General features: G+C 53.9%; 51 protein-coding genes, 2 tRNA genes, 1 other RNA gene and 1 pseudogene (1 of these 55 running past the window's edge). 32 read left to right on the top strand and 23 right to left on the bottom strand.

Annotated elements, in window-relative coordinates:
- The 3 genes in view from M8006_RS03340 to M8006_RS03330 are tightly spaced (at most 47 nt apart) and all read left to right on the top strand, a layout consistent with a single transcriptional unit that may run on beyond the window.
- On the top strand, positions 1–741 hold the 3' end of the coding sequence (locus M8006_RS03340) for a 3'-5' exonuclease (protein ID WP_250080047.1). The gene continues 1,317 nt to the left of window position 1, outside the view; the window shows 741 of its 2,058 coding nt (coding positions 1,318–2,058); its start codon lies off the left edge, out of view; the stop codon is at positions 739–741.
- Positions 738–974, top strand: a complete 237-nt coding sequence (locus tag M8006_RS03335; protein ID WP_250080046.1) for a hypothetical protein — start codon at positions 738–740, stop codon at positions 972–974. The genes M8006_RS03340 and M8006_RS03335 overlap by 4 nt, the downstream gene beginning before the upstream one ends.
- A 47-nt stretch (positions 975–1,021) precedes the next feature.
- Complete coding sequence (locus M8006_RS03330) at positions 1,022–3,763, top strand: sensor histidine kinase (protein WP_250080045.1); 2,742 nt, start codon at positions 1,022–1,024, stop codon at positions 3,761–3,763.
- On the opposite strand, the gene M8006_RS03325 is transcribed toward M8006_RS03330, so the two are convergent.
- The 3 genes from M8006_RS03325 to M8006_RS03315 are packed head-to-tail and all read right to left on the bottom strand — an operon-like array spanning position 3,723 to position 6,489.
- The gene (locus tag M8006_RS03325) at positions 3,723–4,868 is read right to left on the bottom strand and encodes a DUF294 nucleotidyltransferase-like domain-containing protein (protein WP_250080044.1); all 1,146 of its coding nucleotides are present in this window, start codon (positions 4,866–4,868) and stop codon (positions 3,723–3,725) included. The two genes, M8006_RS03330 and M8006_RS03325, sit on opposite strands and share 41 nt — an antisense overlap.
- Positions 4,869–4,878: 10 nt before the next feature.
- On the bottom strand, positions 4,879–5,214 hold the full coding sequence (locus tag M8006_RS03320; protein WP_250080043.1) for an HlyU family transcriptional regulator: 336 nt from the start codon (positions 5,212–5,214) through the stop codon (positions 4,879–4,881).
- A 54-nt stretch (positions 5,215–5,268) separates the two neighbouring features.
- Entirely contained in the window at positions 5,269–6,489 is a 1,221-nt protein-coding gene (locus M8006_RS03315) for an argininosuccinate synthase (RefSeq protein ID WP_250080041.1), read from the bottom strand.
- A gap of 177 nt (positions 6,490–6,666) precedes the next feature.
- Here M8006_RS03315 and rnt point away from each other — a divergent pair, with 177 nt between their 5' ends.
- On the top strand, positions 6,667–7,338 hold the full coding sequence (gene rnt, locus M8006_RS03310) for a ribonuclease T (RefSeq protein ID WP_250080039.1): 672 nt from the start codon (positions 6,667–6,669) through the stop codon (positions 7,336–7,338).
- Between the two features lie 152 nt (positions 7,339–7,490).
- Positions 7,491–8,750: a 6-phosphofructokinase gene (locus M8006_RS03305; RefSeq protein WP_250080037.1), complete on the top strand. Its 1,260-nt coding sequence runs from the start codon at positions 7,491–7,493 to the stop codon at positions 8,748–8,750.
- 29 nt (positions 8,751–8,779) lie between these two features.
- On the opposite strand, the gene M8006_RS03300 is transcribed toward M8006_RS03305, so the two are convergent.
- Entirely contained in the window at positions 8,780–10,501 is a 1,722-nt protein-coding gene (locus M8006_RS03300) for a bifunctional protein-serine/threonine kinase/phosphatase (RefSeq protein WP_250080035.1), read from the bottom strand.
- Positions 10,502–10,782: 281 nt separating this feature from the next.
- Between M8006_RS03300 and ppa the strand changes: the two genes are divergently transcribed.
- From ppa to prmA, 5 genes are all read left to right on the top strand, one after another.
- Positions 10,783–11,313 carry an inorganic diphosphatase gene (ppa, locus tag M8006_RS03295; protein WP_250080034.1) on the top strand — a complete coding sequence of 177 codons (531 nt, stop codon included), beginning with the start codon at positions 10,783–10,785 and terminating at the stop codon, positions 11,311–11,313.
- 222 nt (positions 11,314–11,535) lie between these two features.
- Entirely contained in the window at positions 11,536–13,398 is a 1,863-nt protein-coding gene (gene dsbD, locus M8006_RS03290) for a protein-disulfide reductase DsbD (protein WP_250080032.1), read from the top strand.
- Between the two features lie 348 nt (positions 13,399–13,746).
- Entirely contained in the window at positions 13,747–14,208 is a 462-nt protein-coding gene (gene accB / locus M8006_RS03285) for an acetyl-CoA carboxylase biotin carboxyl carrier protein (protein ID WP_250080030.1), read from the top strand.
- Positions 14,209–14,238: 30 nt separating this feature from the next.
- Positions 14,239–15,576 (top strand): acetyl-CoA carboxylase biotin carboxylase subunit, encoded by a 1,338-nt coding sequence (accC, locus tag M8006_RS03280; RefSeq protein ID WP_250080028.1) that lies wholly within the window; start codon positions 14,239–14,241, stop codon positions 15,574–15,576.
- Between the two features lie 118 nt (positions 15,577–15,694).
- On the top strand, positions 15,695–16,606 hold the full coding sequence (gene prmA / locus M8006_RS03275) for a 50S ribosomal protein L11 methyltransferase (protein ID WP_250080027.1): 912 nt from the start codon (positions 15,695–15,697) through the stop codon (positions 16,604–16,606).
- A gap of 48 nt (positions 16,607–16,654) precedes the next feature.
- On the opposite strand, the gene M8006_RS18120 is transcribed toward prmA, so the two are convergent.
- Positions 16,655–16,777, bottom strand: a complete 123-nt coding sequence (locus M8006_RS18120; protein WP_284046909.1) for a hypothetical protein — start codon at positions 16,775–16,777, stop codon at positions 16,655–16,657.
- A 10-nt stretch (positions 16,778–16,787) separates the two neighbouring features.
- Here M8006_RS18120 and dusB point away from each other — a divergent pair, with 10 nt between their 5' ends.
- Genes dusB through purH form a run of 3 tightly spaced genes read left to right on the top strand, consistent with a single transcriptional unit; the run spans position 16,788 to position 19,736 of the window.
- On the top strand, positions 16,788–17,756 hold the full coding sequence (dusB, locus tag M8006_RS03270; protein WP_250080025.1) for a tRNA dihydrouridine synthase DusB: 969 nt from the start codon (positions 16,788–16,790) through the stop codon (positions 17,754–17,756).
- Positions 17,753–18,106, top strand: a complete 354-nt coding sequence (fis, locus tag M8006_RS03265; protein WP_250080023.1) for a DNA-binding transcriptional regulator Fis — start codon at positions 17,753–17,755, stop codon at positions 18,104–18,106. Before dusB ends, fis begins: the two co-directional genes overlap by 4 nt.
- A gap of 49 nt (positions 18,107–18,155) precedes the next feature.
- Complete coding sequence (gene purH, locus M8006_RS03260) at positions 18,156–19,736, top strand: bifunctional phosphoribosylaminoimidazolecarboxamide formyltransferase/IMP cyclohydrolase (RefSeq protein WP_250080022.1); 1,581 nt, start codon at positions 18,156–18,158, stop codon at positions 19,734–19,736.
- A 104-nt stretch (positions 19,737–19,840) separates the two neighbouring features.
- Here the strand turns inward: purH and M8006_RS03255 are convergent, their stop codons facing one another.
- Positions 19,841–21,298 (bottom strand): NAD-dependent succinate-semialdehyde dehydrogenase, encoded by a 1,458-nt coding sequence (locus M8006_RS03255; RefSeq protein ID WP_250080020.1) that lies wholly within the window; start codon positions 21,296–21,298, stop codon positions 19,841–19,843.
- A gap of 130 nt (positions 21,299–21,428) precedes the next feature.
- The gene (gene folE, locus M8006_RS03250; RefSeq protein ID WP_250080018.1) at positions 21,429–21,980 is read right to left on the bottom strand and encodes a GTP cyclohydrolase I FolE; all 552 of its coding nucleotides are present in this window, start codon (positions 21,978–21,980) and stop codon (positions 21,429–21,431) included.
- Positions 21,981–22,377: 397 nt separating this feature from the next.
- Between folE and M8006_RS03245 the strand changes: the two genes are divergently transcribed.
- A complete protein-coding gene (locus tag M8006_RS03245; protein WP_250080016.1) occupies positions 22,378–22,950 on the top strand; it encodes a hypothetical protein in 573 nt (190 codons plus the stop codon).
- A gap of 21 nt (positions 22,951–22,971) precedes the next feature.
- On the opposite strand, the gene M8006_RS03240 is transcribed toward M8006_RS03245, so the two are convergent.
- Complete coding sequence (locus M8006_RS03240) at positions 22,972–23,946, bottom strand: serine/threonine protein kinase (protein ID WP_250080014.1); 975 nt, start codon at positions 23,944–23,946, stop codon at positions 22,972–22,974.
- Between the two features lie 223 nt (positions 23,947–24,169).
- Entirely contained in the window at positions 24,170–24,883 is a 714-nt protein-coding gene (locus M8006_RS03235; protein ID WP_250080011.1) for a double zinc ribbon domain-containing protein, read from the bottom strand.
- 74 nt (positions 24,884–24,957) lie between these two features.
- Here M8006_RS03235 and M8006_RS03230 point away from each other — a divergent pair.
- Both M8006_RS03230 and M8006_RS03225 read left to right on the top strand, forming a co-directional pair.
- Positions 24,958–25,042, top strand: a tRNA-Leu gene (locus M8006_RS03230).
- A 322-nt stretch (positions 25,043–25,364) separates the two neighbouring features.
- Complete coding sequence (locus M8006_RS03225; RefSeq protein ID WP_250080155.1) at positions 25,365–26,291, top strand: hypothetical protein; 927 nt, start codon at positions 25,365–25,367, stop codon at positions 26,289–26,291.
- A 38-nt stretch (positions 26,292–26,329) separates the two neighbouring features.
- Here M8006_RS03225 and M8006_RS03220 read toward each other — a convergent pair whose 3' ends face one another.
- Positions 26,330–27,091, bottom strand: coding sequence for an SDR family oxidoreductase (locus M8006_RS03220; RefSeq protein WP_250080009.1), 762 nt, complete (start codon positions 27,089–27,091; stop codon positions 26,330–26,332).
- Between the two features lie 317 nt (positions 27,092–27,408).
- Between M8006_RS03220 and M8006_RS03215 the strand changes: the two genes are divergently transcribed.
- The 4 genes from M8006_RS03215 to M8006_RS03200 all read left to right on the top strand — a co-directional run bounded on the left by M8006_RS03215 (position 27,409) and on the right by M8006_RS03200 (position 31,098).
- The gene (locus tag M8006_RS03215) at positions 27,409–27,906 is read left to right on the top strand and encodes an FxsA family protein (RefSeq protein ID WP_250080007.1); all 498 of its coding nucleotides are present in this window, start codon (positions 27,409–27,411) and stop codon (positions 27,904–27,906) included.
- 245 nt (positions 27,907–28,151) lie between these two features.
- Positions 28,152–28,445 (top strand): co-chaperone GroES, encoded by a 294-nt coding sequence (locus M8006_RS03210; RefSeq protein WP_250080005.1) that lies wholly within the window; start codon positions 28,152–28,154, stop codon positions 28,443–28,445.
- 85 nt (positions 28,446–28,530) lie between these two features.
- Positions 28,531–30,183, top strand: coding sequence for a chaperonin GroEL (gene groL / locus M8006_RS03205; RefSeq protein WP_250080003.1), 1,653 nt, complete (start codon positions 28,531–28,533; stop codon positions 30,181–30,183).
- 171 nt (positions 30,184–30,354) lie between these two features.
- Entirely contained in the window at positions 30,355–31,098 is a 744-nt protein-coding gene (locus M8006_RS03200; protein WP_250080001.1) for an RNA methyltransferase, read from the top strand.
- 30 nt (positions 31,099–31,128) lie between these two features.
- Here the strand turns inward: M8006_RS03200 and M8006_RS03195 are convergent, their stop codons facing one another.
- From M8006_RS03195 to M8006_RS03185, 3 genes are all read right to left on the bottom strand, one after another.
- Positions 31,129–32,481, bottom strand: coding sequence for a Na+/H+ antiporter family protein (locus tag M8006_RS03195; RefSeq protein WP_250079999.1), 1,353 nt, complete (start codon positions 32,479–32,481; stop codon positions 31,129–31,131).
- Between the two features lie 260 nt (positions 32,482–32,741).
- Positions 32,742–33,962 carry an acetate/propionate family kinase gene (locus M8006_RS03190; protein ID WP_250079997.1) on the bottom strand — a complete coding sequence of 407 codons (1,221 nt, stop codon included), beginning with the start codon at positions 33,960–33,962 and terminating at the stop codon, positions 32,742–32,744.
- Entirely contained in the window at positions 33,962–35,386 is a 1,425-nt protein-coding gene (locus M8006_RS03185; protein ID WP_250079996.1) for a bifunctional enoyl-CoA hydratase/phosphate acetyltransferase, read from the bottom strand. Before M8006_RS03185 ends, M8006_RS03190 begins: the two co-directional genes overlap by 1 nt.
- Positions 35,387–35,780: 394 nt before the next feature.
- On the opposite strand from M8006_RS03185, the gene M8006_RS03180 reads away from it, so the two are divergent.
- The 5 genes from M8006_RS03180 to mntR all read left to right on the top strand — a co-directional run bounded on the left by M8006_RS03180 (position 35,781) and on the right by mntR (position 38,977).
- The gene (locus M8006_RS03180) at positions 35,781–36,545 is read left to right on the top strand and encodes a DUF1538 domain-containing protein (RefSeq protein ID WP_250079994.1); all 765 of its coding nucleotides are present in this window, start codon (positions 35,781–35,783) and stop codon (positions 36,543–36,545) included.
- The gene (umpB, locus tag M8006_RS03175) at positions 36,545–37,330 is read left to right on the top strand and encodes a Na,Li,K/H(+) antiporter subunit UmpB (RefSeq protein WP_250079991.1); all 786 of its coding nucleotides are present in this window, start codon (positions 36,545–36,547) and stop codon (positions 37,328–37,330) included. Before M8006_RS03180 ends, umpB begins: the two co-directional genes overlap by 1 nt.
- A 42-nt stretch (positions 37,331–37,372) precedes the next feature.
- Positions 37,373–37,723, top strand: a complete 351-nt coding sequence (locus M8006_RS03170; RefSeq protein ID WP_250079989.1) for a P-II family nitrogen regulator — start codon at positions 37,373–37,375, stop codon at positions 37,721–37,723.
- 18 nt (positions 37,724–37,741) lie between these two features.
- Positions 37,742–38,164: a CBS domain-containing protein gene (locus M8006_RS03165; protein ID WP_250079986.1), complete on the top strand. Its 423-nt coding sequence runs from the start codon at positions 37,742–37,744 to the stop codon at positions 38,162–38,164.
- Between the two features lie 327 nt (positions 38,165–38,491).
- Positions 38,492–38,977, top strand: coding sequence for a manganese-binding transcriptional regulator MntR (gene mntR, locus M8006_RS03160; protein ID WP_250079984.1), 486 nt, complete (start codon positions 38,492–38,494; stop codon positions 38,975–38,977).
- Here the strand turns inward: mntR and M8006_RS03155 are convergent.
- The 4 genes from M8006_RS03155 to M8006_RS03140 all read right to left on the bottom strand — a co-directional run bounded on the left by M8006_RS03155 (position 38,974) and on the right by M8006_RS03140 (position 42,354).
- Positions 38,974–40,503 carry a sensor domain-containing diguanylate cyclase gene (locus M8006_RS03155; RefSeq protein ID WP_250079982.1) on the bottom strand — a complete coding sequence of 510 codons (1,530 nt, stop codon included), beginning with the start codon at positions 40,501–40,503 and terminating at the stop codon, positions 38,974–38,976. The genes mntR and M8006_RS03155 overlap by 4 nt on opposite strands.
- A gap of 533 nt (positions 40,504–41,036) precedes the next feature.
- An RNA gene (ffs, locus tag M8006_RS03150) (signal recognition particle sRNA small type) lies at positions 41,037–41,133 on the bottom strand.
- A gap of 98 nt (positions 41,134–41,231) precedes the next feature.
- Positions 41,232–41,308 (bottom strand) — tRNA-Met (locus tag M8006_RS03145).
- A 101-nt stretch (positions 41,309–41,409) separates the two neighbouring features.
- Entirely contained in the window at positions 41,410–42,354 is a 945-nt protein-coding gene (locus tag M8006_RS03140; RefSeq protein WP_250079980.1) for a choline ABC transporter substrate-binding protein, read from the bottom strand.
- 224 nt (positions 42,355–42,578) lie between these two features.
- On the opposite strand from M8006_RS03140, the gene betI reads away from it, so the two are divergent.
- From betI to M8006_RS03120, 4 genes are all read left to right on the top strand, one after another.
- On the top strand, positions 42,579–43,172 hold the full coding sequence (betI, locus tag M8006_RS03135; RefSeq protein WP_250079978.1) for a transcriptional regulator BetI: 594 nt from the start codon (positions 42,579–42,581) through the stop codon (positions 43,170–43,172).
- A 99-nt stretch (positions 43,173–43,271) separates the two neighbouring features.
- Positions 43,272–44,753 (top strand): betaine-aldehyde dehydrogenase, encoded by a 1,482-nt coding sequence (gene betB / locus M8006_RS03130; RefSeq protein ID WP_250079975.1) that lies wholly within the window; start codon positions 43,272–43,274, stop codon positions 44,751–44,753.
- 9 nt (positions 44,754–44,762) lie between these two features.
- Positions 44,763–46,436 carry a choline dehydrogenase gene (betA, locus tag M8006_RS03125; RefSeq protein ID WP_250079973.1) on the top strand — a complete coding sequence of 558 codons (1,674 nt, stop codon included), beginning with the start codon at positions 44,763–44,765 and terminating at the stop codon, positions 46,434–46,436.
- Positions 46,437–46,612: 176 nt separating this feature from the next.
- Positions 46,613–49,105, top strand: coding sequence for an acyl-CoA dehydrogenase (locus tag M8006_RS03120; protein ID WP_250079972.1), 2,493 nt, complete (start codon positions 46,613–46,615; stop codon positions 49,103–49,105).
- Between the two features lie 149 nt (positions 49,106–49,254).
- On the opposite strand, the gene M8006_RS03115 is transcribed toward M8006_RS03120, so the two are convergent.
- Positions 49,255–50,298 (bottom strand): coiled-coil domain-containing protein, encoded by a 1,044-nt coding sequence (locus M8006_RS03115; protein WP_250079970.1) that lies wholly within the window; start codon positions 50,296–50,298, stop codon positions 49,255–49,257.
- A gap of 167 nt (positions 50,299–50,465) precedes the next feature.
- Positions 50,466–51,299, bottom strand: a complete 834-nt coding sequence (gene cobA / locus M8006_RS03110; RefSeq protein WP_250079968.1) for a uroporphyrinogen-III C-methyltransferase — start codon at positions 51,297–51,299, stop codon at positions 50,466–50,468.
- A 261-nt stretch (positions 51,300–51,560) separates the two neighbouring features.
- Here cobA and M8006_RS03105 point away from each other — a divergent pair, with 261 nt between their 5' ends.
- The 3 genes from M8006_RS03105 to M8006_RS03095 all read left to right on the top strand — a co-directional run bounded on the left by M8006_RS03105 (position 51,561) and on the right by M8006_RS03095 (position 54,692).
- Positions 51,561–51,899: a 4a-hydroxytetrahydrobiopterin dehydratase gene (locus M8006_RS03105; RefSeq protein WP_250079966.1), complete on the top strand. Its 339-nt coding sequence runs from the start codon at positions 51,561–51,563 to the stop codon at positions 51,897–51,899.
- Positions 51,900–53,096 carry an amino acid aminotransferase gene (locus M8006_RS03100; protein ID WP_250079964.1) on the top strand — a complete coding sequence of 399 codons (1,197 nt, stop codon included), beginning with the start codon at positions 51,900–51,902 and terminating at the stop codon, positions 53,094–53,096.
- Between the two features lie 108 nt (positions 53,097–53,204).
- Entirely contained in the window at positions 53,205–54,692 is a 1,488-nt protein-coding gene (locus M8006_RS03095; RefSeq protein ID WP_250079962.1) for an NCS2 family permease, read from the top strand.
- Here M8006_RS03095 and M8006_RS03090 read toward each other — a convergent pair.
- The 4 genes and pseudogenes from M8006_RS03090 to M8006_RS03075 form a co-directional block, all read right to left on the bottom strand.
- Entirely contained in the window at positions 54,689–55,981 is a 1,293-nt protein-coding gene (locus M8006_RS03090; protein ID WP_250080154.1) for an MATE family efflux transporter, read from the bottom strand. The genes M8006_RS03095 and M8006_RS03090 overlap by 4 nt on opposite strands.
- A gap of 148 nt (positions 55,982–56,129) precedes the next feature.
- Positions 56,130–56,714 carry a YceI family protein gene (locus tag M8006_RS03085; RefSeq protein ID WP_250080153.1) on the bottom strand — a complete coding sequence of 195 codons (585 nt, stop codon included), beginning with the start codon at positions 56,712–56,714 and terminating at the stop codon, positions 56,130–56,132.
- 29 nt (positions 56,715–56,743) lie between these two features.
- Positions 56,744–57,313, bottom strand: a complete 570-nt coding sequence (locus M8006_RS03080) for a cytochrome b (RefSeq protein WP_250079960.1) — start codon at positions 57,311–57,313, stop codon at positions 56,744–56,746.
- A gap of 250 nt (positions 57,314–57,563) precedes the next feature.
- Positions 57,564–57,671 (bottom strand): annotated as a pseudogene (locus M8006_RS03075) (IS5/IS1182 family transposase); the annotation flags it as partial.

Raw genomic sequence — 57,671 nt, 5'->3', positions numbered from 1 at the left:
GACGAAACCAGCGGCTATGCCCGCATCCGTTTGCCGCTGCCTGCTACCGAGCGAGTTGGTGCCCCCCGCGAAACGACCCCACCGCGCCCGGAATTTCACGACTTTGGCATTGCCGATTTACCCCCGCCGGACGATGCACTCGCAAATCGCTCCTTGCGAAGCCTTGAAGTCGTCGCCTTTGATACCGAAACCACCGGGCTGGAGCTTCGCCGAGGGGATACCGTGATTAGCGTGGGCGCCTGCCGCGTGGTCAACGCCCGCTTACTGGCAAGCGAAGTATTTGACCAAAAAGTCGATCCCAAGCGCCCGATCCCGCCGGCAAGCACGGCAATTCATGGGCTGACCGATACCGACGTTGAAGGCGCGCCGCCGCTCGATATCGTGCTCACGCGCTTTCGCCAATACGTCAGCGACGCGGTGTTGCTCGCGCACAACGCCTCGTTTGATATGTTGGCCATTAGTCATCACGGCGTCGATTTCGATCTTCCCGTGCTGGATACGCTGCTGATTTCCCGCGCGTTGGATGAAGCGATCGACGGCCACGACCTCGACAGCCTAGCGAAGCGTTACGACCTTTCCTTCCCTCCTGGCACGCGACATACCGCACTCGGCGATGCCCGGGTAACAGCCGAGCTTTGGCTTGCCCTACTTCCACGACTGGAAGCGCGCGGTATCGACACCTTGGAAAAATTACTCGCCCTGCAGAACAATGCGTTCGACAAAGAGGACGCCAGCGCATGAGCCCTAACCACGACGTACCGCATGACTCACACCAAGCTCCACACCGCGATTCACGCCACCATGCGCGTCTTATCGCGTTGATACTGCTCGCGGTATTGCTGTTTTGCCCGCCGGTACTTGTGGTCATCGACCGCTTGCCCGGCGTGGCAAGCCTGGCGCTGTATCTTTTTGGCGCCTGGGCGCTGGTGATTGCGCTAGGCGCTTGGTTAATGGAGCACTCCGCAAAGCATTGAAACCTGGAGCACTAACGCAGGCATACCGCCTCTGAGGAGTTGCGCCGATGCGCACAGACCCGATAATCCTTACCGCTGCTTTTGGCTATTTAGCCCTGCTGTTTGTGGTGGCGGCATGGGGTGATCGTCGCGCGGAAGCGGGTCGCACGGTGATCGGCTCGCCAACGGTCTATGCGTTATCGATTGCGGTTTATTGCACGGCGTGGACATTTTACGGCAGCGTCGGGCGCGCGGCTGAACGCGGGCCTAGCTTTTTACTGATTTACCTCGGCCCGACGCTTGCCATGCTCACCGCGCCTTTTTTGCTGCGCAAAATGGTGCGCATCGCAGCGCGTGAGCGGATCACCTCGATCGCCGATTTCATTAGCGCACGCTATGGCAAAAGCACCGGCCTTGGCGCGCTTGTGGCATTAATGGCGCTGATCACCATCACGCCGTATATCGCCTTACAGCTCAAAGCGATTACTGTCAGCCACGCGATACTGATTAACTACCCCGATAGCGCTGACACCACCCTGACCAACGAAAGCTTCTGGGTGGATAAATCCTTCTGGGTGGCACTCGTGCTTGCGGTGTTCATTATCCTCTTCGGCACTCGCCACCTTGATGCCAGCGAGCGCCATGAAGGGATGGTCGCCGCCATCGCCTTAGAGTCCTTAGTCAAGCTAGCGGCGTTTCTCGCCGTGGGGCTATTCGTTGTTTTCGGGCTATTCGCCGGGCCAGGAGATCTATTCCGGCAAGTCGCCTTAACGCCCGAGCTTAACGATTTAATGAGCCTCGAAAGCGTGCCCGGCGGTGTAACCGGCTGGGTGGGCATGCTGGTACTGGCGTTTTTGGCCTTTATTACCCTGCCCCGCCAATTTCAGGTCTTGGTGGTTGAGAACGTCGATGAGCGCCACCTCAAGCGCGCCAGCTGGTTGTTCCCGCTCTACATGCTGCTGATCAACCTCTTTGTCATCCCGATTACGCTGGCTGGCTTATTACTGGGCGAGGCGGCTGGCAACCCAGATAGCTTTGTCCTTACGCTGCCTTTGCTTGCCGGAACCGAGGCGTTACCTTTATTTGTCTTTATCGGCGGGCTCTCCGCTGCCACTGGGATGGTGATTGTCGAAACCATCGCGCTTTCCACCATGGTGAGTAACCAGCTCGTTATGCCGTTACTGCTCCGGCTAAAGTACCTGCATATCAACTACCAGGGCAGGCTTGCGGGGTGGCTTTTGGGCATCCGCCGCATCTCTATCGTGCTGATTTTGCTCTTGGGTTATCTCTATCACGCGCTGATTGGCGACTCTTATAGCTTGGTCACGATTGGCCTTGTCTCTTTTGCCGGTGCCGCGCAACTTGCGCCTGCTCTTCTGCTGGGCCTTTATTGGCGCGGCGCGACCCGCCAAGGCGCAACGTTTGGGCTCATTGCCGGATTTGCCGTCTGGGTGTACACCCTGCTACTGCCGGGGTTTGCTCAATCCGGGTGGTTGAGCGCCACACTGCTTACCGACGGCCCTTGGGGCATTGGCTGGCTAACACCCTATGCGCTATTTGGCTTAAATGGCTGGGATATTTACACGCATTCGTTGCTTTGGAGCATGATGGCTAATGTGGGCTTGTTAGTGGGTGTCTCACTATTCACGCGGCCAACGACACTTGAACAAACGCAAGCAGCGCTTTTCACCCGAGCCCTGCACCCCAACCTGCAAACCACATCACTCTGGCGTGGCCAAACCACGCGAGGAGAACTGAGCGAGTTACTTGAGCGCTACCTGGGGGCGACAGCCACACAGCGCGTTTTCGCTAACGCCCCTCACCGAGATGATGCCACCGAAGAGCCAGCCTCTACAGAGCTTATTACGCGTGCTGAACAAGCGCTTGCGGGCTCACTGGGTAGCGCATCTGCCCGAGTGCTGATCAACTCGGTGGTGCGCGGTGAGGCGGTTGATCTCGCATCCATCTTGAGCATTCTCGACACCACCTCACAAACGCTGGAGTCCAACCGAGAGCTAGAGCAAAAATCTCAGGAACTTGCCCGCATCGGCGAAGAATTGCGCGCGGCCAATGAACGCCTACGCGAGCTCGACCGGTTGAAAGATGAGTTTGTCGCAATGGTGAGCCACGAGCTGCGTACTCCGCTTACCTCCATCCGCGCATTCGCCGAAATTTTGCGCGATAGCGATAAAATGCCCGACGAGAAACGCCAACACTTTTTGGGTGTTATTGTGCATGAAAGTCAGCGCCTCTCACGGTTAATCGAGGAGATCCTAGATCTGGCGCGTTTAGAAAGTGGCCGTTTAACACTTAACCCGGAAACGCTGGATCTCGCTGAACTTGCCCGCCATAGCGTCGATGCGATCTCGCGCTTGCAAGAAAACCGCGGCGTGACGTTGAACGTTAAGATAGACATTGAACCCGCCATGATTGTCGGCGACAGCGACCGCTTAGAACAGGTTATTATTAACCTGCTAGATAATGCGGGTAAGTTTGCCGACCGTGACGATCCGCAGGTATTGCTGCGTCTTTATGCACACAAAAAACACTTCCGCCTTAGCGTGGAAGATAATGGGCCGGGGATTAGCGCGGAAGAACGTGAGCGCGTCTTCGAGAAGTTCCACCAAATCGAGCAGTCAAGTGGTAGTGCCACTCGCGGGCGCCCCAAAGGCAGCGGGCTGGGATTACCCATCAGCCGTGGGATCGTCGCCCACTTAGGCGGGCGCTTATGGGCGGGCGAAGGCTCCACGCTCGGCGGTGCCTGCCTGGTTATGGAGCTCCCGAACGCACCCGAGACTGAGCGTGACTGACAAACTTCCGAATCTGCTGGAAGTCGTATTTGAGCATGTGCGTTTGGTCATCGCGCAACTTTGCGCTATCCACCCAGCCGTCGGCTACTTGGCCAAGCGACAGGTTATGGCGCTGCTGATCAAGCGTTAGCTGCTGTAAACGCTCAAGCGTGGCCACTAGACCCTCTGCCTGATCACGTGCCACGCCACTCGCGCTATGCTCTCCTAGTTCTTGTAGCCGCTTGCGGGTACTTACCTCACGCACACCAGTGTGAAGGCTTAAAAGTCGCACCGCACTAACAAGCGGCATCAGCCCTTGGTGTTTAAGGTCGATAGCCCCAGAAAACGGCGCTTCTTTTATGCTACCTTTCAAGCGGCCAAAGCGGTCTAACGCCACAGGCAACTCATCGAGTAGCGCCGCCATTTCATCCATAAACAGTGAGCGCTTTGGCACGATATCCGCCACGCTCTGTAATAGTGCTCTAGCCAGGCGCGTCTCGCCTACGACAGGCGTGAAATCCAATAAGATATTGGTTTGCTGTACGCGCTTAACGCGTCGCTCTTGCGTCCATAACTCCAGCTGGGTACGCCACTCACCAAGACGTTTACGCCACATGGGCCAACGCGCCATCACATGGCCTTGGCACAGCGGTATCCCGGCTTCATCCAGGCGGCCCGTAAAACGCTCGCTTAGCGCCTGAAAGTAGCCATCGATTTCTCGATGACGGCTGTCAGGGTAATCGTCGATGATAAGTGCATTATCTTGATCCGGCCCGAGCAGACTTTCATCGCGAGCGCCGGAGCCTAGAATAAGAACGCAATAATCTGCCGGAGGCGCGCCCCAGCCTTGGCTTTGCATTTCATCCAACGAGAGCGTAATCGCTTGCCGGTGAAGCAAGGCGTTATGGTCGCTAATCAATTGACTAATACGCCAGGCGGGCAACTCATAACGTACAAGCGTTTCCACCAAGTGCTGCTGCCACTGATAAGCATTATGGAGGGGGCTTTCGACGGGTGGTGCCGCGTCTAGCACATCGTTTAACGGCGCAAGAAGTGCGCTCACGTCACGCGTCTGACCATGTTCAAACAGGCGACACCATGGCGATGAACGATGAACCCAGCGCATGGTGTTGAACCTACACGCCGGATGAATCAGCGGGCTTTTGACGGGGGTCGGGCTCAAACATCGTCTCGCCCACTTCGTCGATATAGCGTTTTGCCTTCGTCACCATCATCTCATCGCAGCCATCACGACTTGGCAGCATGTCGGAGCGCTCAAAGCGGTGCTCACGCACATCGCCATCGTCTAGGCGCTGACGGATAATCCCGCTCACACGGTATTGTCCACTTTGGTCATCCGGCTCGGAAATGATCACGTAACCGTTATACTCGACGGCATCTGCCGCTTGAGGGCGGCTACCTTGCTGCGTTTTGTCACCGCCTAGCAGGCCGGTCATTAGCTTTTTCAGCATATAGGCTCCTTGTACGCAAGGCGGCAGCCCTAAGGCTGCCGCGGGTCTTGCGAGTTAACTTTGCTTACGGCCTTTACCGGCGGCAATACGCAAACGCAGCGCGTTGAGCTTAATAAAACCTTCCGCGTCTTTTTGATCGTAGGCACCGGCATCGTCTTCGAACGTGGCAATCGACTCATCAAAGAGCGATGCGTCAGATTTACGCCCCACGACCGTTGCGCTGCCTTTATAAAGCTTCATGCGCACCACACCGCTGACGTTTTTCTGCGTTTCATCAATGGCAGCCTGCAACATGCGGCGCTCGGGGCTCCACCAGTAGCCGTTGTAAATCACCTCGGCGTACTTCGGCATCAGCTCGTCTTTCAGGTGGGCTTCTTCACGGTCAAGCGTCAACGACTCAATGGCACGGTGGGCGCGCAGCATAATCGAGCCACCCGGTGTTTCGTAACAGCCGCGCGACTTCATGCCTACATAGCGATTTTCGACGATATCCAAACGGCCAATGCCGTTATCACCGCCGAGCTTATTGAGCTTTTCCACCACTTCGTGGGGCCGCATCGCCTGGCCATCGATCTCCGTGATGTCGCCCTGATCATAGGTCAGCTCAACATAGGTCGGCTGATTCGGTGCGGCTTCGGGGGAGACACTCCAACGCCACATATCCTCTTCGGCTTCGGCCCACGGGTCTTCCAGAATACCGCCTTCGTAGGAAATGTGCAGCAGGTTAGCATCCATGGAGTACGGAGATTTTTTCTTCTTGCTGGAAAAATCCACCGGAATATCGTGCTGCTCGCAGTAAGCCATCAGTTTTTCGCGCGAGGTAAGGTCCCACTCACGCCACGGAGCGATCACTTTCACGCCGGGCTTCAGTGCGTAGGCGCCAAGCTCAAAGCGTACTTGATCGTTGCCCTTGCCCGTAGCGCCGTGGGAAATGGCATCGGCACCGGTCTCGTTGGCGATCTCGATTAAACGCTTAGCAATAAGCGGCCGGGCGATGGAGGTGCCCAACAAATATTCGCCTTCATAAATGGTGTTAGCACGAAACATTGGATAAACGTAATCGCGCGCAAACTCTTCGCGTAGATCCTCAATGTAGATCTCTTTCACGCCCAGCGTTTGCGCCTTAGTGCGTGCAGGCTCGACTTCTTCCCCTTGACCGATGTCGGCAGTAAACGTCACCACCTCGCAGTTGTAGGTTTCTTGCAACCACTTGACGATAACGGAAGTATCCAGGCCACCGGAGTAGGCCAGTACAACCTTTTTAACATCGGACATTCTAAGCTCCTCGTTGATCTAAAACGGCGCGGCTTGCGTCTGCGCCTTATAGTGAAACGTTAAGTATAGCGTTCTGACACGTCAACGAATACCTTCTACGGCGTGTCGACCCCAAAGCTGATAGAATGACTCACTATTACCTGCGCGCTATTGACTATTTGCTTTAAGGAGAGCTGCATGAGCGAGGCAATTGCCCGCGATTTAATGGCCCAGCGGTTTCGCAGTTACCTTCCCGTCGTGGTGGACTTAGAGACAGGCGGCTTTAACGCGAAGGGGGATGCCCTGCTAGAGATCGCGGCCGTAACGCTCACGATGGACCCGGAAGGCAACCTGCTACCCGATGCCACTTACGCTTATCATCTAAAACCGTTCGAAGGTGCCAACATTGAGCAATCAGCGTTGGATTTTACCGGCATCAAGCTTGATGACCCATTGCGTCAGCAAGTTGCCGTGACCGAAGCCGAGGCGCTGGGGGAGCTATTTCGCCCCGTGCGCAAAGCGATCAAAGCCCACGGCTGCACCCGCGCAATTTTGGTGGGCCACAATGCTGCTTTTGATCATGGTTTTTTAAATGCAGCTGCCGAACGTTGCGGCATTAAACGTAATCCCTTCCACCCCTTTTCGAGCTTTGATACCGCATCACTGGCTGGGCTGGTCTATGGCCAAACGGTGCTCGCCCGCGCTTGTCGCGCCGCCGGTATCGAGTTCGATAATAAAGCCGCCCACTCAGCGCGCTATGACACCGAACGCACCGCCGAGCTTTTTTGCACCATGGTCAACCGCTATAAAGACTTGGGTGGCTGGCGTCTTGCCCAGCGCGAACAAGAAATGGACCGCGCCGACGATTAAGGCCATGGATGCAGGGATACCCCCTTTACGTTAAAATGCACTATTAAACCGATGCTTTTACACGCCTGCCCTTCAAGGCGCCATTGCTTTCCGAGGGGCAGGTTCTTTAGCTTCATCTTGTTAGCCCCGTTTCCAGGAGATAAAACGTTTCCATGGCCCAGCACAATGCCTTCTATGCCCAGTCCGGGGGCGTCACCGCCGTCATCAACGCCAGCGCCTGTGGCGTTATTGAAGCCTGCCGTGAAGCAGCCGATCAGATAGGCAAAGTATACGCCGGCCATAACGGCATTATCGGGGCGTTAACCGAAGACCTTATTGATGTCTCCCAAGAGAGCGACGCGTCGATTGCCGCGCTACGCCATACACCCGGAGGTGCTTTTGGCTCTTGCCGCTATAAACTCAAAGATATTGATACCCATCGCGCTCAGTACGAGCGCTTGATTGAGGTCTTCAAAGCCCACGATATTCGCTACTTTTTTTACAACGGTGGTGGCGATAGCGCCGATACATGCCTGAAAGTCTCACAGCTGTCGGAGAAAATGGGTTACCCGTTGACCGCCATCCATGTGCCCAAAACCGTGGATAACGACCTGCCAGTGACCGACAACAGCCCCGGCTTTGGCAGCGTGGCCAAATACATCGCCACCTCGACCCGAGAAGCGTCACTGGATGTCGCCTCCATGTGTGCCACCTCCACCAAAGTGTTCGTGCTGGAAGTGATGGGCCGCCACGCTGGTTGGATCGCCGCCTCGGGCGGGTTGGCTGGAGAAGGCGAAGGCGAACCGCCGCATTTGATTATCTTTCCGGAAATTGCGTTTGATCGCGAAGCCGTCATGGCGCGGGTAGATACATGCGTAAAAGAGTATGGCTACTGTGCAATCGTCGTTTCCGAAGGTGCACGTTATGAAGATGGTACTTTTTTAGCGGACGCGGGCAACACCGATGCATTTGGCCACCGGCAGCTCGGCGGGGTCGCTCCCACGCTGGCCGGCATGATCAAGCAGGATTTGGGTTACAAATATCATTGGGCCGTAGCTGACTACTTGCAGCGTGCCGCTCGCCATTTAGCCTCAAAAACCGACGTCGAGCACGCTTACGCCGTAGGCCGCGAGGCGGTTACCCTAGCGCTGGCAGGCAAAAACGCAATGATGCCCGCGATTCGCCGTGTATCTGAGTCGCCCTATCAGTGGGACGTCATCTCAGCGCCTTTGAAAGAGGTCGCTAACCAAGAAAAATTTATGCCGCGCAATTATATCAGCGAAGACGGTTTCTCGATCACGCCAGCATGCCGACGCTACCTATCGCCGCTGATTCAGGGCGAAGACTTTCCGCCGTTTGAAAATGGCTTACCCATGGTGGCCAAACTAAAACTTGCCAAAGTAAAACAGCGCCTGCCAGCTTTTACCCTTTAACGACTCGCACACCATAAGCCACTTGCGCGCTAACGCAAAAGCCAAGTAAGCACCAACAGCAGCAATAAGATTCCCGCTACCCCCTGCCAAAAACGGCGGGAATCGCTGCGCGCCTCTTGTCGATCCCGCCCACGCGGGCGCCCTAGCGGAATACGCAGCGCATGCAAAAACTCTGACATGCGCCGAAAGCGCAGCCCACGCTGCGGGGCTAACGCCCGACGCAAGGCATCGTCTAACTCAGGTGCAACTTCCGGATTAGCGGCCCGCGCACTGCGGTAGCTCAAGGCTTCAAGGTCGGTATGGCCACGTAGCCGATCAGGAGTCAGTAAATAGGGCATTTGCCCGGTGAGTAGCCAATAGGCGGTGGAGGCAAACGAATATTGATCGCTACGTCGGCCAACGCTATCGCCTAAGGCATACTCGGGCGCTGCATGCTCGCTTAGACCCACTTGGCGCAACAATTCGCCTGAATGACGATGGCCATCTGCTTCACGTACGTGGCAGGCGCTAAAGTCGGTGAGCACGAGCTTACCGTGAACATCTATCAGCACGTTATCCGGATTCACTTGTTGGTGAAGCACTTCACGGTGATGAAGCGCTTGCACCGCTTTGCCTAGCTGATTGGCGATTTCTAAGCGCTGGACCAGCGTTGCCTGTGGATGGCGCGCCGCCCATTCGCGCAGCGTCTCGCCTTCGACGTTCTCCATCAAGTAATAAAGATAGCGCCGCGGCCGTGACGGCTCTACCACGCGAACGATAAAGGGCGAATTAACCCGTTCGACGACCCACTGTTGCATCAAAAAATGCTCCAGGTAGGCGTTGCGCAGCGAAAGCTCTGGGCTTGGGGCTTTCATCACCACGGTGCGCTGTGTATTGACATCGCGAACCCGGTACACCCGCGACTGTGCCGTACGCGATAGCACTTGAATGACTTCAAAGCCGTCTAAACGCTCGCCTGCGCTCAGCTCGGGAGGAATGGGCAAATCGCCATACACTTGGCCGGGATGGTCGCTCGCCTCTTCGGGCAACTCGTCGATACGTACCAGCTGAAAGCAGAACTGATCGCCCCCGTAGCCCCGTTCTTGAGCACGGGTTTTGGCCTCATTTGCCAAGCGCTCGCACGCGGCGTCCAAGTCGCTGGCATCTTGGCGGATCAATCGCACGTAGTCAGAAGGCAATAGCGTGCCGCGCACAGCTTGGGTAGTGAAGAGAAAAATATCACCTTGTTTGAGCGGCAACTGCGTATAGTCAATATCAACGCTACCATCTAACCCCAAGGCCCGAGAGGGGTAGCGATAGCCGCCAATGTCCGTCACGTGATCCCGCGATATTTGCTCAAACTCGGCCCCACGCAAGCGAAACACCAACGTATCGCCCATATGGAAGAGATGCGCTTCACGATGGCGAAATACCAATGCCGAGACCGAAGAAACAAAACCACCCTCATGCACATTCTGGCTTTGACTGTAGCACCAACTATTGAGCGCTCTTAGCACACGGGTCGCCGAGGTTTTAACATCCCAGTGATCCGGAGTGGAGAAGTAGTCGGCCAAAAACCCCCTTACGCTAAGATCTCCCGCCTGCTTCGCTATGGTGTTGCGTGTGATCGAGTCACTAATAACCGCACAGCCGCCTTTTGCCTGCAACAGCGGTGCGTCGGGAATTTGCACTGACATTGAGCTGCGGTGCTGGCGACGTTCAGGCGCAACAAAGCCTTGGCCATAACTAACCAGCAATTGGGCATGCGCCAAGTTTTCCTCCTGGGAAGCGTGACAACCGATAGTGAGGGCCGAAATTACCCCCGTTATGCCAATCTATGACGTGAACGCTATGATACACATACGCCATAATAAACATAGTGGCGAGCAAGTACCTACGAAGCCGCCACCGACCTATGTTTTAGAAACGTAGGTCGCATTGGTAATTCACTTATCATGTTCGTATAATATTTCGCCATAAATGTTGGCTTATCTCCGCTCAGCCATTTGCACGCTTTTCAGTACGTTTTTTAAGTACGCTCAAGGAAATCACGATGAACTTTGACAACATCCCCGCCGGTAAAGACCTGCCCAACGATATTTACGTGGTTATTGAGATCCCGGCTCACCATGCGCCCATCAAGTATGAAATTGACAAGGACATGGGCTCCTTGTTGGTGGATCGCTTCATGGCAACGCCGATGTTTTACCCGGCCAACTATGGCTTTATTCCGCACACCTTGGCTGACGATGGCGACCCGCTTGACGCGCTGGTGGTAACACCGCATCCGGTTCAGCCGGGCTGCATTATTCGCGCCCGCCCGGTCGGTATGCTCAACATGACCGATGAAGCCGGTGAAGACGCTAAACTGGTATGTGTACCCCATGCCAAGCTTTCTGCCCTTTACGACGACGTTCAAGAAGTGACCGACTTACCGGAGCTACTGCGTCAACAAATTGCTCACTTCTTCGAGAACTACAAAGATCTCGAAAAAGGCAAATGGGTAAAAGTAGAATCTTGGGAAGGCGCCGATGCCGCGCGCAAAGCCATTGAAAAATCGATTGCCGCGTACCAAAAAGCATAAGGCGCTGACACATTATACATCATCAAACGGGCTGCCCTTTCACGGGCAGCCCGTTTATATTTAGTCACCCCATTAAGTCATCATGAAATCCTGCGTCATGTCAGCACAGCTATCCACGCAAAACTTTTGACTAAGTTATGCTGTCTCACGCTTTTATTCCCACCCTATATAGCGTGGTGGCGTATTTCATACTTCCTGACGCTGACGACTTAAGGAGATTCTGTGTTGCCGCTTCGACGTCCGCTGCTCACGCCCAGCCTTTTATTGGCTTTATTGCTTACCCCCCTACTTGCCAGCGCTCAGTGGTTCTCCTCGTCTGACGCGCAAGGCGATTTCCTTCCTGTGATGGAAGCCTTTCAGCCCAGCGCCTGGCACGATGGCGAGACGCTCTTTATCGGCATGGAAGTCGCCGACGATTACTACCTCTACCGTCATCAGTTTTCCGTTGAAAGCCAAGCCGAAGGCGTTGAGCTTCAAGACCCTAATCTGCCGGAAGGTACCTTCACCACCGATGAGTTTCTTGGCGATGTGTACATATTTCGTCAACGCGTGGTATTCGGGGTGCCTTTCGAACCAGCGCATAGCGGGCCACTGGCAATTCAGCTGACGTTTCAGGGGTGCGCGGATGCCGGACTTTGCTACCCACCAGAGCGCACAACTTTACAGGCAATGGAATCTGAGGCACCGCCCGCGTTTGCCGACTGGGATGACACCGAGACAACCGCACCTTCTGCACCTGACGCTGACGCCGACACTGCCAGCCGCTTTGATGGCCCACAAAGCGATGATCGCCGCTTTACCACGCTCTTAAACGAAGCAAGCCTTCCGTTAGCGTTAGGGCTCTTTTTTATCGCCGGGCTCGGGCTTACCTTCACCCCTTGCGTGTTACCAATGATCCCTATCTTGTCGTCGATTGTGGTAGGGCAAAACCCGACAAAGCCGCGCGCATTTGTTCTCTCGGCGAGTTACGTGCTGGGGATGTCAGCAACGTACGCGCTCGTGGGTATTCTCATGGGCCTGTTCGGCGCCGGTTTAAACTTGCAGGCACATTTACAGTCGGCCCCGGTGCTCTTAGTGTTCGCTTTGCTCTTTACTCTCTTTGCGCTGGCCATGTTTGGCGCCTTTGACATGCGCCTATCGCCTCGCCTTACAAGCCGCGTGGACGCATGGCAAGCGCGCGCGCAACAAAGTGGTCCGTTAGGTTTAGCGGTTGCTGGGGCGCTCTCAGTTTTGGTGGTATCGCCTTGCGTCACTGCACCGCTAGCAGGGGCGCTCGTTTTCATCTCCTCCACGGGTGATGCCGCGTTAGGCGGGGCTGTACTCTTTGCGCTGGGCCTCGGCATGGGCATCCCACTACTGCTCGTCGGCACCTTTGGCGCGACATTACTGCCGCGCTCAGGCGCGTGGATGAATGGTATCAAAATCGCTTTTGGCATACTGCTATTAGGGGTCGCTATCTGGATGATTGAGCGCTTAGTTCCCGCCACGGTAGCGTTACTGCTATGGGCGGCACTGGCTATCGGCGCTGCACTGACACTCGGCGCCTTACAGCTGAATCAGCCGCAAGGCTGGGCGCGCGTGCGCCAAACACTGGGGATTTTGCTGCTAGCGTGGGGACTCGCCCTGGTCATTGGCGCGGCTCAAGGGGGCACCAACCCACTGCGTCCACTGCAGTTCACTTCATCGAATACGAACACAGGCAACGAACAAACGTTGGCATTTCAAAAAGTCGACCGGCTTAGTGATTTAGATGCTGCCTTAAACGTCGCCGCCGACCAAGGCCAACCCGCATTCGTTCACTTCACCGCCGACTGGTGTATCTCCTGCAAGCAAATGGAGCGGGAAGTTTACCCTAGCCCTGGGGTTGCCCGTGCGCTGAAGGCGTACACGCTCATTAAAGCTGACGTTACCCAAACGGATGAGCAAAGCCGTACTCTGCTTGAGCACTACGGTCTGTTTGGCCCGCCGAGTCTGCTCTTTTTCCATCAAGGAGAAGAAATTCTTGATGCCCGTATCCAGGGGGAAGTCAACGCGGACGAGCTTGAGCAACACCTGCAAACGCTAAGTGACTGGCTTTCAGGCTGACAAAAGCAGGATAAGGCGGAGCTTACTGATCAACTGTCCGCCTTATGCCGCGAACGTCGTCAAACATCTGTTTAAACACCCCTTCCTTAGCATAGTAGATGCCTGTGCTGGACAAGCCCTTCCTTTTTCGGCAAACTCGACCGCATATTGGTCAAAATATAGCGCTTAAAATGGCTCACAAAGAGGTAACGTTCGCTAACGTGTCGCGTTCTCTTATATTTTGACCCAGGTTTACTGCGCTAGCAGACATGACGATGATACGCTTCGTGCATCTGCTAGTTGCTACCTTTTATCTACACGCTTATTGCTCTTTCATTTATTTACCACCTTTAAACACAAGGCCATGTCATGGATATTCGCAAAGTCAAAAAACTTATTGAGCTGCTGGAAGAATCAAACATCAGCGAAATCGAAATCCAAGAAGGCGAAGAGTCGGTTCGCATCAGCCGTCATCCCAACGGTAGCGAGCAGCCAACGCAACCGATGCCGCAATATGCCCCGCAAGCCGTAAGCACCCCGCAAGCCACCGTTCCGGTAGCCAGCGAAGAGGCTGCAGACGCGGGAGTCAGCTATCGTGGTGAAGCCGTTAACTCACCCATGGTGGGCACCTTCTATCGCAGCCCGGCACCGGGCGCAAAATCCTTCATCGAAGTCGGTGACACGGTAAAGCAAGGTGACACCGTCTGCATCGTGGAAGCAATGAAGATGATGAACCAGATTGAAGCCGACGGCGATGGCGTCATTGAGGCGATCCTCGTGGAAGACGGCGAGCCGGTCGAATTTGATCAACCCATGATCGTGATTGCTTGATCTTCTCTTTCTGACACGGGTGGACTCACCATGCTGGACAAGGTACTTATCGCCAACCGCGGCGAGATTGCCCTTCGCATTTTGCGCGCTTGCAAAGAATTGGGCATCAAAACCGTGGCGGTACACTCCAAAGCCGACCGCGAACTCATGCACGTACGCCTCGCGGATGAAGCCGTTTGTATAGGCCCAGCCTCTTCTGCGCAGTCTTATCTTAATATCCCGGCGCTGATTAGTGCGGCTGAAGTCACCGACTCAAGCGCTATACATCCCGGTTACGGCTTTCTTTCCGAAAACGCCAATTTTGCCGAGCAGGTAGAGCGCTCAGGCTTCACCTTCATTGGCCCACGGGCTGACACCATTCGTCTGATGGGTGATAAGGTCAGTGCGATTGAAGCGATGAAAAAAGCCGGGGTTCCTACCGTACCGGGCTCCGATGGCCCGCTGGGTGATGACGATGAGGTTAACCTCGCCACCGCCCGACGCGTTGGTTACCCCGTGATCATCAAAGCCGCCGCTGGCGGTGGCGGGCGCGGCATGCGCGTGGTTCATACCGAAGGTCACCTACTCTCGGCGATCAACGTCACGCGCACCGAGGCGCACTCGTCTTTTGGCGATGGCACGGTATACATGGAAAAATTTCTCGAAAAGCCGCGCCACGTAGAAGTCCAAGTACTCGCCGACGGCCAGGGCCACGCGATTCATCTGTATGACCGCGACTGCTCGTTGCAGCGTCGCCACCAAAAAGTGCTCGAAGAAGCCCCAGCGCCAGGCATTGATCCAGCTGCACGCGCCAAAGTGTTAGCCGCGTGCCGAGATGCTTGCCTCGAAATTAACTACCGTGGTGCCGGTACCTTCGAGTTCCTTTACGAAGATGGTGATTTCTTCTTTATTGAAATGAACACCCGCGTACAGGTGGAACACCCGGTAACCGAGATGGTGACCGGCGTGGATATCGTCAAAGAGCAGCTGCGCATTGCCTCCGGCATCCCCATGTCCATCACACAAGACGACGTTAAGGTACGGGGACACGCGTTTGAATGCCGTATTAATGCCGAAGATTCGCGCACGTTCATGCCCTCTCCTGGCAAGGTCTCGCTTTACCACGCCCCGGGCGGCTTGGGCGTAAGGATGGATTCGCATCTGTATACCGGCTATACCGTGCCGCCGTATTACGATTCCCTTATTGGTAAGTTGATTACGTGGGGAGAGGATCGTGACATTGCGCTCACACGCATGCGCAACGCGCTTGATGAGCTTCTCGTGGAAGGCATCAAAACCAATATTGATCTACAAAAAGACCTGGTACGGGATAGCTACTTCCGTCAAGGCGGTGTCAACATCCACTACCTGGAAAAGAAACTCGGCTAATCATTTACCCTAAGCGTTCAATAAAACGGGGTGGCCATGCCACCCCGTTTTGTTTAATGCCGATACTCGCCTTAATTACCCACTTTTTTATTCTTCCCCGCCTTGTGGAGACCGCATCATGCCTTGGCTACAACTCAAAGCCCACGTAGCCCCAGAGCAAGCAGAGCTACTTGAAGAACTTTTGCTAAACGAAGGAGCCACCGCGATTGGCCTGCAGGATGCCCACGATGACCCGGTGTTTGAACCGGAACGTGGCACCACGCCGTTATGGCAAGACACGATTTTAACCGGCCTTTACGATGACCTCGAAGAAATCGATGCCATGCTCGGGCGCATCCACGCCGCCTGGGCGGAGCAGATACCTGGCGAGCCGTGCCCCGAGATCGAATACGAGCTGCTTGCCGACCGCGATTGGGAACGCGAGTGGATGGACGATTTCACCCCGTTGCAGATGGGAGAGCGGCTCTGGATTGTACCGAGCTGGCACGCACCACCAGAGCCGGGTGCAGTGAATCTCATTTTAGATCCTGGCCTTGCCTTTGGTACCGGCACCCATCCAACAACCGCGCTTTGCCTTGAATGGCTAGATACTTTGGCGGTCAATGGCGAACTAGCGAACAAAAAAATACTCGATGTCGGCTGCGGCTCGGGTATTCTCGCCATCGCCGCACTAAAGTTGGGCGCGGTAAACGCTGATGCCACCGATATCGATCCCCAAGCGCTTCAAGCCAGCCGCGAAAACGCCGAGCGCAACGCGATTGAAGCGCAGCAACTCGCACTTTACTACCCCGAACAGTTACCTGCTAGCACCTACCCCGTGGTAACGGCTAACATTCTCGCTGGCCCATTAGTAGAATTGGCCGCGACCATTGCGGGTTATGTTGCTCCCGGTGGGCGCTTAGCCCTTTCGGGTATTTTGGCCAACCAGGCCGATGAAGTGCAGGAAGCTTATCAAGCACAAGGGCTTCAGATGCACGCGCCCCAACAGCGCGAAGGCTGGGTGAGATTGACCGGCACGCGAGCGAGATAACGTTACCATCACGAACGCCGGCCTTCACCCTAGCGGTGAGTCGGCGTATCATGTGTCCCCTTCTCGCCACTGACTCGCTGCCCCGACCTGCAATGCTATGACACGTAATGCCATAAACTCATGCTCACCACTGCCGTCGATTGGCAACCATACGCTAACGAATCGCGCCATTTTAGCGCCTATGGCAGGGGTAACCGACCGTCCTTTTCGCCAGCTGTGTCGGCGCTTGGGCGCTGGCTGGGTCGTTGGCGAAATGGTCACCTCAGACCCCAGCCTCTGGCATACGCGCAAATCTCAACAGCGCATGGACCACAGCGGCGAACCTTCGCCCCGTGTGGTACAAATTGCCGGTGGAGACGCGCGCATGCTTGCTGAAGCCGCCCATCTAAACGCCGCACTTGGCGCCGAGGTCATCGACATCAATATGGGGTGTCCGGCGAAGAAGGTATGCAACAAAGCCGCTGGATCGGCGCTTTTGCGTGATGAAACCCTCGTTGCTTCGATTGTGAACGCCGTTGTTGCGGCGGTCGATATTCCGGTGACGCTGAAGATCCGCACCGGCTGGTGCGCCGAGAGCAATAACGCCGTGCGCATCGCGAAAATTGCTGAAGATGCCGGCATTCAAGCGCTTGCCGTGCATGGTCGCCATCGTCAGCAACGTTACAACGGCTACGCCGAATACGACACCATCGCCGATATCAAGTCACGCGTTAACATCCCCGTCTTTGCTAACGGTGATATCACCAGTGCATCAAAAGCGGCCGACGTGCTTCATTATACCCAAGCCGATGCGGTGATGGTCGGGCGTGGCGCTCAAGGTAATCCGTGGATTTTTCAGCAAATCACCCACTTTTTGGCACATGGCCAACACTTGCCTGCGCCAACGCTTAGCGAGCGACGCGCGGTGCTGAGCGAGCATTTATCGGCACTTCACGGCTTTTACGGTCACGTGATGGGGCCAAAAATCGCCCGCAAACACATCGGCTGGTATATCTGTGCCGATACACGCTTTAACGATACCGAGCAGCGTTCGCTGAAACGCCAATTTAATGCACTAGAGTCGCTCGAGTCCCAATTTGAATGGATCAATGACGCGATGGCTTGCGATGCCAGCGCGCGTCTTTTTGTTAAAGGAAGCCATGCCGCATGAGTGAACGCGATCTTTTATCCCAGCTCCCTGCAAATCACTCAACGTTATCGGCTTCTGAGCCTACAGGCGATGCGCCGACATCAGCGCCACAACCGCTGCGTGAAGCCGTTGAAGTCTCCATGCAACGCTACTTTGAACACCTTGACGGCGGCGACACCACCGACCTTTATGCCATGGTGATGGCGGAGGTCGAAGCGCCGCTTTTGTCGTCGGTAATGGCGTATGCCGAAGGCAACCAGACGCGCGCTGCCACCTTGCTCGGCTTAAACCGCGGCACCCTGCGCAAAAAACTGAAATGCTATGGCCTGCTTGAGAAAGACTCAGGCCTTCTTGAAGGTGACGCCCCTTAACCGGGGCGTTGCTGTTTTTAATGACCCGATCCCCAACGTGAGCACACCCATGGCTGATAGCACTGCAACCCCCGTTCGTCGCGCTTTATTAAGCGTGTCTGATAAAACCGGCATTGTCGACTTCGCGCGCGGTTTAAGCGACCAAGGCGTTGAGCTACTTTCGACCGGGGGTACCTTCCGCCTGCTGCAAAAGAATGGTATTGCGGTTACAGAAGTTTCTGAGCATACCGGTTTTCCTGAAATTATGGACGGCCGCGTCAAAACGCTGCACCCGAAAATTCATGGCGGTATTTTAGGGCGTCGCGGGCAGGACGATGCGGTCATGGCAGAGAACGACATTTCTCCTATCGATATGGTGGTGGTCAATCTTTACCCCTTTGCGGCCACCGTGAGTAAAGCAGACTGCACGCTAGAAGATGCCATCGAAAATATTGATATCGGTGGCCCGGCCATGGTCCGGGCCTGCGCTAAGAACCACGCCTTCACAACCATTGTCGTCAATACGGATGACTACGCGCGCGTACTCGGTGAGTTAACGGCGCATGGCGGCCACGTCAGTCAAGCCACTCGCTTTGACCTAGCCGTTAAAGCCTTTGAACACACGGCTGGCTACGATGGCGCTATTGCCGACTATCTTGGCCGTCAGGTCAGCGACGCTGATTCGCAGTTCCCGCGCACATTCAACCGACAGCTGCAGAAAAAACAGGACATGCGCTACGGTGAAAATCCGCATCAAAACGCGGCGTTTTACGTCGAGCCGGACACCCAAGAGCCGAATGTGGCCACCGCCCGCATCCTGCAAGGCAAACCGCTTTCGTTCAACAATGTCGCTGACACTGACGCCGCCTTTGAGTGTGTTAAAGCCTTTGATGATACCGCCTGCGTTATCGTTAAACACGCCAACCCTTGCGGTGTTGCCGTTGGCCAAACCGCGCTTGAAGCGTATGACAAAGCCTTTGCAACCGACCCTACCAGTGCTTTCGGCGGCATCATTGCCTTCAATACGCCACTTGATGCCGACACTGCGCAAGCGATTATTGATCGCCAGTTTGTGGAAGTGATTATTGCGCCCGGGGTTAGCGATGAAGTGGCGACCATTGTCGCCACAAAGAAGAATGTGCGCCTACTCGACGTTAGCGACCACTGGCCAAGCAAAACTCAGCCAGCGCTCGACTACAAGCGTGTTAACGGCGGATTGCTGGTACAAGAGCGCGATCATGGCATGGTCGGCCGAGAGGAACTCACCGTCGTTAGTGAGCGCGAGCCAAGCGAGCAAGAGTTGCGCGACCTTGCCTTTGCTTGGCGGGTAGCGAAATTTGTCAAATCCAACGCCATTGTCTATGCCAAAGAGGGGCAAACCATTGGAGTCGGTGCGGGACAAATGAGCCGTGTCTACTCAGCCAAAATCGCCGGCATTAAAGCCGCGGATGAAGGCCTCTCTGTGCCGGGGTCCATCATGGCGTCTGACGCGTTTTTTCCTTTCCGCGACGGCATTGATGCTGCAGCGGCAGCCGGTATCACCGCGGTGATTCAACCAGGCGGCTCAATGCGCGATCAAGAAGTTATCGATGCCGCCAATGAAGCGGGTATTGCGATGGTATTCACCGGTATGCGTCACTTTCGCCACTGACGGTTTGGCTGGCTAATGCCACCGGCAAACAAAAACCAGCGGCTATGTACCGCTGGTTTTTTGTGCTCTACCTACCCATCAGAGTTCGGCAATGTGGGGGCGGGTCATCCCAAATCAATACACACGTATTTGGTCTCCAGGAACTCGTCTAACCCTTGATGCCCGCCTTCACGGCCTAAACCCGAGGCTTTAACACCGCCAAAGGGTGCCGCTGCATTCGAGATCAAACCGGTGTTGACGCCGACCATACCGTATTCCAATGCCTCGGAGACACGCCACACACGCGCTAAATCGCGTGAGTAGAAATAGGAGGCTAAGCCATATTCGGTATCATTCGCCATGGTAATAGCGGTTTCTTCATCATCAAAAGGAAACACGGCCGCCAGCGGGCCAAAAGTTTCTTCTTTAGCGACTTTCATTTCACTGGTCGCAAAACTGATTAATGTTGGCGAGAAGAAATTGCCGCCTAGTGAGTGCGGATGACCACCCAACAGCAGCTCCGCGCCACGGTCTACCGCGTCTTGAACGTGTTCACTGACTTTTTTGACGGCGTTATGATCAATCAGCGGCCCGATATTGATATTGGGCTTACTGCCATCTCCGACATGTAGTTCACTGTTCATGGCAACCGCCAGCTTTTCACAGAAAGCGTTAACGACGCTGGATTGAACTAAAAAGCGGTTGGTGCACACACACGTTTGCCCGGCATTACGAAACTTAGCCGCCATCGCACCTTCAACCGCAGCATCCAAGTCGGCATCTTCAAACACAATAAATGGTGCGTTGCCGCCTAGCTCTAGGGATATTTTTTGTATGTGCTCAGCCGCTTGGGCCATCAGCTTGCGCCCGACATCGGTAGAACCGGTGAAAGTGATTTTACGCACTTTTGGGGATTGCGTTAGCGCCGCGGCGATTTCAGATGCTTGACCAGGTACCACGTTAAACACACCGCGCGGAATCCCTGCACGCTCAGCCAGAAGCGCTAACGCAGTCGCCGAAAACGGGGTTTGGCTCGCAGGCTTTACAACAATCGTACAACCAGCGGCCAGAGCAGCCCCGGCTTTTCGGGTGATCATTGCCGCCGGGAAGTTCCACGGTGTAATCGCCCCCACGACGCCCACTGGCTGTTTAGTCACAACAATGCGCTGGCTGGCCTTTGCCGAAGGAATTGTCTCACCATAGACGCGACGCGCTTCTTCTGCGAACCAGCGCAAAAAGCTGGCTGCATACGCAATTTCGCCTTCTGCCTCTTTCAGCGGCTTACCCTGCTCAAAGGTCATCAACATGGCTAAATCTTGCTGATGCTCCAGCATTAAATCATGCCACTTTAACAACAGATCTGCGCGCTCTTGTGCCGTCAGCGAACGCCAAGCAGGCAAAGCAGCATCGGCGGCATCCACCGCCCGTAGCGTTTCTGCTTTACCTAGGCGTGGCATATCGCCGACTAACTCTTGGGTTGCAGGATTATACACATTGATCTGCTCACCGCTATCAGCCGCCACCCAGCTGCCGTCGATATAGGCGAATGGGCAATAAAGATGGGTTTCTTTTAGCGCTTCCATGTCAAACTCCTGACCAAATAATGGCCGCACGAATAAAGGATGAACTTCATGCTAAGACGAAACGCCTCATTTGACCAACTTGAGGAGACAATTTTGCGCGTTAAAGAACCCATGCCACCGCTTATCTTATCTAACTTATAAGCATAAGGAACTCTTGGCGTGTGGCCTGATTCTCACGGAAATCACCTAGCATCACCGACGTCGTCATGCTGGAATTTTGCTTTTCAACACCGCGCATCATCATGCATAAGTGTCTAGCTTCCACCACCACCGCCACGCCGCGCGCTTGGGTCACTTGTTGAACCGCTTCCGCTATTTGGCGAGTCAAGTTCTCCTGAATCTGCATCCGACGGGCAAACATGTCGACGATTCGAGCAAACTTCGAAAGCCCCAATACGTTGCCACTAGGTAGGTAGGCAATGTGGCATTTACCAATAAAAGGCAATAGATGATGCTCACACATCGAATAGAGTTCGATATCTTTCACTAACACCATTTCGTCGGTTTGCGATTCAAACACTGCCCCGTTAACAATATCTTCCAGCGACTGTTGGTAACCCGCATTGAGAAACTGCATGGCCTTAGCAGCACGCTTAGGTGTATCGCGCAGCCCTTCGCGGTCGGGATCTTCGCCTAACTGCTGAATGATTTGGCGATAGTGATGGGCAATATCATCGGTCATGTTCAGCCTCGTGTTTAAATACGGTTCGCTCTGGCACTTAAATTTATCTGTTACTAAGCCAGCCGGTCAGGAGAATTAATGCTCATTTATTGTGACTACCTAGCCACGACGACACTCGCGTCAAGGCGTTGATGCCACCTTGCAAGCGAGTCACTCTTAGCAGCTCACTCACAGCAAAATTCAATGCAAAATGTATACTTCAAACAATAATTGTACAATTAAAAACTTAGATTGGGTCTATTCTATCGCACTCATCCCCCCTGTGGCAGAGTGCCACGCTGGCGCATCACGGGCGATTGACGCTGTGTTATAATTACATTAGCGAGTCAATACGTTGCTGATGACGTTTTTGCCACAATTCATCAGTAATATCTTATTCATTCAGCGAGAGCCCGTTATGTCGTTTAGATCGTCTTTAAGGTTGACAACCACTTGGTTCGCCGCACTGGCCACACCGCTTTTGGCATTGCCGCTTTATGCCGCCGAAGACACCCTATCGCTGCCCGATAACGCCACTATTGGGGTAGAGCTCGTTGACGCTATCGCTTTCAGCGACGGGGAATCGCGCAAGGAAAGCATTCTTTTAAGGCCAAGCCATTACAGCGATGCATCACACGTGCTACCCGAGTATTGCGTCTTGATTGGCGATGCTCAAATGTCGGATGATCGTTTGCGCATCACCGCGCACGATGTCACTTGCATTGAGACAGATAACGCTGACAGCGCCATTTTTTCAGGCGCTATCAGCGCCAGTGCATATGACAGCGATGGTCAATATGGTCTCACTTGCGATAAAGACGAATGCGTCACGTCCTCGGGACGTAGCTTCTCGCTCACGCTAAGTGAGGCTCTTGAAGTCAAAGCGCAGGACAATCCTTCTGCGGAAATTAACGAAAAGCGTCGCCAAGCCAATGGCGATGGTGTTGCTAACCCCATCCCGTCTGAGCACTCAGACCCAGAAAACCAGTAGTTATTCCTTTACCCCAAACCGTCAGGCAAGCCATTTGGGGGATGCCAGCTGGAGTCTTTGCTGCTCTAGCTGGCGGATGTGTTGATCCCAATAGCCACTGCCGGCCACCCAGGGAAATGCCTGCGGAAAGGCTGGGTCATTCCAACGGTCCACCAGCCAGGCAGTATGACGAACCAAGCGATAGCTCCGTAATGGCTCAATCAAGGCCAGCTGATCATGGGGAAACGCCCTTTCTTCTTCATACCCCTCTGAAATCTCGCTAAGTTGCGACCGCCATGTTTGGGGGTCATCTATCGCAAGCAGCATCCAAATATCTTGTATGGCTGGCGCCATTAAGCAGTCATCAAAATCGACGAGGGTAAAGTCTTCGTCTCGACCCAAAATATTGCCCAGATGACAGTCCCCATGACAGCGAATCGTTGCCACCCCTTTTGCTTGATAAGGTGCTGTTTGCTCCTGCAACTGTGTTGTCACACGCTCATAGGCGCGACGTTGGTACGCTGTCAACCAATTACTCGCCAAAACACGTTCACGGGCTTGTATGATGCCTGCTGGCATATTGAGCGTAGCCCGATGAGCAAATGCCTTTTTCTCTCCAACATGGTGCAATTTCGCTAGCAAGCCGCCTAACGCAAAAAGGTGAGCGGGGTTATCCAGCTCAGGGGCTTGCCCAACACATTGGGGAAATAAAGCAAAATCGTACCCTGTATAATGGTGAAGCGAACGCCCTTCGCTATCACGCCAGGGAGCAATTACGGGTACTCGAGCGGCGCTGAGCTCGTGTAAAAAATCATGCTCTTCCTGGATGGTGGCCTGCGACCAGCGGTCCGGGCGATAAAACTTCACCACCCAATTGAGGCGTTCATCGTCACGAAACATCAGCACGCGATTTTCATAGCTATTAAGCGCAAAGGGCTCACCCATGGGCCAAATCCCAATGGACTCTATCGCCGACATCACAACATCAGGGGATAGCGCGCGATAAGGGTGCGGCATGCAGACCTCCTCTTCTATTGGGAGCGGTATTCTATCAGCTCAACTGCCTCACTCGGCTTATAACCGCGTTGCGTTTATTTTTAGGCTTTGTCTGAAAAGTCGGCGAGCGAAGGCCAGACAAGGCAAAAATCGGCGAAAAGACGGAGTTTACGTTGTGTAAATGAGTACTTTGAGCCGATTTTTAACGCCGTATGGTCGAGCGCAGCCAGTTTTCAGACAGAGCCTAGTACCGTGGCGTACGTGCGAGGGCATATACATCAACTTCCTCCGCGCCCGCTTCTTTTGCCGCCAATGCCAGCGCATGAGCCGTGGCCCCGGTTGTCAGTACATCGTCAATAATTGTCACACGTTTTGGTAGACGGGCGGTCATTACAAATACCCCTTCTAAATTGTGTCGCCGCGCCATACGTCCAAAGAGGCGCTGACTCGGTGTATCGACCTTACGCACTGCATTTATTATTGGAATATCCCAGGTTCTGCGCAGCTCTTTCGACAGCCACTGCGATTGATTAAAACCACGCTCGTGTGAGCGCTTTTGATGCAGCGGCACAGGAATCAACGCCTCCGTAGGGCATTGGGCTAGCGTTTCTTTGAACAACGCCATTAGCAGCACACCCGCCCGTGGCGAAGCGTGAAATTTGAAATCGTGCATGAGTTGACGAACCTGTCCCTGATACAAAAGCGGAACATGCGCTCGTGTAAAGGCAGGCGGCGAATCCACACATTCACGACACGTCATTGCCGCCGCAAACGGAAGCGGCTCACCACAACACCGGCACGCTTTTTTATTCCAAGGGAGCGAAGCAAAGCAAGGCGCACACCAAGCGTCGCCAGGCGGCACCTCCCCTAAGCAGAAAGCGCAGTAGCCAGGTAGCGCCAAACGCAGCTGCCGCTCTACCCACTCAATGACGTTCCGGCCTCGCCGCTGCGTTTGCATTTTTTTCTCCTTACGGCTAATTCACATCAATAATTGACTTTTAAAAAATAACTGCTATTGTACGCATCAGTTCTGCGGATGTGGTGGAATTGGTAGACACGCTAGATTTAGGTTCTAGTGCCGTAAGGCGTGGGAGTTCGAGTCTCCCCATCCGCACCAATTTAATTATATAGTTTTTCTTTATCTATCTCTTATCCTAAGTCAAAAAATCTCAGTCCACTGTGATTGAGCTACGACTTACGGCTGCGTTAACTTTTATCGTCTCAACGCCATTAAATATACTTATGCTTTCCCTTAAGCCTCGTCTTTGAAGAATACCCGTGTTTATTCGTACAGCCCGTATCGCCACCCAGCATTCTATGCTGAAATAGCCTTTAACAAGCTTTTTGGGTACGCGTAAGATGAGGCCTTGCCTGTGAAAAAATTTATAATACTTAGCTTACTAAGCGTTCTATCCGGTAGCACGTTTGTGAATGTGGCGATGGCCGATGAGAACGATAGCGACTTACCTCGATGGGCCAATGACAGTATTGAGCCCACTCGCGAGCGTGTCGGCGCTTGGGTCGACAGCACCTCACGGAATATTGACAACTTCTTTGGTACGAATGAGAGCATGAACGTCGAAAACAAGTCGTATCTTCGCCTTGGCCAAGAGCTAGACTTCATGGAAGGCGACGGTGTTGATGCTGAAACGACGCTTCGCTATCGAATTGACCTACCGACCTCTGAAGAGCGTTTGCGCCTAATTATCGAAAGCGACCCCGAAGAGTCTCAGGGCACGCTAGAAGAGCAGGGCTCTGGGCGACTGGCTAACGATCAACGCGACAGACGCACCTCAGTTTTAGGGTTAACTTGGTTTGAAAAACGCGACAAACGCAAACACTGGAACAACGATGTTAGCGCCGGGGTTCGTTTACGTCTTCCGCTAGACCCTTTCGTGCGCTTTACCAGCGAACGACTTTGGCATTTAGGCGAGAGCCCTTGGCAGCTTGAGTCCAACAACCGACTTTCCTGGTTTAATAATGACGGTTACTCCGCACGCACACGCTGGGATGTAGGACGGCCATTGAGTGACGCTCAGCATCTCCGTTTTATTACCACCGTGCAGTGGCGAGAAGAAGAAGACACGCTAGAATTTAGCGAAGTAGCAGAACTCAATCACCGGCTTAACAACCGAAGTGCCTTACGCTACTCGGCCATTGCCATTGGCGAGAGCGCATCTCATCCGCGCATGACCAATTACTATTTGCAAACTCGCTACCGCCGCGATGTACATAAAGGGGTACTGTTTGCTGACATCATTCCTGAACTGCATTTTCCACGTGAATCGAGCTATGACCCGCGCTGGGCCATGACGTTACGCCTCGAGATGTATTTTCAGCGACGTGTCCAACGCAACTATTTTTAGCCTCTCTATTTGCTGCCTGAGTATTACGGATACTTAATTTACAAACGCAGGCCGCCGTCGCACTCAATAATACGGCCGGTGAAGTAATCATTAGTGAAAACAAACTCAACGCTTTGTGCAATGTTATCGGCTTCGCCGAGCCGCTTCAGTGGCACCCCTGACGCAATACGCTCTAGCATATCGGGGCGCATCGCGGCGGTCATTTCGGTATTGATAAAGCCGGGTGCCACGGTACCGGTACGAATCCCATAGCGTGATAACTCATTTGCCCAGGTTACCGTAAGCGCGTGAATCCCTGCTTTGGCCGCCGAGTAGTTACTCTGCCCCATATTACCCGCACGAGAAATGCTGGAAATATTAACAATAACGCCCTCTTTACCCGCCTCAATCATCTGAGTAGCAGCTTCACGTCCACATAAGAAAACGCCTGTAAGATTCACATTGATGACACTTTGCCAGGCATCAAGCGACATGCGCTTTTGCACTTCGCCATCTCTAGCTTTTACCAACAACGCATCTTTCGTAATCCCCGCGTTATTCACCAAGCCACTAAGCGCCCCCATCTGCTGGGCAATATCGGCAAATGCCTGGGTAACAGAGACTTCTTCTGCCACATTGACAACAAACGCTTGGGCATCAACCCCTTCACATCCAAGTTTTGAAACGGCACTATCTAACGCTTCTGCGTTCATATCTAGCAAAGCAACCCTCGCTCCTTGCTGGCCGAGACGTTTCGCCGTAGCAAACCCGAGGCCACGAGCGCCTCCTGTAATCGCGATAATTTGATTATTTAACTCCATCTGCCACCACCTTTCATCAATGTCTTGGATATAACGGCACCGACCGGGAGCGATGCATTAGCCGAACACTAAGCTCAGCACTAGCCACAGTACTGGAAGCACCACCAAAGACCGTACTGAGCATCGCACTCAGCAGCCTGCTAAATATAACACTAATGGTTCAATGCAGCGTAGTGGTGCCAATAAGAAAATAAAAGCGCGCCTAAAGGTCATACCACTAACATTGACAACGATAACTCCCATTCTCGCACTGACTAACGCTTGCTTTAACGCCTAAGCGTCTCCATATTTTCAGCTGCACATTGTTGGAGCGAACCATGCCCGTACTACTTTTCATCTCCCTTTTCACGCTGCTCGATTTTGTGGTCCTTTTTTCTGTAGGCGGCCAAATTGGCCTTCTTGCGACCTTGTTATTGATTTTGATCACTGGCATTGGCGGGCTTCACCTCATCCGCCGCGAAGGCGCGTCCACGTTGGCGCGCGCGAAAGAGAAAATGAACGCGGGTGAGATTCCTTCGACTGAACTATTGACCGGCGCTGCACTTATTTTTGGCGGCGCACTGTTAATGGCACCGGGCTTCTTATCTGACGCCCTGGGGTTAGCGTGCTTACTCCCTAATGCTCGCCGCTTGATGCTCAAACTACTGACATGGTTCGGTCTCAAAGCCAGCGTAAGCACACAACACCAGACGGGTGGGCAGCAGAACAGCAAGACTTACACCGACACTCAGTCAGATTCGTCGTCTGACGCCCATCAAGATGGCCCGCTAGAAGGTGACTTCATCAGTCGCGATGAACCACGCCCACGCCGCTGAACTAAGAAGGGCACGGCGATGGAAAAAAAAGCCCTTTTTTTCGCCTTCCCCCCTTGAAAGGCTAACGCCAGCCCCCACTTTTGAAGCAGCACACAAGTTCGGCGAAGGCACATGTCTTTCGCCATTAACAATGAAGGTCACACAACCTTCACTTCTTGTTGGTAAGGCTTTTTAAGCACGCCACGAGAAGCGTCATTTGGAAACCGCCCATTAGGGCTCAAAACGATACTCAGGAGAACGTGAGCATGAATATCCGTCCTTTGCACGATCGCGTCGTTATCCGCCGCGTAGAAGAAGAGCAAACCACTGCTGGTGGCATCGTGCTTCCGGGCAGCGCCCAGAAAAAACCCACACGAGGCGAAGTACTCGCCGTGGGTAACGGCCGGATTTTGGATAACGGTGATGTCCGCGCGCTGGATGTCAAAGTAGGCGATAGCGTGATTTTCAAAGACGGCTTTGGCGTCGAGAAGCAAAAAATCGATGGCGAAGAAGTCTTGATCATGAGCGAAGCCGATATCCTGGCCGTCGTCGAAGGCTAAATAGCTAAAAGCAGCTATTCTCTTCTGGCAATTTGCCAATCCGTTTCATCGTTGATTTATATTTAACCGTTAGGAAGTTACGAACATGGCAGCTAAACAAGTTAAGTTCTCTAATGATGCACGTGTGCGCATGGCGCGCGGCGTAGACGTTCTTGCCAACGCAGTAAAAGCGACTCTCGGTCCGAAAGGCCGCAACGTTGTAATAGAAAAATCTTTCGGCGCTCCCACCGTCACTAAAGATGGTGTTTCTGTCGCCAAAGAAATTGAGCTGAAAGACAAGTTCGAAAACATGGGCGCACAAATGGTCAAAGAGGTCGCATCGCAAACCTCTGACGCCGCCGGTGACGGCACCACTACCGCTACCGTTTTGGCACAAGCGATTGTGACGGAAGGCCTTAAGGGTGTTACCGCAGGCATGAACCCGATGGACCTTAAGCGCGGTATTGACCAAGCCGTCAATGCGTCTGTGAAAGAGATTAAAGCGCTATCCGTGCCGTGCACAGACTCCAAAGCGATTGCCCAGGTTGGCACCATTTCCGCCAACGGCGACGCACGTATCGGCGAGATCATTGCCGAAGCGATGCAGAAAGTCGGCAAAGAAGGCGTTATCACCGTCGATGAAGGCCGTGGTTTCGAAGACGAACTGGAAGTCGTCGAAGGTATGCAGTTTGATCGCGGCTACCTCTCGCCCTACTTTGTCACCAATCAAGACACCATGGCGGTTGAGTTGGAAGATCCGTTCATCCTGATGGTCGACAAGAAGATATCCAACATTCGCGAATTGCTGCCGACTCTTGAAGCCGTGGCGAAAGCTGGCAAGCCGCTGGTGATTATCGCCGAAGATATCGAAGGCGAAGCGCTAGCCACACTGGTCGTCAACAACATGCGTGGCATTGTGAAAGTCGCTGCCGCTAAGGCGCCGGGCTTTGGCGATCGCCGCAAAGCCATGCTGCAAGACATCGCGATCCTGACCAACGGCACCGTGATCTCTGAAGAAGTAGGCCTCACACTTGAGCAAGCGACCCTGGATCACTTGGGTACGGCCAAGCGCGTCACCATGTCCAAAGAGAACACCACCATCATCGATGGCGCCGGTGTTGAAGCCGATATTGAAGCCCGCGTTGGTCAAATTCGCGCGCAAATCGAAGAGACTTCCTCTGATTACGATAAAGAGAAGCTCCAAGAGCGTGTCGCTAAGCTTGCTGGCGGCGTTGCCGTTATCCGCGTCGGCGCAGCTACCGAAGTAGAAATGAAAGAGAAGAAGGCTCGCGTTGAAGACGCGTTGCACTCAACTCGCGCCGCCGTGGAAGAAGGCGTTGTGCCTGGTGGTGGTACCGCACTGATCCGTGTACTTACCAAAGTACAGGGCCTCACCGGCGACAACGAAGACCAAAACCACGGCATCAACATGGCACTCCGCGCCATGGAAGCGCCGATGCGCCACATCGTCACCAACGCCGGTGTTGAAGCCGCGGTTGTTATTAACCGCGTGAAAGATGGCGAAGGAAACTTTGGCTACAACGCACAGACCGGCGAGTTTGGCGACCTGTTCGAAATGGGTGTCCTCGACCCGGCGAAAGTCACGCGTACTGCCCTGCAGTCTGCTGGCTCCGTCGCAGGTCTGATGATCACCACCGAGTGCATGATTGCCGACGATCCGGACGAGAAAGACGCCGCACCGGATATGGGCGGCATGGGTGGAATGGGCGGCATGGGCGGCATGGGCGGTATGATGTAATGCACCCTTGAGCCACACCGCTCATTTGACGCCAAAACGTCAGCAAGAACCCCGCTTCGGCGGGGTTCTTGCGTTATAAGCGTGTTAATATTGCGGTTTGCTCACACGCTTACTTGCTCACATACCAACTTGCTCACATACCAACCACTGCCTGTTTAGGGTTTGAATTTCGTGCTTTCCAATATCCGCATTATCCTGGTACAGACGTTTCACCCCGGTAATATCGGCGCCACTGCCCGCGCTATGAAAACGATGGGCCTTGAGCACCTTACGCTGGTCAACCCACGAACCTTTCCCGATGACGAAGCGACGCGACTTGCGGCCGGCGCCACCGATGTGTTGGAAAATGCGCGCGTTGTTGGTTCTCTCGATGAAGCCGTAAGTGATTGTGTGCAGGTGGTTGGCGCCAGCGCGCGGCTTCGCAACATGCCGCTTCCACATTTTGACGAGCCGGATGACATGGCCGAAAGCGTGGTGGAAAACACCATGGCAGCGCCCGTCGCGCTAGTATTTGGAAGGGAACGTTCAGGGTTAACCAACGATGAAATCCGTGCCTGCACCCATCAGGTCAGCATCCCAGCGAACCCGGAATATGGCATCCTCAACCTGTCTCAGGCAGTTCAGATTCTCGCCTACGAAATCCATCGCTGCTTTCGAAAACGCCCCGACAGCGGCTTTGTCTACCAAACGCCAACGCAAGCAACACCGCCCAGTCGCGAGCAGTTTGGCTATTTTCAAGATCACTTACATCAGGTGATGCACAAAAGCGGCTTTATCACTCAGCCCCACGCGCGAACCGAAGAACAGCTACAGGCGCTATTTGCCCGCTCGGAGCCCTCGCGACGCGAACTTTCGCTGCTACGAGGACTACTTAGCGCCGTTGAAACGCACTTACCACCCCAGCAAGAAGAGTAACAAAGGCCGGGGACGGCGCTTAAAAGCGCGTTACAGCATCATAGCGGCAAGCCAACCAAAGCCGATCAGCGGTAGATTATAGTGAATAAACGTCGGCACAACGCTATCCCAAATATGGTCGTGCTGGCGGTCGACGTTAAGTCCTGAGGTAGGCCCGAGTGTGGAGTCAGACGCGGGCGAGCCAGCATCACCAAGCGCCGCTGCTGTCCCCACCAGCACCACAGTTGCCATGGGCGAAAAGCCAAACTGTACCGCCAACGGCACAAAAATCGCCGCGATAATCGGAATAGTAGAAAATGACGAACCAATCCCTAGCGTGATAAACAAGCCCACCAGTAACATGACCAAGGCGGCCAAGCCGCGGTTATCGCCAAATAGAGCAAATGCCCCGTCCACCAACGCATCAATGTCCCCGGTGGTTTTCATCACCTCGGCAAACCCCGCAGCGGAAATCATAATGAAGCCGATCAACGCCATCATCCGCATGCCGCTAGTGAAAAGGTCATCCGCCTCCCGCCACTTAAAAATACCGCCCAGTGACAAAAGCGCTACACCGACTAAGCCGCCTAAAATCATCGAACCGCTATAAAGCTGCAACCCCAGCGCCGCGGCAATCGCTACGCCCGACATGACAAGCTCCAAGGTGTGTGGCTCTTGAGGGACGGAGTGCCCTTCATGGGCGTTGGCACTCACAACATCTGCATTGTTGTTGTAATGACGCGGCTTGCGATAGCTGAAGAAAATCGCCACGGCTAACCCCAGCGCCATACCGCCCACGGGAACTGCCATCGCCATAGGCACCATGCCACGGGTAATCTCAAGCCCTAGCGGCTCGCCAGCGCTATTCAAATTGGCAAGTAAAATATCGTTTAGGAAAATAGCGCCAAACCCGACCGGCAGCAGCATGTAAGGCGCCGTCAACCCAAACGTTAGCGCGCAGGCCACCGCACGACGGTCAAGGTTAAGCTGATTCATCACCTTTAAGAGCGGCGGAATTAAAATCGGGATAAAGGCGATATGGACCGGAATCAGGTTTTGCGACGAAATCGCCACCAGCAGCACGGCGGTAAGCAGTAGCGTTTTCACACGCAACTGCTGCGCGGCACTGGTTTCCTGCCCGAGTAACGCAATCAACCGTTTGGCGAGCAAGTCCGGCAGACCCGAGCGAGAAATCGCCACCGCAAACGCCCCTAGCGTGGCGTACGCCAATGCCACCTGCGCGCCGCCACCGACACCTTGATGAAACGCATCCAGCGTTTGCTCAAGCGTCAAACCGCCTACCACGCCACCTACCAACGCCCCAACCACCAGCGCAAACACCACGGAGACCCGCGCCAGCGATAGCGCCACCATCACCAGTACGGCAACAATTACTGCATTCATGAGATTTCCTAGCAAGAGTCAGTGAATGTATGAATAAGCAATGACGCAAAAGCGGCGGATTTTAGCAGATAGCGCCGGGTTAAAAAGCCATCGCCAGTCAATAAACCTTAATGCGCGACCAAGATCATGGCGTTTGTCTCTAACGCTTGCGGCTATTGCCTTCGCTACTTACTATCGCTTCTTCGATTAACGTCACTCAGACTCTGCTTAGCAGCTTTTAAAACAACTACGCCTCCCATGCTTGGCAGGTGCTGCCCCGGTTAAACTAAACCGAGCCGCGTTAAGCAGTCGCTGGCGATCACACGCTCTTCATCGGTCGGGATCACCCACACGCCCACGCGGCTATCCATGCTAGCAATCCGCGTTTCGTCGCGCGCATTAGCGTCGTTATCAAGCTTTACATCCAGCCACTCGCACTGCATGGCGACTTGCTCGCGCACGCGGGCGGCATGCTCGCCAATACCGGCGGTAAAAACCAGCTGATCTAACCCGCCTAACGCAGCGGCCAAACTGCCGATTTCACGGGCAATACGATAGCAATAGAGTTCAATCGCTTCTTGTGCCTCAGGCGCGTCGCTTGCTAAAAGCTCGCGCATATCGCTGCTAATGCCCGAGACGCCCAAAAGCCCCGATTGCTTATACAAAAGCGTGGAGACATCCTGTGCTGACATGCCCTCCTGCTCAATCAAGTGCAGCACTAAACCCGGGTCGAGCGAACCCGAGCGCGTTCCCATTGCCAGCCCTTCCAGCGCGGTAAAGCCCATGGTGGAAGCAACGCTCTTGCCATTATGTATCGCGCAGAGACTCGCACCATTGCCCAGATGTGCCACAATCACGCGCTCGCAAGCGGCGTCGCTAGGCAGCACCTCAAGCAGCGTACGGTTGATGTAATCATACGAGAGCCCGTGAAAACCGTAGCGAATAAGCCCTTTGGCCGTTAGCTTCCGGGGTAGTGCGAACTGTTTGGCCACCCAAGGCTGGTCGGCGTGGAAGGCGGTATCAAAGCTTGCTACCTGAGGCACCTCGGGGTGGTGCGCCATCAAGAGCTTAATCGGCGCCAAGCAGTGCGGCTGATGTAGCGGCGCCAGGCTTGAGAGCGTTTCCAGCTCGTCCACGTCATCAGCACTCAATACCACGGCTTCACGGTAATACTGCCCACCGTGAACGACGCGATGGCCGATCCCCACAAGGGTTCCGCCCCCTTCGCGGTTGGCAAGCCACGCCATCAATATGGTGATGGCATCTTCATGATTATCGGCCGCGTGTAATTCATCAAGGGCTTGTTCTTCGCCGTTCTCGGTTACCTGCTTGAGGGAAACCGCAGCACCCTTCGTGCCCAGACCAGAGAAATGCCCCTGATAATGCAGCGCAAGCGCCTTCAATGCGGATTCACGGTTTGCCTCTGGCGTCTTTTCAGCGGCATAGAGGGCAAATTTCAAGCTGGAGGAGCCGCTATTGAATACCAAAATCTCATTCATCATCACGCTCCTTTCAACGCCGCGGAAGCAACTGCACGATGCTGTTGATCGGCCAACAAAAGTGCTAGCGCGCAGGAAGCCATTCGGGTCAAGGCATCATCGGCGCGGCTGGTGAGAATAATCGGCACGCGGGCGCCCACGACCAAGCCCGCGCCGGTGGCATCGGCAAGGTGGCTTAGCTGCTTCATTAGCATATTGGCCGCCTCTAAATCGGGCGCAAGTAGAATATCCGCGCGCCCCGCAACTGGCGAAACAATCCCTTTGGTTTTGGCGGCGGCTTCCGAAACAGCATTATCAAACGCTAAGGGGCCATCCAAAGTACCGCCGGTAATTTGGCCACGGTCCGCCATTTTGCACAGCGCCGCCGCATCCAACGTTGAAGCAATTTTAGGGTTGATGGTCTCAACGGCGGAAAGAATCGCCACTTTGGGGTCGAGGTTGCCCAGCGCATGGGCAAGCTCAATGGCGTTTTGCACGATATCGCGCTTCTGATCCAGCTTCGGGTAGATATTGATCGCCGCATCGGTGATCAACAATGGGCGCGGGTAGGTCGGTACATCGAAGGCCATCACATGGCTTAGGCAGCGCTCGGTGCGCAGCCCACTTTCCCGATTGACCACTTCGTGCAGCAGCTCATCGGTGTGCAATGCCCCTTTCATCAGCGCATCCACGCTGCCCTTGCGGGCGAGCGCCACGGCTTTTTCCGCGGCAGCGTGGCTATGCGGTGTATCGACCAGCTCAAAGCCACTGATATCGACCTCGGCACTGTCAGCAGCTGCGCGGATTTTCATTTCTGGCCCCACCAGCACCGGAATAATCAGCCTATGTGCCGCGGATTCCACCGCACCGCGAATGGAGCTTTCATCCACGGGGTGAATCACGGCGGTGCGCATAGGCTCGGGGTGATCGGCCGCGGTTAGAATCTCATGCAAACGACCGCGTTCGGTTAAGCGCACTTTGGGCATAACAGTGCGCGGGCGGCGAATTTTTTTGGTTGGCGCGAGAATTCTCGCCTCCCCTTCAATCACGGTATCACCGCGTTGATTTTCGCAACGGCAGGCGAAAGTGATCTGGTGGTGCGCTTGATCTTTCTCCAACACCTTAACTGATACCTTTAGCACATCGCCAAGCCGCACCGGCGCCTTAAAGCGCAGCGTTTGGCCCAAATAGACTGTCCCTGGTCCGGGTAACTGTGTGCCAAGTACGGTCGAAATAAGCGCCCCGCCCCACATGCCGTGGGCAATCACTTCTTGAAAGCGACTGCTTTTGGCGAAATCATCATCCACATGCGCCGGATTCACATCGCCGGACATAATGGCAAAAAGCTTGATATCCTCCATCGTCAGGCGTTTTTCTAAGTGCGCCTCATCGCCCACGCAAATTTCATCGAAGGTGCGGTTCTCAATTACTTCGTCCAAGTCACTCATTCTGTTCTCCGTTTTATACAACTCAGCGGTTAAACGCGGATATGGTGGCCCGCATCCACATAATGGGTAATACCGGTGATCGCCGCGCCAGCCTCCGATGTCAGATAAACCACGGCATTGCCGATGTCGCGTGAGAGATATCCATCGCCGATGCACAGCCAAAAACAATGCTGTCGTCATTGGCAAGACTCGCTACAATGCTGACTTTTCCGTGCATAGAAAAACCTGAGTCACGAAAAACTCCTTGTTTAGCGAAATATAACAGTAGCACCTACATTGCACTGCAACATTGATAATGATCAAGATCAAAGCAACATCGCTTTACATTGGATATGATTAGCACTAAAACGTGACAACTTAACGAACGACACTCTAAAACTTTTGCGGGCACCCGATGGATTTTTTAATCTCACTCTCTCGACAGCTAAAAGACAGCCTGCGCGACCTGGCACCAGTCGTACTGGTGATTGGCTTTTTTCAGTTTGTTGTGATTCGCCAACCTCTATCTGACTCGCTGGCCATGGTCAACCTTGCCCTGGGGTTGGTGTTTGTCGTAGTGGGCTTAACTTTTTTTATCAAAGGGTTAGAGCTGGGGCTCTTCCCCATTGGCGAAAATCTAGCACGCGCTTTTGTGCAAAAGGGCTCGGTAGCTTGGTTGCTCCTCTTTGCGTTCGCTTTAGGATTTGGTTCTACGGTGGCAGAACCCGCGTTGATTGCCGTTGCCGCCAGGGCAAGTGAAGTTGTTTCTGAAGGTGGGTTGATTGCCAGCAGCAATTCGGCACAACAGTCGTTTGCGTTTATTTTACGTATGGTAGTGGCCATTTCCGTCGGCACAGCCGTGGTGGTCGGCGTGTTGCGAATACTGAAAGGTTGGCCGCTGCACCTGATGATTATTGGGGGGTATGTCTTGGTTCTATTACTGACGCTACTCGCCCCAAATGAAATTATCGGCATCGCTTACGATTCCGGCGGCGTCACTACGTCCACGATTACCGTGCCTCTCGTAACCGCGCTTGGTGTAGGTTTGGCTACCGCCATTAAAGGACGCAACCCAATGCTGGATGGTTTCGGTTTAATTGCGTTCGCCTCGGTCATGCCGATTATTTTCGTGCTGTTTCTGGGGATTTTTGGCCTTAACTTTATTGCAGGGAGCGCCTAATGACGTTAATTGCCATGTTCTGGGATACATTGCTCGATATTTTGCCAATAGTCGCGATTATCTTTGGTTTTCAATATTTGGTTATCCGCAAGCGTATCAAGCATCTCTCTCAGGTATTGGTCGGGTTCTTTATGGTGTGGGTGGGGCTTTCGTTCTTTTTGGTTGGGCTAGAACAAGCGCTTTTTCCCATGGGCGAACTAATGGCCACACAGCTTACCGATCGTAATTTTTTGCCCGAGCTTACCGCTGGCGCCGATCGTCACTGGAGCGACTATTATTGGGTTTACCTGTTCGCGTTTACCATTGGTGCTAGTACCACTATCGCCGAGCCTTCCCTTATTGCCGTTTCGCTTAAAGCCGGTGAAATTTCCGGGGGTACGATTAACCCACTCATGCTACGTATTTCGGTGGCACTGGGGATGGCATTTGGGATTACGCTGGGCACTTGGCGGATCGTGATGGGTTGGCCGCTGCAGTGGTTTGTGTTGTTGGCTTACATTCTCGTGATTATCCAGACATTCCGCTCGCCTCGGAGCATTATTCCGTTAGCATTCGACTCTGGCGGGGTCACCACCTCCACCATCACCGTGCCAATTATTGCCGCATTAGGGTTAGGCCTTGCTACCGCAATCCCGGGCCGCAGCCCCATCATGGATGGTTTTGGCATGATTGCTCTTGCTTGTTTATTCCCCATTATTACCGTGATGGGTTATGCCCAAGTCGCTGAATGGCTAGAAAAAAGAAAACCATCGTCAGACACCACCCACTCAGATCACACGACATAACACTTACACGTCTAAATTATTTGGCGTTATAGGGAGAATGGAATGCGTTTTAAGCTAATTATGGCGCTCGTCGACGATGAGCGAACCGACGCTATCCTCAAAGCGGCGCGTGACGCAGGTGCAACAGGGTCGACGGTTATTAATAATGCGCGCGGGGAAGGGTTAAAAAAAGCCCGTGGTATTTTCGGGATGGAAATTAATGCACAGCGTGATGTATTGCTATTTCTCGTCGAGGAGCATATTAGCCGCGCTATTCTTGAGGCGATTGCAGAGGTAGGCGAGTTTGATGAAACACCGGGCACAGGCATCGCGTTTCAAGTCGATGTTGAAGATGCTATCGGTGTCAATCACCAAATCAAATCGCTATCCGATACTGTCAACCAGGCACTATAAAGGTAAGGAAAGAACCTCATGTCGACTCAAGAAACCGCTATCACTACGCGAGATATCATGCATCAACGCTATCTGCTCGTTGATGGTTTTGTCACCGTGGCAGACGGTATCAAGCTTTTGTGCGAACGTAACGCGAGCGCCTTGGTGATAAAAAAACGCAATGAAAACGATGAATATGGCATCGTGCTGCCGTCTGACATTGCAAAAAAAGTACTCGCGCCGAATCGGGCGGCAGAGCGTATCAATTTGTATGAAATCATGAGCAAACCTATTATCGGCGTTCGCCCAGAGATGAACGTACGTTACTGCGCGCGTCTGTTTGATCAGTTCGGCTTAGCACTCGCTCCCGTGATTGATCACCAGCACCAGATAATGGGCATTGTCGACTACTCAACCCTGGTACTTCACGGCCTTGCGCCACAACACGGCATTTGCGTTTAACGCCGCACCAAGCCTTTCTTCTTAAGAGCCTTTCTTCTTAAGACATCATGCGCCAGCGGCGCCGCTGGCACATGGTCACGCCATGCTTGGGAGAAAACGGAAAACAAGCCGGTTGGGTTGCGACCAGTATAATGGCACCGCCGGAGGCCACATCCAATAAGGCGCTGGGGCATGATGGTTCTCCGCTGTGTTAAGCTCTTATAAATGAACACTGTAGCCTACTAAAAAAACCAGAGTGCAAATAGTTTAGCCATGACAAACGATGATGCACTAAGGTACAGGATCAACGCTAATGAGCTTTTTTATTCACTTTGATACGTTTACCTAATGAGTAACTACCCGAATTTTTCAGAACGGCCGTCAAAAACACCTTTACAAAGTGGTGATGCGTTACCGCCCGTAGAGCAGCACGTGCGTCAATATGAAGCCGTGCGCAACGCACATGAAACTGAGTTAATTGAGGATTACGTCGAGTTGATTGGCGATTTACTGCTACATCGGGAAGAGGCGCGCGCGGCAGATATCGCTAGCCGCATGGGCGTCAGTCAAGCGACGGTTTCGAAAATGATTCGCCGTTTAAACGAGCTAGGCTTAGTGACAAGCAAGCCCTACCGCTCGCTGTTTCTCACCCAACAAGGACAGGCCATGGCAGATGCATCGCGTCAGCGCCATCGTATTGTGCTGTATTTTTTACGCGCCCTAGGCGTCAGCGATACCACGGCACGCATTGATGCTGAAGGGATGGAGCACCACGTGAGCGACGACACGCTCGCCATTATGCAGCGATACACTGAAACACAAGAAACCCGTTAGCGGCCGTAAACGGCCACACCGCTTCTGCCCGAATGTTTAACACGGTACATGCATTGATCTGCGGCATCGATCAACTCGCGAATGTTGTCGAATTGACCATCGTCGAGGCTAGCGATCCCAACCGAGGCTGTCACATAGAGAGGTTTGCCTTCCACATAGATCACCGCCTCATTGTTCAAGCGCTGCAAGAAGCGCTCGACCATCGCGAGCGCATCGCTGGCTACTTCATCCGGCAGAATAATCAAAAACTCTTCGCCCCCGTAGCGACCTGCTAAATCGCCCTCGCGTATTGAGGACTTAAGCACTGCGCCGAATCGCTCCAGCACTTTGTCTCCCACTTGATGGCCGTATTCATCATTTAAATGTTTAAAATGATCAATATCGATAAACACAATCGACATTGTGCGGCTTTCGATTTGACAAAGGGCAAAGCGTTGCTGTAATTGCTCTTCAAGCCATTGCCGGTTTGCCAAGCCCGTCAAAACATCTTGGCGGCTGCGCGCTTCTAGGTCATCTTGACGCTGGCGTAGTGCTTCCATCTCATTTTGCTGCTTATCGAGCCTCGCGCTCAACGTCAGCGTCTGCTTAAACAAGTGCTGCTGCGCTTCTTGCAACATCGCTTCATTATCGTGTAGCGGTGGTGCGGTGACATCCAACAGGCTTGCCATCGCCGGTAACTGATGGTGGATATCGTTTAATAACTGATTAACCGAAATACTTTCCATCCCATCGATTAGCTTGAGCCGATGCATTAGGTTAACCAACGATTTTGCTGGCGACGGCGAAAGCCACGCATCTGCTATTGGCCCCGATAGGCGCAAACATAAAAGTTCGACAGGAATTGACGTTAACGGGCCATGACTTTGCTGGATACCGCTCACCAAGTGGCCTGGAACGCCCCAACGCTGCGCCAGCCATGCCCCCACAGCGGCATGATCTGAACCAAACGACACGCGCTCTTTCTCTTCTAACGTTGAATGGCAAGAGATCACATCGGCATAGAGCCTTTCAGTCTTCTTGGGAGCCATGGCGTCCAACGCCAAAATGCCAATATCTTGCAACAACGCCATGGTAAAAAGCGTGCCCGAGTGCAGGGGGCAAAGCTGCTGCGCTAAGTAGCGAGCAGCTAGAGCGGCTACCGTAGCGCGCTGCCATAAAAGCATTAGATGGCGGCTTTGATGGCCTGTGCGCGATAAGCCAAAGCTCATCACCGCGGCTAAGGTAGCATCAAGCCCGATGCGTGATACCGCTTCATGGCAAGTGCGCAGCGGAGTTTGATGGCGCGAGTAAAAGGCACTATTGGCTAACGACAGCAAGCGCAACGTGAGCGCAGGGTCGTTTTCGATTGCCCGGGCAAAATCGACAAGGCCTGCATCAGGATGCCGTGCAACAGCCAACACCCGCCCCACCGCTGCCGGCATAGAGGGTAAGTTTGTGCCTTCATCAAGCTGCGCTTGCAACGGCTCAGGCAATGAAAGCAGCCGTGTCGGTTCAGATATCTCTGAGGGAGAATTTACCTCGGGCATGCCCGCTCACCTATTGTAATAGCTATTTAGCACAAAGCTCGCTGACATTATGCCAACAAAGTCGCATTAGCCTACTACACTCTCAACAATACCTGCATCACGACTTCACCCGTAAATCGCTTCACGTACCATGAATCAACTTATGACTTATCTCAAAAAGCACTTCATTCGTTGCTTTTTTGACCACGGGGATACACTACCGTGCTTAAGCAAAATCCAGCGTGAATAGCTTGATGCACACGCACCACCCTTTCACATCAAACGCACGTCACTATTGAAAGGCAGATAAGGCTATTGCTTTGCGTCATACGAGACCGTGAATTCGCTAGGCTCTGTCTGAAAACTGGCTGCGCTCAACCATACGGCGTTAAAAATCAGCTCAAAGTACTCATTTACACCACGTAAACTCCGTCTTTTCGCAGATTTTTGCCTTGTCTGGCCTTCGCTCGCCGACTTCTCAGACAAAGCCTAAAACAAAGAGGGATAAGTATAAGGAAGGAGAGAATAAAATTAAGATCCAGAAATGGAGGCAGCCCCAAAAGCCACATCCCGGCACACACATCCACCACTACCGTTGCTCCCTTCCGGGCCTGGCGGAGTTCGCAGCTTAGTGTTGCGGGAGGACCTAAGGGGCCACCATAATCGCGCGTACTGTTTACGTTGCGCGCATAGTACTTACACGTACGTACTTACGCTTTACGCTGCATAATACAATATTATGCCCGCTGTGGTGGCTACGCCCTGATTTGAACAGGGGACCCCATCATTATGAGTGATGTGCTCTAACCAACTGAGCTACGTAGCCTTTCCCTAACAGCGGGTGAAGATTATGCCTATCTTAATAGATAAAGGCAAGCCAGATTTCGGCTTGCCTTTTTGTATCGCTCGGCACGCGCGATAAAGCCGTTATTTAAGGGCCGCACGCACTGCAGTCAAACCCGGCTCACCATCGAAGGTGGTCACACCGTCGAGCCACTCTTCTAATAGCGCATCGTCAGCCTGTTGAAGATAGTCACGCGCCGCTTCGCGCGGGTCTTCACCGTCATCCATGATCTCGCCCATCAGCTGATTTTCCATCTCCAGCGTGAACGTCATGTTATTAAGCAGCGTACCTACGTTTTCACATTCTTGTGCGTAGCCACCACGAGTATTGGTATACACCGTTGCGCCGCCCAAATCCGGGCCGAAGTAATCATCAGCGCCAGAAAGATAGGCTATATCAAAGTTGGTATTCATCGGGTGCGGCTCCCAACCCAGGAACACCATCCATTTTTCATTGGGTACCCGCGCGCCAAGCTCCGCGAGCATACCCGCTTCGCTGGAATCAACTAAACTCCACTCGCCTAAATCGAAGGCGTCGTCGTCAATCATCTGCTGAATCAGTTCGTTACCGTCGTTACCTGCTTCAATGCCATGCAAGTCGTTGTCAAACTTCTCAGCGTTTTCTGCTAGGTCAGACACTGAGGTAATGCCCGCATCATAAACATACTGCGGTACGGCCAAGGTGTACTTAGCTCCTTCTAGGTTGGCAGATAAGCGATCAACGCTGCCATCTTCTACATAGGGATCGCTGATGGACGCCATTGATGGCATCCAATTACCCAAAAAGACATCGAAATCGCCATTTTTCATACCCGAGTAGGCAATAGGGACTGAAACCGTATCAATACGTGTCTCGTACCCCAGCGTTTCCAGCACCTCGGTGGCAAGCGCGGTGGTGGCAGTGATATCGGTCCAGCCGACTTCAGCAAAACGTACTTCTTCGCATTGATTGGCTTGAGCCGTCATTGGCAAGCCTGCGGCGATGAGCAGCGTACCCGCTACACGATAACGTGAAGTTAATAATGACATAGCCATCTCCTTAATAAGGTTCTTACGCGACACAGATTGAATCACTGAGCCTCTCAATATCAAAACCTTTTTATTGATTGAACGTTCAATAAAAAGATGTCACACTACACAGGTAATCACGCTTGAAGGTTAGATTCAAGCCCATTTGGCGTTACGTGAAACGCTTATAAGCTAATGCCGCCAAGCAGTGACGACGGCCGCCGAACGTTGATAAGGAGGACACTGTGCCAAAAGTCGGAATGGAACCCATTCGCCGCCAGCAACTGATTCACGCCACCATGACGGCCATTGATGACGTCGGATTGGCTGAGGCTACCGTGCTGCGTATTGCGCGCCATGCGGGTGTATCGGCAGGCATTATCAGCCACTACTTCGGCGGTAAAGATGGTCTTTTAGAAGCCACTATGCGGCAGATATTGACCGATTTAAGCGATGCTGTCTCAGCACGTCGACGCATATTGATCGATAACTCCCCGCGAGCACATATTGGCGCCATCATTGAAGGTAACTTTGACCGCACCCAGGTCACCGGGCCCGCGGCCAAAACATGGCTCGCCTTTTGGGCCAGTAGCATGCACAAACCAATGTTACAGCGCCTGCAAAACGTCAACGACCGACGCCTCTACACCAATCTTTGTCACCAGTTTCGACGCGTGATGCCGCGCCCGCAAGCGCGTAATGCGGCACGCGGCTTGGCCGCGATGATTGATGGCCTGTGGTTACGTGGCGCGCTAACGCCGGAAGGCTTAGATGTTGACCAAGCACGCGCGCTAGCCCTCGCGTATCTCGACCAACTACTTGCTCAACCAACGGCTTGAAGGCGTTTGATGCTTTCTCGTGTCAGCGCATTTTTATCTGTTTCTGATTAACCGATTTTTGCTATTCCCATTTTTGCGATAAACGAAAAGGAGCAACGCATGGCTCAACAAGATACCCTTTCCGATACCCTTCCGCTTTATATCGACGGTCGCCGAGTAAAGGCTACGTCCGGCGAAACGTTCAGCATTACCAACCCATTCGACGGCAGCCCACTGGCCACGGTTGGCCAAGCGAGCCAAGCAGACGTCGACGCCGCCGTTGAAGCCGCTCAGCGTGGTCAGCGCGAATGGGCGGCGATGACCGGCATGGAGCGCGCACGCATTCTGCTGCGTGCCGTCGCCCTGCTGCGCGAACGCAACGACGAGTTAGCCGAGTTAGAAACGCGCAACACCGGCAAACCGATTAGCGAAACCGCGAGCGTGGATATTGTGACCGGGGCAGATGCACTGGAGTACTACGCCGGCCTTGCCCCGGCCATTGAAGGTAGCCAAATTCCGCTGCGCGGTAGCGCGTTTGTGTACACCCGCCGTGAACCGCTCGGGGTCATTGGCGCTATCGGCGCGTGGAACTACCCGATTCAAATCGCTTGCTGGAAAGCTGCTCCTGCTTTGGCCGCCGGTAATGCCATCGTGTTCAAGCCCAGCGAAGTCACGCCGCTCACCACCATGAAGCTTGCCGAAATTTTCACCGAGGCGGGCTTACCCAACGGCGTGTTCAACGTGGTGCAAGGTGATGGCAGCGTGGGCGCCATGCTCACCGCGCATGAAGGCATCGATAAAGTGTCGTTCACCGGTGAAGCCGGTACCGGCAAGAAAGTCATGTCGGCAGCCGCTGAGTCGACCCTGAAAGACGTCACCATGGAGCTGGGCGGCAAATCACCGCTCATCGTGTTTGCTGATGCCGATCTCGACCGCGCTGCGGACGCGGCGATGATGGCGAACTTCTACTCCAGCGGCCAAATCTGCACCAACGGCACCCGCGTTTTTGTCGAAGCAAGCGTCAAAGACGCATTTGAAGCCAAGCTGGTAGAGCGCGTTAAGCGCATCAACGCCGGCGACCCGATGGACTCCGCCGTTAACTTTGGCCCGCTGGTCAGCTTCGAGCATCAGGAAAAAGTGCTCTCCTACATTGCGCTGGGCAAAGAACAGGGCGCGCGCCTTTTGATCGGTGGCGACACCTGGAACGCGGGCAACTGGGCGGACGGCGCCTGGGCTGCACCGACGATCTTCACCGACTGCACCGACGATATGCGCATTGTGCGCGAAGAAATTTTCGGCCCGGTGATGTCAGTGCTCGCGTTTAACGACGAAGCCGAGGTAATCCGTCGTGCTAACGATACGAGATATGGCCTCGCCGCGGGCGTCTTTAGCGAAAGCCTCAGCCGCGCGCACCGGGTAATCCATCAGCTGGAAGCCGGTATTTGCTGGATCAATACCTGGGGCGAGTCGCCTTCCGAAATGCCGGTCGGCGGTTACAAAGAGTCCGGTATTGGGCGCGAAAACGGCGTTGAGACACTCGCCCACTACACCCAGACGAAATCTGTACAGATCGAAATGGGTCCGTTTGAATCGGTGTTTTAAGGAGGCGTTATGGTGCAAATAAGAGAGTTTGATTACATCATTATTGGTGCGGGCTCAGCGGGTAACGTGCTGGCCACACGCCTAACCGAAGACAGCGACGTAAACGTATTGCTGCTGGAAGCTGGTGGCCCGGATTATCGCTTTGATTTCCGTACTCAAATGCCCGCTGCCCTTGCCTACCCGCTACAGGGCAAGCGCTACAACTGGGCGTTTGAAACCGACCCAGAACCGTATATGGATGACCGCCGTATGGAGTGCGGTCGTGGCAAGGGGCTCGGTGGCTCGTCGTTGATCAACGGCATGTGTTACATCCGCGGCAACGCCCTGGATTACGACAACTGGTCCAGCCAACCCGGCCTTGAAGACTGGGATTACTTAAGCTGCCTACCCTACTTCAAAAAAAGCGAAAGCCGTGATATCGGCCCGAATGACTATCACGGCAGTGATGGCCCCGTAAGCGTGACCACTCCTAAAGCAGGCAACAATCCGCTTTACCGCATTTTTATCGAGGCTGGTAAGCAGGCGGGCTATCCGGCAACCAAGGACGTCAACGGCTACCAGCAAGAGGGCTTTGGCCCCATGGACCGTTTCGTCACGCCTAAGGGCCGCCGCGCCTCGACCGCGCGTGGCTATCTGGATACCGCCAAGCAGCGCGACAACCTCACTATCGAAACCCACGCAGTCACCGATGTGATTGAATTTGACGGTAAGCGTGCCGTGGGCGTTCGCTATGAGCGAAAAGGCCAGCCCCAACAGGCTCGCGCCCGCCGCGAAGTACTGCTGTGCGGTGGTGCCATTGCCTCTCCGCAAATTCTGCAGCGCTCGGGTATTGGCAACCCTGAGCTGCTCCAATCGCTAGATATTCCCGTCGTGCACGAATTGCCCGGCGTGGGCGAAAACCTTCAAGATCACTTGGAGATGTACATTCAGTACGAGTGCAAAAAGCCGATTTCGCTCTATCCGGCACTCAAGTGGTACAACCAGCCAAAAATCGGTGCGGAGTGGCTGTTCAAAGGCACCGGCATTGGCGCTAGTAACCAGTTTGAATCCTGCGGATTTATCCGCAGCCGCGATGAAGAAGCGTGGCCAAACCTGCAGTACCACTTTCTGCCCATTGCCATCAGCTACAACGGTAAGAGTGCGGTGCAGGCCCATGGTTTTCAGGCTCACGTTGGCTCCATGCGCTCGGAAAGCCGCGGGCGTATTCAACTGACCTCGAAAGACCCGCATGCAGCACCCAGCATTCTCTTTAACTACATGTCAAAGGAGAGAGATTGGGAAGAGTTTCGCGATGCGATTCGCATTACCCGCGAGATCATTGCCCAATCGGCATTTGAACCCTATCGCGGTCGCGAGATTGCCCCAGGCCCCGATGTGCAAAGCGACGAAGAGCTAGACAGCTTCGTCAAGCAGCACGCGGAAACGGCCTATCATCCCTGCGGCAGCTGCCGAATGGGAGAGAACGACATGGCGGTTACCGATGGCGAGGGCCGGGTGCATGGTATTGAAGGGCTGCGGGTAGTCGATGCCTCGCTCTTCCCCCTCATTCCTACCGGCAACCTGAACGCGCCGACGATTATGCTAGCGGAAAAAATCGCCGACCGCATTCGAGGCCGCGAGCCGCTGCCCCGCGCCAATGTCGATTATTTTGTCGCTGATGGTGCTCCCGCCAAACGCCTCTAAACCAAGCCTTCACGGCTATACGCTAAAACGTCGCGGCCAATGCTGCGGCGTTTTTTTATGTCCGCAAAAAACGCCGAAACGCTTGCACTAAATGGTGCCGGTCTGCCAATATTCAAACATGTGTTTAAATACGCGTATTATCTATACTGCTCTATCCACACACTTGGAGTCACTCTATGCTCACCCTTTTACTGATCGTGCTCGCCGCTGTCGGCCTGCTCGTGGTGATGCGCCGCGAAGCCGGGGCAACACCTGCGCTTGCGGTACTGGCTGTACTTGGCGTTATCGGGCTGTTTTTTGATGCATCGGTTATCGGCATACTGCTGCTGATCGGCGCTGCCGTTATCGCCATTGCCGGCTTACCCGCCCTGCGCCGCCAATGGCTCACCCCGCGCCTTTTTGCGATGTTTAAAAAAGTCGCGCCTAAAGTCTCCGATACCGAGCGCACCGCGCTGGAAGCAGGTACCGTCTCCTGGGACGGCGAGCTGTTCTCCGGTAAACCTCAATGGAACAAGCTGCTCAACTTTAAAGACAAGGGCCTACGCGAAGATGAGCAAGCCTTCCTTGATAATCAGTGTGCCAAAGCTGCCGGCATGTGTAACGCCTGGGACATTGCCCAAGAGCGCGCCGATTTACCACAACAACTTTGGGACTACCTAAAAAAAGAAGGCTTCTTCGGCATGATTATTCCGAAGGAGTACGGCGGGTTAGGCTTCTCTGCCAAAGCGCAATCCATGGTACTGCAAAAAATCTCGGCCAACGAAACGTTGATGGTAACGGTTGGCGTACCTAATTCGCTTGGCCCGGGTGAGCTTTTGCTCAAATACGGCACGCAAACGCAAAAAGATCATTACCTGCCTCGCTTGGCAGATGGTCGCGAAATCCCGTGCTTCGGTTTGACTGGCCCGCGCGCCGGTTCGGATGCCACCTCGCTGCCGGATACCGGTATTGTGTGTAAGCAGACGATCAACGGTAAAGACGTGATTGGCGTAAGACTTAACTTTGAAAAGCGCTGGATTACACTCGCCCCAATTGCCACCGTTATCGGTCTCGCCTTCCGTTTATTTGACCCCGAAAACCTATTGGGCGACGAAGAAGATCGTGGTATTACCCTGGCGTTGATTCCCCGCGATACCGACGGCATGGAAATTGGCCGCCGTCACCACCCGATTGGCAGCCCGTTTATGAACGGCCCAATCAAGGGTAACGACGTATTTGTTCCGCTAGAGACCATCATCGGTGGCGAGAAGATGATCGGCGAAGGCTGGCACATGCTGGTCGAGTGTCTCTCGATCGGACGCTGCATCACCCTACCCTCAGGCGCCACCGGCACGGCCCGCTATGCACTTGGCTGGAGCGGTGGATTTACCCGCGTGCGGCGTCAGTTCAACGTCCCTGTAGCAGAAATGGAAGGCGTGCAGGAACCCTTAGCGCGCATGGCATCACTCGGCTATATTGCTCAGGCAACAGTGTATCAAACCGCCAACCTGATCGACCATGGCGAGAAGCCCGCCGTTCCCTCAGCGATTCTCAAAAGCCAGCTAACCGAATTCCAGCGTAACATTCTGGCTGATGCGATGGACGTACACGGTGGCAAAGCAGTAACGCTTGGCCCGCGTAACTACTTAGGTATTGGTTATAGCGCCAACCCGGTGGCGATCACGGTGGAAGGCGCAAACATCATGACGCGTAACCTCATGATCTTCGGCCAGGGCGCGATTCGCTGCCACCCTTACGTGTTAGAAGAGCTCGCGGCAAAAGACGCCAACGACATCAAAGGCTTTGATAAAGCGTTCTTCGGCCACACCGGGTTAATTTTCGGCAATGCCGCGCGTGCCTTTACCCAAGGGCTGGGGCTAGGCAAGCAATCAACACCGTTTGACCGCCCCGCCAACGTATACGCGCAAGATATCGCCCGTCTTTCGGCAGGCTTTGGTCTGTGTGCCGATGCGGCCATGGCAAGCCTAGGGTCCGCGTTGAAGAAGCGCGAAATGCTTTCCGCACGCTTAGGTGATGTACTCTCTAACCTCTATCTTGCCTCCATGGTACTCAAGCAATGGCAAGCGGGTGACAAGGTGGAAGGCGAAGAGGCGCTATTGCACTACAGCTGCCGCTTCTTGCTCCAGCGTGCCGAGCAGGCGTTTGTGGAAATTTTCGATAACTTCCCTAATCGTTTACTGGGTAAGACATTGAAAGCGATCGTGATGCCGACCGGCCGCCGCTGGAATCGGCCACAAGATGACTTAGCGCGTGATATTGCCAAGCGCGTCTCTACCCACTCAGCGCTACGCACTAAGTTATTAGGTAACACCTGGGATAAAGACGACGGCGAACAGCGCAATCCGCTGGCCCGCTACAATGCGCTGCTGCTCGATTATGATCGCGCCGAAACGCTTTACCGCACGCTTAACAAAGCCTATGCCAAGGGCGAGTTGCCGCAGACGGCGCTTCACCCTGAGCAGCGTGTCGAGGCTGGGCTGAAAAAAGGCTTGATTAACGAAGAAGACGCAACGTTCATGCGCGAATTTGAAGCAAAAGTGCTAGAAATGCTCACCGTTGATGACTTCGCCTATGATGCATTCGCAAGCGACAAATCGACATTGATCAACCACAACCCGGACCCCAGCACGACCATTCCGGCTGCCACAGCAGAAGCCAACGTCAAATAGCATTTATGTAAAATACCATTGACGTTGACGCACAACGAGCCGACCTTTCGAGGTCGGCTTTTTTCATTGGTGCTCGTTGCACTCGCCTGTGCATTGATGCGGTGAGTGTAGCGAATTTATCAGCAATGATTTATATATCAAGCGGCGTCTTAATTATTGCTCTCGCCACTTTCACTGGCTTCGTTGCTTTCACTGGCTTCATTGCGATTGGTAGCATTCTTATCGTTCACGCGACCTTGTAAAGCAGCTAACTCTTCACGCCAATCTTCCAGCTGAGTGTTTAACCGCTCAAGCTGAGTTTCGCGTTCGTCAATCTTTGTGTTGATGCTTGCTTGCTCTTCGCGGCCGATCTCAAGCGCGACCATCAGGTCATCCAACTCACTGCGCGTGCCCTTAAGGCTTTGCTGCTCCTCTTCATGCAGCGCTTGCAGTGACTCTACTTCGCTTTTCAGTTCATCACGCTTGGCGGCAAGCGAATCGCGTTCTTCTACTAACGCGTCACGCTCTTGTTGCAGGGCATTAATCTCTTCGTTAATAGACGTAAGCTGTGCGTTAGCCTCTTCAAGGTCGGCATTCAGCGTTTCCAACTCCGCCTCGGCTTGCTCACGTGCTGCGACCGCTTCCTCACGCGCCTGTTCTGCTTGGTCGCGAGCATCAATTGCTTTCTGGTGAGCTTCTTGCGCCTCTTGACGCGCCTGTTCAGCAGCGTCGCGTGCAGCCTCAGCTTCCTCCTTCTTGGCTTCTACTTGAGTATACGTCTTACGCAGCTCATCAAGGCGACGCTGCGTCTCTTCTATTTGCTGGTTGAGCGTGTCTAATTTCTCTTGGCGGGCTTCACGCTCAGACGACAACGCGGCCAACTTTTCTTCAGTGCTAGAAACCTCGCCTCGGGTTGATTCTAGTGTCGACTGCGCCTCAGTTTTCTCTTCTTCTAACGCTTGCATTTCCTGCTGCAGCGATGCCAGGTCCATCTCTGCTTGCTCAACGTCGGATAACTCTGAATTTAACTTCTGGCGCTCGCGCTCGGCTTCTGCGAGCTGCTCTTCTAGCACTTCAACACGGTCAAGCCGCGTTCCTGCGTTGGACTGCGCGACAATCGCCCAGATCACGGCAATGGCCGCAATCCCGGCAATCGCTCTTACACGATTATCGCTCAGTAGTGTTTTAGTGGTGGGTTTATTCGCGTCTGTCATTGGTGCGTTCCTCTTTGTCTAGCGCTACCGCGAGCGATAGCTAACGAGTGTATGCAAGAAGACGATTTTAATTAGCTCACCCTGTACAGCATACACAGCTACACATTTCTAGCCAGTCGCACTTTGCCGCAAAGCGTTAAAACGCCTTACGTTTCGTTGCATAATGATCAATTGACGCTTTGCAAAAAAGAAGAATGATTTTTGCCAAGATAACCGCTTGCTTGGCTGGCGTGAGCGTCAAACCACGCCAGTGTCGTGTGAAGCGCTACGACCTCTCCCACAATCAAAAGTGCAGGAGACACCACTTCACCGGCCAAGAAGCGTTCGGGTAAGGCAGTGAGAGTGCCCACATCAACGCGCTGATCCTGGGTTGTGCCATGCGACACCAACGCCAACGGCGTTTCTGCCAACAGGCCGTGCGCTATCAACTGTTGGCTAATGTCGCTCAAACTTCCCAAACTCATGTAGAACACTAACGTTTGTCCTGGCCGCGCCAGAGATTGCCAATCAAGATCACACCGACCGCTTTTCAAATGGCCAGTCACAAAGCTCACCGATTGCGCGTAATCGCGGTGCGTCAGGGGTATCCCTGCATACGCTGCGCAACCCGAAGCGGCGGTAATACCGGGAATGACTTCAACAGTAATCCGCTCAGCCGCTAAGGCTTCAAGCTCCTCACCGCCACGGCCAAAAATAAAGGGGTCACCTCCTTTTAAGCGCACTACTGCATTGCCCGCCTTCGCCCAATCCACCAGTGATTGGTTGATACCTTCCTGGGGAACACTGTGACAAGAGCAGGCTTTACCCACGTAGAAACGGCGGGTTCTTTCAGGGATCATATCCAGCACTTCTTGGCTCACCAAGCGGTCATAGAGCACAATGTCGGCCGCTTGCAGTCGCCGATAGGCCTTCAACGTAAGCAGTTCAGGATCGCCGGGGCCAGCGCCTACTAGGCTCACGCTGCCGGATGGTTGATAGGAAATCGAATCAAAAAGCGCCAAGTCACACCTCAGGGTGGATAAACAGTTTCAGCTAAGGACCACATTAGCGAATCCCGAAAAGAACAAAAAGAAATAAATAATAAGACTAAAAGACCAAAAAAGAATATACCCAAGATATTGCCATGGCAGCCCTCGGCGATTTGGCATCCCTTCATTTGCCACCTATCCTAAAAAGTGAAATAGCCTTTTTAACGCACTTTTTAAAGTGCTTTTCAGAGCACGGTGCAATCTTGCGATATCATTAAGTTTAGGAGGCAAAACATGACAGCACTCGCAAAGCAAGCATGTGAACCTTGCAGCGGCAATGCCACGCCTATGACCGAAAAAGAGGCACAAGACGCGCTGAACGCACTACCACAGTGGAAGATTAGCGACGGCGATGGCATGATGAAGCTTACGCGAAGTTATCATTTTGACGACTTCGCCGACGCCTTGGCGTTTACCCAGCGCGTTGGCGATATCGCTGAGCAGGCCGGTCATCACCCCATGATCACCACCGAGTATGGAAAAGCCACGGTGACATGGTGGTCGCATGAAATCGGCGGACTGCACCAAAATGACTTCATTTTAGCCGCCAGAACTGATGAGGTAGCCGAATAAATGTTTGAGCATATTGAGCGAGTCCCTGGAGATGCCATTCTCGGGCTGATCGAAGCTTTCAAGAAAGACACCAACCCACAGAAGGTGGACCTCGGTGTCGGCGTTTACCGTGATGCCGAGGGCAACACACCCGTAATGCGTGCCGTAAAGGAAGCTGAAGCTCGCCTGCTCAAGAATGAAACCACCAAAACCTATATTGGCTCGCACGGTGCCCCCGCTTACGGCGAAGTGGTGCTACCGATGGTACTAGGGGAAAACTCTCCCGTACTGGATGCCAATCGCGCCAGCGCGACACAGTCACCCGGCGGAACAGGGGCGCTGCGCTTAGCCGCAGATTTTATTGCAACACAGCTTCCCGATAAGGGAATTTGGGTATCGGATCCAACGTGGCCAAACCACCACGGCATATTCACTGCTGCGGGTATTGCCCTGCACAAATACCCTTACGTTGATGCCGACAACCGGCTTGATTTTGATGGTATGCTAGCGGCACTTAAGCAAATCCCGGAAGGCGATGTGGTCGTGCTGCATGCTTGCTGTCATAATCCTACGGGCTTTGACCTCTCCAAAGAGCAGTGGCATACCGTGCTTGAGGTCGTGCGCGAGCGCCACCTGTTGCCACTGATTGATTTCGCCTACCAAGGTTTCGGCGAAGGCTTGGATGAAGATGCTTATGGCGTGCGCTTGATGGCCGAAGAACTGGATGAAGTGATCATCACCAGTTCCTGCTCGAAGAACTTCGGCATTTACTGCGAACGCACGGGTTGTTTAATCATGGTGGCGAAAAATAGCGAGCAGATGGAAAACATTCGCTCGCAGATTGCCATTGCCGCGCGGGAAAACTACTCCAACCCGCCCGCCCACGGTGGCGCCATCGTCAGCGACATTCTCCATGACGACGAGCTGACTGCTGTGTGGCATGAAGAGCTCACCGAAATGCGTGACCGCATCAACACCCTGCGTCGTGACTTCGTTGAAGCGCTGAAGCCTTACGGGCTGGACGATAAGTATGCCTGCGTCGCCGAGCAGCGCGGTATGTTTTCTTATACCGGTTTAACCCCGGAGCAAGTGGACCGCTTACGCGATGAGTTTGGTATTTACATGGTGCGCTCGGGCCGCGCCAATGTGGCCGGTTTCTCTCATGAGAACCTGCCTTACTTGGCTAAGGCGATTGCCACCGTGAACGGCAAGGCATAACGCGCGCTTACCCTTTGTAATACCGCTTAAACGTCCAGGCACTGTCTGGGCGTTTTTGCTTTTCTACCGTCAATTATTATCACAACAATCCGCTTTAAGGGGCACGTCATGGCAACACCTGCCGGCATTTCCTACCCTTGGTACAAAAAAGAAGACACCGATGCGTTCTTTGCGCTGTTTCAAAACAACATCGCAAATTTCGTCATCATCGCCATTACCATGCTGGGCATGGGCTTTCCCGCTTCTATCGTGTACGGCCAAGTGCTGCCCGGCGCTGCCGTTGCCGTGATGGCGGGCAACTTCTATTACGCCTGGAGCGCAGCCCGCCTGGCTCGCAAAGAACAGCGCACCGACGTTACCGCGCTCTCCTACGGCATTTCCACGCCGGTCATGTTCGTCTTTCTCTTCGGGGTGCTTCTCCCCGCTAAACAGCTAACCGGCGATGCGGCGCTTGCTTGGAAAATCGCTGTTGCTGCGTGTTTTATCAGCGGCGCCATCGAAGCGGCGATTAGCATTATCGGCCGTTGGGTGCAGTATCACTTACCGCGCGCTGCCATGCTCGGCGCTGTTGCGGGGGTGGCGCTCACCTTCATCGCCGGGGAAATGCTGTTTAAAACCTTGGAAATGCCGATTATCGGGCTGGTGGTTCTGGCGATAATCATCATCGGTTTGATTGGCCGAGTGAGCATGCCGTTTCGCCTACCCACATCGCTTTTTGCCATTGTGGTTGGCACTCTCATGGCCTACCTCATCGGCGATGCCGACAGCGCCCGCTTCAGCGATGCTTTCAGCCATCTTGGCTTCTATCCGCTACTGCCTAACCTTGCCTGGTTTGAAGGCTTGGGGCTGCTCTTCACTAGCATGCTGGCGGTGCTCACCGTGGTGCTGCCAATCACACTGTATAACGCGATTGAAACCATGAACAACGTCGAGGCGATGGAGGCCGCTGGCGACAAATACGATGTGCGTGAGTGCCAAGCGGTGGATGGCGCTGGCACCATGATCGGCGCACTGTTTGGCGGTGTTTTCCCTACCACGGTGTATATCGCCACCGTTGGAGCGAAGTGGATGGGCGCCGGTCGTGGCTATAGTCTTTTAAACGGCGCCGTATACGCTATCGCCACCATGTTTGGCCTCATTGCGGCACTGGCGGCGATCATACCCGTTTCCGTGGTCGCACCGATTCTGGTTTTTGTCGGCATTTCGATGATTGCCACGGCGTTTCAAACCAACGATACCCGCTACTACCCGGCGGTGGCGTTGGCGATGCTACCCTATTTCGCCAACTACGTAATGACACGCTTTAACCGCGGTGCCGAAGAGGTGGTCAGCGATATCTCGAATGCCATTGTGATCATGGGTCAGGGGGCGATGTTTATGGCGATTTTTCTCGGCGCGATGACCGTTTCTGTTATCGACCACCAGTTCCGCCGCGCCGCCGCGTTTGCCGTGATTGCGGCGGGGTTCTCGTGGCTAGGGTTGATGCACGCCCCCAAACTCGCCCTAAACGCTGCGCCGGATTTTGTCGTAGGCTACTTAGCCATGGCGATACTTTTTGCTTACTTTGCCTTTCAACAGCGGAACGAGGGGCACTAAACCGGCTTTGCGACACCCGCCTGCCGATGTGGGCGGGAGAGAACTCGTTTGAGCACAACCCACGCGGTCAGACCCGCCAGTACATTGCCGAAAGCAGCACCTAACGCCAACCCCAGCCATCCGCCAAGCTGTGCTCCCATCCACAAAAAAGGGAGATAGCAAACAAAGAGCCGCACTGCGGAAATCAACATCGACCGCAGCGGCCATCCCAACGCGTTACCCGCCGATACCACCAACATACAAACGCCTAGGGCGGCATAACTTGGCAGCAAAAAGCGAATCAAAAGCGCCAGCGCTTGCTGTACTTCCGGATGGCCGGCCAGTGCCAATGCCACCCAAGGGGCGCCCAGTGCCATCAACACACCGAGGCTCAACTGCCAAACCACGGCGACTTTCAACGCCAAGCGCAACAGTCGGTGAATTTGTGACCAATCTCCTGCGCCGTAGCAGCGCCCAAGCCAAGGCGGCAGTGACATCGTCATGGCCAAAATCACCATCAGCGACAGCGTTTCCAAGCGGCTGGCCAAGCCCCAAGCCGCGACATAGGTTTCTCCAAGCGGTGCCACGATGGAAATAGCGAGCATAGCCGCCAACGGTGGCATAAGCTGGCTCATCATAGCCGGGCCAGCGATCCCGGCAAACGGCTTATAGGAAAGCAGCGCTTCCGTTTTTAACCCGTTAAAAGCCAACCAGTTTTGCCTTGCAAGCTTACGGCAAGTAACCCCTAAACCAATCGCAAACGCGAGAATCGTCGCCAACGCAGCCCCCGGTAGCCCTAAGCCCTCACATGGGCCGACACCGAAGATAAACAGTGGGTCAAGTGCCAAGTTAACCAAGCTGCTCAGCACCATCATTTTGCCCGGCAGTTTGGTATCCCCATGGGCACGAAAGATACTATAAACAAAATACAACAGTGCCCCGAGCCAAGCGGCTACCAGCTGCGGCGCCCAGTAAGGGCGAATATTAGCCAATGCAGTTTCATTCGCGCCGAGCAAGGTGAAAATTGGCCGCTGCGTTCCCCATAGCAAAAGCACCAGTAGCGCAATCAACGCCCCAGCGACCATGAGCACTAAGCTACCTAAGCGTTTAGCTCGTGCTTTCTCTCCAGCCCCTAATGCCCGGGAAATGAGAGCCGCAATAGCAATCCCTAGGCCTACCTGAATGCCGATGATGAAAAAGGAGAGCGGAAAGGTAAACGACTGAGCGGCAAGTGGCGCCGTCCCTAGGCGGGCGATAAACGCACTGTCTACCAGCTGAAAGCCCAGCAGCGACAACACCCCAATTGCCATTGGCCACGTTTGCTGCCAAAGCGTTTCACCTAATCCATAGGGTTTCTCGATATCGACCACCTAATCCAACTCCCACGCCATCTGTGTAAAACGCAAAAACGCCACTAACCTATAAAAGGAAGGTGGCGCTATTTATCAAGTCTCCTGCTTACTGGCGAACGCCTTCAAATGTCACGTAGAGCTCAAGCTCGTGCATGGCCTCAGGGAAAGTATTCATATCGATGCCAAAGTCAGAAAGCGTCAGCGTTGTGCTACCTTCAAAACCGGCGCGATAGTTACCCCACGGGTCGTCGCCTTCGCCCATCAGCTCTACCGGCATTTCAATTTCTTGGGTTTCGCCATGTAGCGTTAAATCACCCGTGACCACACCTTCACTGGCGCCGCTCGGCTCAAAGCCTGTCGAGATAAACGATGCTGTTGGATATTGACCCGCGTTTAAGAAGTCGTCGCTCAGGATATGGCGGTCGCGCTCGGCATGGTTAGAGTTGAGGCTATCCACCTGCACTTCCATCTCAAAGGATGAGTCTTGCAAGTTCTCAGGGTCATAATAAAACTCGCCGGAAAACTCTTCAAAGTTACCTAGCAGACGGGAAAAACCTAAATGGCTAATTTTAAATTGAACAAAGGCGTGCTGGCCTTCGGTATCAATGACGTAAGTATCCGCTTGTGCTTGGCCTAGCGGCACTAAGCTTGCGGCAGCGATAGCGGTTGCAATGGCAGTTCTCTTTAACATCATCTATCTCCTTCGGGTGAAATAACGCATCACTGCGATGACTCGTCAACGTGATGGCTATATTTAGGGGTTAGCATACGCACAAAAGTTTTGTGGTGGTCGATAACATGGTGCTTAAGGGCGGCAAGGCTGTGGCCAGCGGCTAGCACAATTAGCGCTAGCGCACTGTACCAGTGAATATCACCTGCAAGGCTCGCTTGATTAGGTAGACCGTACAGCAACGCGGGCACTTCGAACCAGCCAAAGACACCAATGCCACTGCCTTTTGCCGTGGAAATCAAATAACCACTCACCATTACGCTTAAAAGCAATACGTACAATGCAATGTGCCCTATATGCGCGGCAAGCGCTTCAAAGCGGCTGCCCTCGGCGTGGGGCGTGGGTTGAAAAAGGCGCCATGTGAGACGCATAAGCGTAAAGAAAAACAGTAACACGCCAATCGAGCGATGAATCCACGGCGCTTGGTTGTACCAAGAGTCGTAATAACCCAACCCTGTCATCCACCAACCAAGAATGAAAAGCCCAATAATGGCAACGGCACTCAACCAGTGCAATACGATACTGATAATGCCCCAACCGCTGCGTGTATTGCCCCACATGGTGTTGATTCCCTTTATGTATTAAGTTACTACCATGATACTCGCCACTGCCGCTAAAAACTGCTGAAAAAAGCAGAACACACCATTCGTAAAAACCGTATTCGCAAAAATCACCACGTTCGCTGCTTACACATGACATCTCTATTCGCCAAATTCTGTTGAGCGGGGTGTTCAACTTTGCTACATTAACGCTAATAGTTATCATTAACACAGGAGTTTTTCTCTCATGCAACTAGGGCCTGTTGACGTTTCACATTGGGAGCCATAAAAAACCGCACGCCAAAGCCACCATGCTTTCGTAGTTTCGCTTCAGTTTATCGTAGCGCGTCGCTATGGCGCGATACGATTTTAAACGGGC

It is taken from the genome of Halomonas llamarensis (assembly GCF_023555005.1).
In the GTDB taxonomy this organism is placed as follows: domain Bacteria; phylum Pseudomonadota; class Gammaproteobacteria; order Pseudomonadales; family Halomonadaceae; genus Vreelandella; species Vreelandella llamarensis.
The sequence above is the reverse complement of the archived record's forward strand: the minus strand, read 5'-3'. Positions and strand labels throughout refer to the sequence as shown.

What these genes read in the sequence shown, in the direction of transcription:
- M8006_RS03335 (WP_250080046.1), top strand. Translation starts at nt 738, where the DNA reads ATGAGCCCTAACCACGACGTACCGCATGACTCACACCAAGCTCCACAC.
- M8006_RS03330 (WP_250080045.1), top strand. Translation starts at nt 1,022, where the DNA reads ATGCGCACAGACCCGATAATCCTTACCGCTGCTTTTGGCTATTTAGCC.
- M8006_RS03325 (WP_250080044.1), bottom strand. Translation starts at nt 4,868, where the DNA reads ATGCGCTGGGTTCATCGTTCATCGCCATGGTGTCGCCTGTTTGAACAT.
- M8006_RS03320 (WP_250080043.1), bottom strand. Translation starts at nt 5,214, where the DNA reads ATGCTGAAAAAGCTAATGACCGGCCTGCTAGGCGGTGACAAAACGCAG.
- M8006_RS03315 (WP_250080041.1), bottom strand. Translation starts at nt 6,489, where the DNA reads ATGTCCGATGTTAAAAAGGTTGTACTGGCCTACTCCGGTGGCCTGGAT.
- rnt (WP_250080039.1), top strand. Translation starts at nt 6,667, where the DNA reads ATGAGCGAGGCAATTGCCCGCGATTTAATGGCCCAGCGGTTTCGCAGT.
- M8006_RS03305 (WP_250080037.1), top strand. Translation starts at nt 7,491, where the DNA reads ATGGCCCAGCACAATGCCTTCTATGCCCAGTCCGGGGGCGTCACCGCC.
- ppa (WP_250080034.1), top strand. Translation starts at nt 10,783, where the DNA reads ATGAACTTTGACAACATCCCCGCCGGTAAAGACCTGCCCAACGATATT.
- accB (WP_250080030.1), top strand. Translation starts at nt 13,747, where the DNA reads ATGGATATTCGCAAAGTCAAAAAACTTATTGAGCTGCTGGAAGAATCA.
- accC (WP_250080028.1), top strand. Translation starts at nt 14,239, where the DNA reads ATGCTGGACAAGGTACTTATCGCCAACCGCGGCGAGATTGCCCTTCGC.
- prmA (WP_250080027.1), top strand. Translation starts at nt 15,695, where the DNA reads ATGCCTTGGCTACAACTCAAAGCCCACGTAGCCCCAGAGCAAGCAGAG.
- M8006_RS18120 (WP_284046909.1), bottom strand. Translation starts at nt 16,777, where the DNA reads ATGGCGCGATTCGTTAGCGTATGGTTGCCAATCGACGGCAGTGGTGAG.
- dusB (WP_250080025.1), top strand. Translation starts at nt 16,788, where the DNA reads ATGGCAGGGGTAACCGACCGTCCTTTTCGCCAGCTGTGTCGGCGCTTG.
- fis (WP_250080023.1), top strand. Translation starts at nt 17,753, where the DNA reads ATGAGTGAACGCGATCTTTTATCCCAGCTCCCTGCAAATCACTCAACG.
- purH (WP_250080022.1), top strand. Translation starts at nt 18,156, where the DNA reads ATGGCTGATAGCACTGCAACCCCCGTTCGTCGCGCTTTATTAAGCGTG.
- M8006_RS03255 (WP_250080020.1), bottom strand. Translation starts at nt 21,298, where the DNA reads ATGGAAGCGCTAAAAGAAACCCATCTTTATTGCCCATTCGCCTATATC.
- folE (WP_250080018.1), bottom strand. Translation starts at nt 21,980, where the DNA reads ATGACCGATGATATTGCCCATCACTATCGCCAAATCATTCAGCAGTTA.
- M8006_RS03245 (WP_250080016.1), top strand. Translation starts at nt 22,378, where the DNA reads ATGTCGTTTAGATCGTCTTTAAGGTTGACAACCACTTGGTTCGCCGCA.
- M8006_RS03240 (WP_250080014.1), bottom strand. Translation starts at nt 23,946, where the DNA reads ATGCCGCACCCTTATCGCGCGCTATCCCCTGATGTTGTGATGTCGGCG.
- M8006_RS03235 (WP_250080011.1), bottom strand. Translation starts at nt 24,883, where the DNA reads ATGCAAACGCAGCGGCGAGGCCGGAACGTCATTGAGTGGGTAGAGCGG.
- M8006_RS03225 (WP_250080155.1), top strand. Translation starts at nt 25,365, where the DNA reads ATGGCCGATGAGAACGATAGCGACTTACCTCGATGGGCCAATGACAGT.
- M8006_RS03220 (WP_250080009.1), bottom strand. Translation starts at nt 27,091, where the DNA reads ATGGAGTTAAATAATCAAATTATCGCGATTACAGGAGGCGCTCGTGGC.
- M8006_RS03215 (WP_250080007.1), top strand. Translation starts at nt 27,409, where the DNA reads ATGCCCGTACTACTTTTCATCTCCCTTTTCACGCTGCTCGATTTTGTG.
- M8006_RS03210 (WP_250080005.1), top strand. Translation starts at nt 28,152, where the DNA reads ATGAATATCCGTCCTTTGCACGATCGCGTCGTTATCCGCCGCGTAGAA.
- groL (WP_250080003.1), top strand. Translation starts at nt 28,531, where the DNA reads ATGGCAGCTAAACAAGTTAAGTTCTCTAATGATGCACGTGTGCGCATG.
- M8006_RS03195 (WP_250079999.1), bottom strand. Translation starts at nt 32,481, where the DNA reads ATGAATGCAGTAATTGTTGCCGTACTGGTGATGGTGGCGCTATCGCTG.
- M8006_RS03190 (WP_250079997.1), bottom strand. Translation starts at nt 33,962, where the DNA reads ATGATGAATGAGATTTTGGTATTCAATAGCGGCTCCTCCAGCTTGAAA.
- M8006_RS03185 (WP_250079996.1), bottom strand. Translation starts at nt 35,386, where the DNA reads ATGAGTGACTTGGACGAAGTAATTGAGAACCGCACCTTCGATGAAATT.
- M8006_RS03180 (WP_250079994.1), top strand. Translation starts at nt 35,781, where the DNA reads ATGGATTTTTTAATCTCACTCTCTCGACAGCTAAAAGACAGCCTGCGC.
- umpB (WP_250079991.1), top strand. Translation starts at nt 36,545, where the DNA reads ATGACGTTAATTGCCATGTTCTGGGATACATTGCTCGATATTTTGCCA.
- M8006_RS03170 (WP_250079989.1), top strand. Translation starts at nt 37,373, where the DNA reads ATGCGTTTTAAGCTAATTATGGCGCTCGTCGACGATGAGCGAACCGAC.
- M8006_RS03165 (WP_250079986.1), top strand. Translation starts at nt 37,742, where the DNA reads ATGTCGACTCAAGAAACCGCTATCACTACGCGAGATATCATGCATCAA.
- mntR (WP_250079984.1), top strand. Translation starts at nt 38,492, where the DNA reads ATGAGTAACTACCCGAATTTTTCAGAACGGCCGTCAAAAACACCTTTA.
- M8006_RS03155 (WP_250079982.1), bottom strand. Translation starts at nt 40,503, where the DNA reads ATGCCCGAGGTAAATTCTCCCTCAGAGATATCTGAACCGACACGGCTG.
- M8006_RS03140 (WP_250079980.1), bottom strand. Translation starts at nt 42,354, where the DNA reads ATGTCATTATTAACTTCACGTTATCGTGTAGCGGGTACGCTGCTCATC.
- betB (WP_250079975.1), top strand. Translation starts at nt 43,272, where the DNA reads ATGGCTCAACAAGATACCCTTTCCGATACCCTTCCGCTTTATATCGAC.
- betA (WP_250079973.1), top strand. Translation starts at nt 44,763, where the DNA reads ATGGTGCAAATAAGAGAGTTTGATTACATCATTATTGGTGCGGGCTCA.
- M8006_RS03120 (WP_250079972.1), top strand. Translation starts at nt 46,613, where the DNA reads ATGCTCACCCTTTTACTGATCGTGCTCGCCGCTGTCGGCCTGCTCGTG.
- M8006_RS03115 (WP_250079970.1), bottom strand. Translation starts at nt 50,298, where the DNA reads ATGACAGACGCGAATAAACCCACCACTAAAACACTACTGAGCGATAAT.
- M8006_RS03105 (WP_250079966.1), top strand. Translation starts at nt 51,561, where the DNA reads ATGACAGCACTCGCAAAGCAAGCATGTGAACCTTGCAGCGGCAATGCC.
- M8006_RS03100 (WP_250079964.1), top strand. Translation starts at nt 51,900, where the DNA reads ATGTTTGAGCATATTGAGCGAGTCCCTGGAGATGCCATTCTCGGGCTG.
- M8006_RS03095 (WP_250079962.1), top strand. Translation starts at nt 53,205, where the DNA reads ATGGCAACACCTGCCGGCATTTCCTACCCTTGGTACAAAAAAGAAGAC.
- M8006_RS03090 (WP_250080154.1), bottom strand. Translation starts at nt 55,981, where the DNA reads ATGGCAATTGGGGTGTTGTCGCTGCTGGGCTTTCAGCTGGTAGACAGT.
- M8006_RS03085 (WP_250080153.1), bottom strand. Translation starts at nt 56,714, where the DNA reads ATGTTAAAGAGAACTGCCATTGCAACCGCTATCGCTGCCGCAAGCTTA.
- M8006_RS03080 (WP_250079960.1), bottom strand. Translation starts at nt 57,313, where the DNA reads ATGTGGGGCAATACACGCAGCGGTTGGGGCATTATCAGTATCGTATTG.